General features: G+C 70.8%; 40 protein-coding genes and 1 riboswitch. Of the genes, 19 read left to right on the top strand and 21 right to left on the bottom strand.

Going from position 1 to position 42343, the window contains the following annotated elements; translation table 11 throughout:
* Window positions 1-210: 210 nt before the first annotated feature.
* From AB0H32_RS24240 to AB0H32_RS24250, 3 genes are all read right to left on the bottom strand, one after another.
* A complete protein-coding gene (locus tag AB0H32_RS24240; protein WP_361124203.1) occupies window positions 211-1335 on the bottom strand; it encodes an NADH:flavin oxidoreductase in 1125 nt (374 codons plus the stop codon).
* 115 nt (window positions 1336-1450) lie between these two features.
* On the bottom strand, window positions 1451-1663 hold the full coding sequence (locus AB0H32_RS24245; protein ID WP_361124204.1) for a hypothetical protein: 213 nt from the start codon (window positions 1661-1663) through the stop codon (window positions 1451-1453).
* Complete coding sequence (locus tag AB0H32_RS24250; protein ID WP_361124206.1) at window positions 1660-1893, bottom strand: hypothetical protein; 234 nt, start codon at window positions 1891-1893, stop codon at window positions 1660-1662. The genes AB0H32_RS24245 and AB0H32_RS24250 overlap by 4 nt, the downstream gene beginning before the upstream one ends.
* A gap of 115 nt (window positions 1894-2008) precedes the next feature.
* Between AB0H32_RS24250 and AB0H32_RS24255 the strand changes: the two genes are divergently transcribed.
* Both AB0H32_RS24255 and AB0H32_RS24260 read left to right on the top strand, forming a co-directional pair.
* On the top strand, window positions 2009-2848 hold the full coding sequence (locus tag AB0H32_RS24255; protein ID WP_361124208.1) for a helix-turn-helix transcriptional regulator: 840 nt from the start codon (window positions 2009-2011) through the stop codon (window positions 2846-2848).
* Window positions 2832-3095, top strand: coding sequence for a DUF397 domain-containing protein (locus tag AB0H32_RS24260; RefSeq protein WP_361124210.1), 264 nt, complete (start codon window positions 2832-2834; stop codon window positions 3093-3095). Before AB0H32_RS24255 ends, AB0H32_RS24260 begins: the two co-directional genes overlap by 17 nt.
* A gap of 222 nt (window positions 3096-3317) precedes the next feature.
* Here the strand turns inward: AB0H32_RS24260 and AB0H32_RS24265 are convergent, their stop codons facing one another.
* Window positions 3318-3884, bottom strand: a complete 567-nt coding sequence (locus AB0H32_RS24265) for a hypothetical protein (RefSeq protein ID WP_361124211.1) — start codon at window positions 3882-3884, stop codon at window positions 3318-3320.
* A 200-nt stretch (window positions 3885-4084) separates the two neighbouring features.
* On the opposite strand from AB0H32_RS24265, the gene AB0H32_RS24270 reads away from it, so the two are divergent.
* From AB0H32_RS24270 to AB0H32_RS24280, 3 genes are all read left to right on the top strand, one after another.
* The gene (locus tag AB0H32_RS24270) at window positions 4085-5089 is read left to right on the top strand and encodes a winged helix-turn-helix domain-containing protein (RefSeq protein ID WP_361124213.1); all 1005 of its coding nucleotides are present in this window, start codon (window positions 4085-4087) and stop codon (window positions 5087-5089) included.
* Between the two features lie 233 nt (window positions 5090-5322).
* Window positions 5323-6207: a hypothetical protein gene (locus AB0H32_RS24275; RefSeq protein ID WP_361124215.1), complete on the top strand. Its 885-nt coding sequence runs from the start codon at window positions 5323-5325 to the stop codon at window positions 6205-6207.
* 8 nt (window positions 6208-6215) lie between these two features.
* The gene (locus AB0H32_RS24280; protein WP_361124217.1) at window positions 6216-6857 is read left to right on the top strand and encodes a Uma2 family endonuclease; all 642 of its coding nucleotides are present in this window, start codon (window positions 6216-6218) and stop codon (window positions 6855-6857) included.
* A gap of 82 nt (window positions 6858-6939) precedes the next feature.
* Here the strand turns inward: AB0H32_RS24280 and groL are convergent, their stop codons facing one another.
* The 4 genes from groL to thrC all read right to left on the bottom strand — a co-directional run bounded on the left by groL (window position 6940) and on the right by thrC (window position 11118).
* Window positions 6940-8562 (bottom strand): chaperonin GroEL, encoded by a 1623-nt coding sequence (gene groL, locus AB0H32_RS24285; protein WP_361124218.1) that lies wholly within the window; start codon window positions 8560-8562, stop codon window positions 6940-6942.
* Between the two features lie 352 nt (window positions 8563-8914).
* Window positions 8915-9118 (bottom strand): cold-shock protein, encoded by a 204-nt coding sequence (locus AB0H32_RS24290; protein ID WP_004929928.1) that lies wholly within the window; start codon window positions 9116-9118, stop codon window positions 8915-8917.
* A 444-nt stretch (window positions 9119-9562) separates the two neighbouring features.
* Window positions 9563-9838, bottom strand: coding sequence for a MoaD/ThiS family protein (locus AB0H32_RS24295; RefSeq protein ID WP_361124220.1), 276 nt, complete (start codon window positions 9836-9838; stop codon window positions 9563-9565).
* Window positions 9835-11118 (bottom strand): threonine synthase, encoded by a 1284-nt coding sequence (gene thrC / locus AB0H32_RS24300; RefSeq protein ID WP_361124221.1) that lies wholly within the window; start codon window positions 11116-11118, stop codon window positions 9835-9837. Before thrC ends, AB0H32_RS24295 begins: the two co-directional genes overlap by 4 nt.
* Before the next feature lie 17 nt (window positions 11119-11135).
* Window positions 11136-11279, bottom strand: a riboswitch (SAM riboswitch).
* A gap of 129 nt (window positions 11280-11408) precedes the next feature.
* Here thrC and AB0H32_RS24305 point away from each other — a divergent pair.
* Both AB0H32_RS24305 and AB0H32_RS24310 read left to right on the top strand, forming a co-directional pair.
* Window positions 11409-12380 carry a glucosyl-3-phosphoglycerate synthase gene (locus tag AB0H32_RS24305; protein ID WP_361124223.1) on the top strand — a complete coding sequence of 324 codons (972 nt, stop codon included), beginning with the start codon at window positions 11409-11411 and terminating at the stop codon, window positions 12378-12380.
* An 86-nt stretch (window positions 12381-12466) separates the two neighbouring features.
* Window positions 12467-13885: a trehalose-6-phosphate synthase gene (locus tag AB0H32_RS24310; RefSeq protein ID WP_361124225.1), complete on the top strand. Its 1419-nt coding sequence runs from the start codon at window positions 12467-12469 to the stop codon at window positions 13883-13885.
* Between the two features lie 124 nt (window positions 13886-14009).
* Here AB0H32_RS24310 and otsB read toward each other — a convergent pair whose 3' ends face one another.
* The 3 genes from otsB to AB0H32_RS24325 form a co-directional block, all read right to left on the bottom strand.
* A complete protein-coding gene (otsB, locus tag AB0H32_RS24315) occupies window positions 14010-14843 on the bottom strand; it encodes a trehalose-phosphatase (RefSeq protein ID WP_361124227.1) in 834 nt (277 codons plus the stop codon).
* 413 nt (window positions 14844-15256) lie between these two features.
* Entirely contained in the window at window positions 15257-15481 is a 225-nt protein-coding gene (locus AB0H32_RS24320) for a DUF3263 domain-containing protein (RefSeq protein ID WP_361124229.1), read from the bottom strand.
* Between the two features lie 140 nt (window positions 15482-15621).
* Complete coding sequence (locus tag AB0H32_RS24325) at window positions 15622-16872, bottom strand: extracellular solute-binding protein (RefSeq protein ID WP_361124230.1); 1251 nt, start codon at window positions 16870-16872, stop codon at window positions 15622-15624.
* Window positions 16873-17011: 139 nt separating this feature from the next.
* Between AB0H32_RS24325 and AB0H32_RS24330 the strand changes: the two genes are divergently transcribed.
* The 3 genes from AB0H32_RS24330 (at window position 17012) to AB0H32_RS24340 (ending at window position 20216) form a co-directional block, all read left to right on the top strand.
* Window positions 17012-17956 carry an ROK family protein gene (locus AB0H32_RS24330; protein ID WP_361124232.1) on the top strand — a complete coding sequence of 315 codons (945 nt, stop codon included), beginning with the start codon at window positions 17012-17014 and terminating at the stop codon, window positions 17954-17956.
* A complete protein-coding gene (gene nagA / locus AB0H32_RS24335; protein WP_361124234.1) occupies window positions 17956-19167 on the top strand; it encodes an N-acetylglucosamine-6-phosphate deacetylase in 1212 nt (403 codons plus the stop codon). Before AB0H32_RS24330 ends, nagA begins: the two co-directional genes overlap by 1 nt.
* 119 nt (window positions 19168-19286) lie before the next feature.
* Complete coding sequence (locus AB0H32_RS24340; protein ID WP_361124236.1) at window positions 19287-20216, top strand: 1-phosphofructokinase family hexose kinase; 930 nt, start codon at window positions 19287-19289, stop codon at window positions 20214-20216.
* Here the strand turns inward: AB0H32_RS24340 and AB0H32_RS24345 are convergent.
* Both AB0H32_RS24345 and cdgB read right to left on the bottom strand, forming a co-directional pair.
* A complete protein-coding gene (locus AB0H32_RS24345) occupies window positions 20213-21157 on the bottom strand; it encodes a carbohydrate-binding protein (RefSeq protein WP_361124238.1) in 945 nt (314 codons plus the stop codon). The two genes, AB0H32_RS24340 and AB0H32_RS24345, sit on opposite strands and share 4 nt — an antisense overlap.
* Window positions 21158-21275: 118 nt before the next feature.
* Entirely contained in the window at window positions 21276-22931 is a 1656-nt protein-coding gene (gene cdgB / locus AB0H32_RS24350; protein ID WP_361124240.1) for a diguanylate cyclase CdgB, read from the bottom strand.
* Window positions 22932-23368: 437 nt separating this feature from the next.
* On the opposite strand from cdgB, the gene AB0H32_RS24355 reads away from it, so the two are divergent.
* Entirely contained in the window at window positions 23369-23941 is a 573-nt protein-coding gene (locus tag AB0H32_RS24355) for a flavin reductase family protein (RefSeq protein ID WP_361124242.1), read from the top strand.
* 62 nt (window positions 23942-24003) lie between these two features.
* Window positions 24004-24462 (top strand): GNAT family N-acetyltransferase, encoded by a 459-nt coding sequence (locus AB0H32_RS24360; RefSeq protein ID WP_361124244.1) that lies wholly within the window; start codon window positions 24004-24006, stop codon window positions 24460-24462.
* Between the two features lie 155 nt (window positions 24463-24617).
* Here AB0H32_RS24360 and AB0H32_RS24365 read toward each other — a convergent pair whose 3' ends face one another.
* Together AB0H32_RS24365 and arfB are read right to left on the bottom strand one after the other, a co-directional pair.
* On the bottom strand, window positions 24618-25496 hold the full coding sequence (locus AB0H32_RS24365) for a sigma-70 family RNA polymerase sigma factor (protein WP_361124269.1): 879 nt from the start codon (window positions 25494-25496) through the stop codon (window positions 24618-24620).
* 171 nt (window positions 25497-25667) lie between these two features.
* Window positions 25668-26129, bottom strand: coding sequence for an alternative ribosome rescue aminoacyl-tRNA hydrolase ArfB (gene arfB / locus AB0H32_RS24370; RefSeq protein ID WP_361124246.1), 462 nt, complete (start codon window positions 26127-26129; stop codon window positions 25668-25670).
* A gap of 176 nt (window positions 26130-26305) precedes the next feature.
* Between arfB and AB0H32_RS24375 the strand changes: the two genes are divergently transcribed.
* Together AB0H32_RS24375 and AB0H32_RS24380 are read left to right on the top strand one after the other, a co-directional pair.
* Window positions 26306-26881 (top strand): TerD family protein, encoded by a 576-nt coding sequence (locus AB0H32_RS24375; protein WP_020940795.1) that lies wholly within the window; start codon window positions 26306-26308, stop codon window positions 26879-26881.
* A gap of 331 nt (window positions 26882-27212) precedes the next feature.
* Window positions 27213-28190: a hypothetical protein gene (locus tag AB0H32_RS24380; RefSeq protein ID WP_361124248.1), complete on the top strand. Its 978-nt coding sequence runs from the start codon at window positions 27213-27215 to the stop codon at window positions 28188-28190.
* A gap of 71 nt (window positions 28191-28261) precedes the next feature.
* On the opposite strand, the gene AB0H32_RS24385 is transcribed toward AB0H32_RS24380, so the two are convergent.
* A complete protein-coding gene (locus tag AB0H32_RS24385) occupies window positions 28262-28717 on the bottom strand; it encodes a hypothetical protein (RefSeq protein WP_361124250.1) in 456 nt (151 codons plus the stop codon).
* 218 nt (window positions 28718-28935) lie between these two features.
* Window positions 28936-30330, bottom strand: coding sequence for a M1 family metallopeptidase (locus tag AB0H32_RS24390; protein ID WP_361124252.1), 1395 nt, complete (start codon window positions 30328-30330; stop codon window positions 28936-28938).
* Window positions 30331-30415: 85 nt separating this feature from the next.
* Between AB0H32_RS24390 and AB0H32_RS24395 the strand changes: the two genes are divergently transcribed.
* Window positions 30416-30916, top strand: coding sequence for a hypothetical protein (locus AB0H32_RS24395; RefSeq protein WP_361124271.1), 501 nt, complete (start codon window positions 30416-30418; stop codon window positions 30914-30916).
* A gap of 147 nt (window positions 30917-31063) precedes the next feature.
* Here AB0H32_RS24395 and AB0H32_RS24400 read toward each other — a convergent pair whose 3' ends face one another.
* Window positions 31064-31756, bottom strand: coding sequence for a pentapeptide repeat-containing protein (locus AB0H32_RS24400; RefSeq protein WP_361124254.1), 693 nt, complete (start codon window positions 31754-31756; stop codon window positions 31064-31066).
* Window positions 31757-31897: 141 nt separating this feature from the next.
* On the opposite strand from AB0H32_RS24400, the gene AB0H32_RS24405 reads away from it, so the two are divergent.
* Both AB0H32_RS24405 and AB0H32_RS24410 read left to right on the top strand, forming a co-directional pair.
* Entirely contained in the window at window positions 31898-33058 is a 1161-nt protein-coding gene (locus AB0H32_RS24405) for an FAD-dependent oxidoreductase (RefSeq protein WP_361124256.1), read from the top strand.
* 49 nt (window positions 33059-33107) lie between these two features.
* Window positions 33108-34082 carry a zinc-binding dehydrogenase gene (locus tag AB0H32_RS24410; RefSeq protein WP_361124258.1) on the top strand — a complete coding sequence of 325 codons (975 nt, stop codon included), beginning with the start codon at window positions 33108-33110 and terminating at the stop codon, window positions 34080-34082.
* Between the two features lie 329 nt (window positions 34083-34411).
* Here AB0H32_RS24410 and AB0H32_RS24415 read toward each other — a convergent pair whose 3' ends face one another.
* The 3 genes from AB0H32_RS24415 to AB0H32_RS24425 all read right to left on the bottom strand — a co-directional run bounded on the left by AB0H32_RS24415 (window position 34412) and on the right by AB0H32_RS24425 (window position 39827).
* Window positions 34412-37648 carry a Tat pathway signal protein gene (locus tag AB0H32_RS24415; protein WP_361124260.1) on the bottom strand — a complete coding sequence of 1079 codons (3237 nt, stop codon included), beginning with the start codon at window positions 37646-37648 and terminating at the stop codon, window positions 34412-34414.
* Window positions 37649-37746: 98 nt separating this feature from the next.
* On the bottom strand, window positions 37747-39153 hold the full coding sequence (locus AB0H32_RS24420; RefSeq protein ID WP_361124262.1) for an FAD-binding oxidoreductase: 1407 nt from the start codon (window positions 39151-39153) through the stop codon (window positions 37747-37749).
* Window positions 39150-39827 carry a rhomboid-like protein gene (locus AB0H32_RS24425; protein WP_361124264.1) on the bottom strand — a complete coding sequence of 226 codons (678 nt, stop codon included), beginning with the start codon at window positions 39825-39827 and terminating at the stop codon, window positions 39150-39152. Before AB0H32_RS24425 ends, AB0H32_RS24420 begins: the two co-directional genes overlap by 4 nt.
* Window positions 39828-40027: 200 nt before the next feature.
* On the opposite strand from AB0H32_RS24425, the gene AB0H32_RS24430 reads away from it, so the two are divergent.
* Both AB0H32_RS24430 and AB0H32_RS24435 read left to right on the top strand, forming a co-directional pair.
* Window positions 40028-41125 carry a right-handed parallel beta-helix repeat-containing protein gene (locus AB0H32_RS24430; protein ID WP_361124265.1) on the top strand — a complete coding sequence of 366 codons (1098 nt, stop codon included), beginning with the start codon at window positions 40028-40030 and terminating at the stop codon, window positions 41123-41125.
* A gap of 59 nt (window positions 41126-41184) precedes the next feature.
* Window positions 41185-42213 carry a methyltransferase gene (locus AB0H32_RS24435; RefSeq protein ID WP_361124267.1) on the top strand — a complete coding sequence of 343 codons (1029 nt, stop codon included), beginning with the start codon at window positions 41185-41187 and terminating at the stop codon, window positions 42211-42213.
* The last annotated feature ends 130 nt before the right edge of the window (window positions 42214-42343 follow it).

The following is a 42343-nucleotide window of genomic DNA, read 5'->3' on the forward strand; positions in this document are numbered from 1 at the left end:
CCCGCGGGGGGGTCCGGCTAGGGGACCCCCCCCTAAGCCCCCAACCCCCACCTCTTCAGCGCCCCCCCCCCCCCCTGCGGCGGCCCCCACCACGGGTCCTGCGGTCCGTGCCGCCCCGGCCGGGGGCTCGGTCGTCGTCATGCTCGCTCCTCACTGGTCATCAGGAGAACGCACGACGACGATCACGAGTGCCCGGACCGGCGCGCGGCGTCAGCTCAGGGTCTTGACCGCGGCCGCGTCGTACGGCTTCAGCTCCTCGAAGCGGTCGGCGAGCACCTTGGCCGCCCACTCGGGGTCCTGGAGCAGCGCGCGGCCGACGGCGACCATGTCGAACTCGTCGGCCTCCAGGCGGTCCAGGAGGTTGTCGATGCCCTGGACCGGGGAGCCCTCGCCCTGGAAGGCGTTGATGAAGTCGCCGTCGAGGCCGACCGAGCCGACGGAGATGACCTGCTTGCCGGTGAGCTTCTTGGTCCAGCCCGCGAGGTTCAGGTCGGAGCCGTCGAACTCGGGCACCCAGTAGCGGCGGGTGGAGGCGTGGAAGACGTCGACGCCGGCGGCGGCCAGCGGGGTGAGGATCGCCTCCAGCTCCTCGGGGGTCTCGGCGAGGCGGGCGCCGTAGTCCTGCTGCTTCCACTGCGAGTAGCGGAAGATGACCGGGAATTCGGGGGAGACCGCCTCGCGGACCGCCGCGACGATCTCCGCCGCGAACTTGGTGCGGGCCACCGGGTCGCCGCCGTACGCGTCCGTGCGGCGGTTGGTGCCCGCCCACAGGAACTGGTCGAGGAGGTAGCCGTGGGCGCCGTGCAGCTCGACACCGTCGAGGCCGATGCGCTCGGCGGCGGCAGCGGCCTCGGCGAACGCGGCGACGACGTCGTCCAGGTCCTGCTGGGTCATGGCCTTGCCGGTGGGCTCGGCACCCTCGGTGACGAGACCGGACGGGCCCATCGCGGGAGCGTCCGGGAAGGGGGCGTCGCCATCCTTGCGGACCATGCCTATGTGCCACAGCTGCGGGACGATGGTGCCGCCCGCCGCGTGCACGTCCTCGGCGACCCTCGCCCAGCCCGCCAGCTGCTCCTCCCCGTGGAACCGGGGCACCCGGTCGCTCTGCCCGGCCGACGCGTGACCGACGTACGTCCCCTCCGTGACGATCAGTCCGACACCGGCGGCGGCGCGGCGCGCGTAGTAGGAACGCACGTCCTCGCCGGGGATGCCGCCCGGGGAGAACATGCGGGTCATCGGGGCCATCACGATCCGGTTCGGGACGGTGAGTCCGTTGAGCGTGATCGGGCGGGACAGGATCTGGGCCGCGCGGGAGGCGGGCGTCGTGACGGTCACGTGGGGGGCTCCTCGTGAATGGCGGGGTCAACCGGTCGGTATGTGAGCATGCATTGTTGCAGCCTCTTAAGTAATCGCCTATGCGCCGGACCACATTCCGCCCCGGCGGACACTTTTACGTGACACCGGTCACACTCTCCCGGTTCAGCCGCCGCACCCGCTCCCGCAGCACCTCGCCCGGCGCCACCTCCCCGAGCTCCCCCGGCGGACAGTCCCACTCCCGCCCGCCGCCCACGGGGCGCAGCTGCACATACCCACCCACGTGCCCCATCACCTCACCGAGCCGCCCGCTGCGGGTGTCCACGGCGTACTCGGGCACAGCGCTCACGCGTCGGCGGCCTTCGCCCGAAGAGCCGCAGCCAGCCGCGAAGCCACCCCCAGGTTGCAGCGGCCCAGGTCGACCAGGGCGTACGGGTGGCCGTGGGCGCCGGTGACCGGGTCGATACGCAGCGACGGCAGGATGATCCCCACCTCGTGCAGGGCGGCACGCAGCCGCTCGACAGCCTCCTGGGCCGATCGGGCGGGCCGCTCGCCCGCTGCCGATTCCTTCGTCTCCATTGCGCCAATTCCTCCACGCTGAGTGTTCGCTTTCACCACACAGCGTGTCCATCGGCGCCCTAACCTGGCTAGATACGACGCCCCAACAACCCCTGCTGTCAGACCGGGAGTTGCCATGGCAGGACCGAAGGACCTCGACCCGTCGTCATCACCCAGGGCTCTGCTGGGTGCGGAGTTGCGACACGCCCGCGAGAAGGCCGGGATAAGCCAGGAGGAGCTGGGCCAACGGTTGTTCGTGAGCGGATCGTTCATCGGGCAGCTGGAGGCGGGGACGCGGCGGATGCAGCCGGAGTATGCGCGGATGCTGGATGAGGTTCTGGGCACGGAGGATTTCTTCCAGCGGAACTGTGCGGCGGTGGCCAAGTCGAAGTACCCGGAGCACTTTGCAGAAGCCGCCGAGGCGGAGGCAGTCGCTACGGCAATCAGGCAGTACGCGCCGCTGCTCATCCCGGGACTGCTCCAGACGCCCGCGTACGCACGAGCCGTGTGCCGGGCGTACCAGCCGACGGCGCCCGAGGAGGAGATCGACAAGCTGGTGGCCGCCCGGATAGAGCGCGCCCGCATCCTCGACAATCCAACAGACCCTTTGTTGTGGGCGGTGATCGACGAGGCCGCGCTGCGCCGGGTGACGGGCGGGGCCAAGGTGATGACGGAGGCCCTGCGCCACACCGCCGACTTGGCCCACAGGGGCCGTGCCATCGTTCAGGTGCTGCCGTTCGGCGCGGGGGCGCACGCGGCGATGCAGGGTGCGATCAAGCTGATGGACTTCGAGGACGCTCCTCCGCTGGTGTACTTCGAGGGGGTCGGCACCGGACGGCTGGAGGACGACCCGGCCCTCGTCAGGCATCATCGGTTCATCTACGAACTCCTCACGGCCTGCGCACTCCCGCCGCAGAACTCCCTGGTCCTCATCGAGACGATGGCGCAGGATTACGCGCATGAGGACCATGCCTGAGTGCGACCTGGACGCGGCCGTCTGGTACAAGTCCAGCTACAGCGGCGGCAGCGGCGGCGACTGCCTGGAAGTCGCCCGCTGGCGCAAGTCGACGTACAGCGGCGGCGACGGCGGCGACTGCCTCGAAGTCGCCGACGGCCACTCCACCCTCATCCCCGTCCGCGACTCCAAGATCCCCCTCGGCCCGAAGCTCGTGTTCCGGGCGGAGGCGTGGGCGGCGTTCGTCGCAGACGTGAAAGGTGCGTGATCACAAGCCAGTCTTCGCCAGAAGAGGCGGCCGGTCCTTCTGCACCCCCAACAACCCCCGCCGCACAAGGCCGCTGCGAGGCCGGAGGAGTGTGTGCACTGTTGGCGGTTGCTCCTCATCAAGGAGCGACGGTCAGGCCGGCGCGACAGTGGCCGACGCCTTCCAGGGGTCGGGGGCCGCAATCCCCCTTGCGTATTGCGACCCCTCGCCTTCTCCCTGGTGTCAGGAGGCCTGACACCACTTGTCCTCATGCCCCGAGATCGTGTTGCCGCTGTGGTAGTCGTGGGTGTCGCTGTAGGCCCAACAGTCCTTCACCACGCCGTTGCTGTAGGTGATGTGCAGGCGGGACTCACTGGTCCAACCGTCCACCCCATTGGTGTGCACCCCGATCGAGGGCGAGGGGACGGAGGGGCCCGCGAGGGATCCCACTTGCCCGCTGGACGTCCAGGTGCCGAGGTCCTCCCACGACTGGTCCATGGCAGTGACCCAGGCACCGGTGATGCCGGGGTGAGCCGTCGTGCGGAAATTGTTGTTCCAGTTGAAGACGGCTCGCGTGTTCCCGCAGTAGTCGTACTGCTGCTCGATCCAGCCGACGATGAGCCAGTTCCCGTTGCCGTCCTTGACGTACTCGGTGCCGTCGTTGCCCTGGCGGGTCCACGAGCAACCGGCCGGTGACACTGCGTGCGCGGTGCCGGTGGTGGCCACCGTGGCGCCGCCGGCGAACGCGAGCGCGGCGGCGGTCATGGCGATGGTGCGGCGGATCCTGGGTGCTTTCGGCAGTGCAGACAAGGCTTCCCCATCTCTCATCCGGGACTCGGAGGCCGAAACCACGGAACTGACGCGTTCACGTCTGACGCTTTGTCCCGGACCGGCCTGACGATGCGAGCCTGGCAGGGGCCTGACAGGCGTCGCACAGTGTTTCGCCCCAGCCCGAAACCGGCCGGTAGCTTCGGCGCTTGCCGACGGCGGACGTCACGGGGGGACATACGGTGCTGCGACTTCACTTCACCTTCGAAGACCTGGCCAAGGTGGTGTTCAACGACATGCCGCCACTGATGAGCGAGGCGGTGCTGAGCCTGCAGATGCTGTCCCGTACCGACCAGCAACTACGTTTCGGGCAGTGGCGTGCGAACCTCCGCGGGCGGATACCTGCCACCGTTCGCCCGTTGTCGGACCTCGTGCCGGCCCGCGGCTGGATCCCGGACTTCCTCACTCCGGTCGTCCGCGACACCGCAAGCGGAGCTGCCGCTCTGGAGGCCATCCGAGCTACATCCGCGCGGCAGGTCCTCGCCGACCTCACGCGGCTGGGCGCCACCGGCCAACTGCCCGGCTGGGTACGCAAGCTGACAGACGGTGACTCCGACGCCATGACCGCCGTCACCGATGCACTGGCCGCCTGGAACCAGCTTGCCATCGCTCCGTACGAGCGCCATATGCAGGCTGCGCTGGACGCCGACTTAGCCTGCAAGACGACCATCTTGACCCACCGCGGGATCGACGCCCTGCTACGCCGACTGCACCCGGCCATCACCTGGCAACCGCCCGTCCTGACCCTGCCCTCCTCGATCGAGGCGGACATCGACCTGGCCGGACGCGGCCTGCGCCTGGCTCCGATGCTGTTCTGCGGCCCAATGCCTCGACTGCGCCTGGGCGACGATGCCGGCACCATGGCCGTACTGGCGTACCCGTTGCCGTTCGACCCCGTCGCCGCCAACCCGCTTGCCGGAACCGGACCGGACCAGGAGCTCCGCAGCACAGCCGCGCTCGGCAGATTGATGGGTACCACCCGGTCCACCGTTCTGCACGCCATCGCCGCAGCCCCCGGCCTCACCACCGCGAATCTCGCCCACCGCGCCGACGTCGCCTTGGCCACCGCCTCCGAACACGCCGCCGTGCTACGCGAGGCAGGGTTGATCACCAGCCACCGCGACGGCAACCGCGTCCGCCACTATCCGACCGCCACGGCGGCGGCTCTGCTCGACATGGCCCCTTAGAGCCCACGACCCGGTACGCGTACTCCCCGAAGCTCGAGCACCCAGCTCCGAGCGCTCTTTCCAAGGAACGGGTGGAGGGCCTCAACCCACCCTCCCACCCGGCGAGTTGACTTGACGCGTTCGACTTGCGACGCACTGTGACGATCCTTTAGCGTGCCCGCATAACGAACAGCCCCCGCCAGGTGCTACCAACACCTGCGGGGGCTTGACCAACGAGATCGAGGCCCGATCCCATGGCTGACGCCAAGCTTAGTGCTGCCCTCCTGCCCGCGCACGCCTCCCCGCACCCGATGGCCAATCCGGGTTACGGCAAGCGGTCCGCACCCGATCAACTCCCCCGCACCAACCACGACTTCGCGCACTTACCTCCCCGCGAAGCCGCCATCGCCGTGTACATCGACCGCCTCCCCGAAGGCACCGACATCTCCGTGAAGACGCTGGCCAAGACGCTCCCGTACGGCCAGTGCGCCTTACGTACGGCCCTCAACACCCTCCAGCGGGCAGGGCACCTGAGGCGGGGCCGGGAACGGCTGGGGACCGACTCGGGCGGCTCGCGCTGGATCACCCGATCGTGGTTTTCCCGTACGGCACGTGACGACACCTGGTGGGCAGCCTTCACGCGTGGCGACGTACCGGAACCGGAGCAGCCACCGGACGAACGCACCCGCCCCACCCGCTCCCGCGCCCACATCCTCCTCGCCGCCCTGGGTCGTACGACCCCGGTCCTGTCCCTCTCCGCCGCCGACTGCGCGGCGCTCGCCCCGCTGGTGGAGGAATGGTTCGCACGCGGGGCCACCGAGGAGACGCTCCGGGCCGCGCTGACCGCAGGCCTGCCGACGCCCGTCCACAGCCCGGCGGCCCTGCTCCGCAGCCGGCTGACCGACAAACTCCCGCCGGAGCCACCCGCCCCACGCCCGCCCCGCCGGGTCCTGGAGTGTGCGGAGTGCGGAGTACCGGGGCGGCCGGAAGCACTGCCGGGAGGCGTGTGCGGCGGCTGCCGAGGCGAACGCGCCCCCGCACACCCTCGTACGCCTCTGCCCGCCCCTGCGGTCCACGCCCGTGTGGGCGAAATTCGGGCTGCGATGTCCGTACGACGACATGAGAGGACACCGGGATGATTCTTCCGATGCCCACCGAGGACTTCGAGGAACTGGCCGAAGCGGCCCCTGAGCACGTCTGCCTCGAATTCGTCAACGGGCGAGTCCGCACCAAGGATCCACTCGGTGTAGAGGACTTCGAGGAGCTGGAGCGCCGGGCGCCTGAGACCGTCCGGCTTGAGTACATCAACGGAAAACTAGAGGTCAAGGCTCCTCAGGACGGCAATCACTCCTGCATTCACACCTGGCTGATGCGCCAGTGCCTCCTCCAGCGGCCCGGCCATGGCCTCTATCCCCTCTCTGGCGTCAAGACACAGGCCGACCGCAATGGACGAGCCCGCGCGGACGGAGCCTTCGCGCGGCGCGGCCACTTCAAAGGGCACGGCGAATGGTCCGACCCTGATGGCATCCTGATGGTCCTGGAGATCACTGTCCGCGACCACGGCACCAACCAACGCGACCGCGTCGACAAGCCGATCGGCTACGCGACGGCCGAGATTCCCGTCTACCTCCTCATCGACCGCGACCACAACACGGTCACCGTCCACAGCGAGCCGAAGGACGGCCGCTACCAGCGGTCCCCGTCCTATCCCTGGGGCGCCACCGTCGAGCTCCCGCCGCCGGTGAGCATCACCCTGGACACCGACGCTCTCAAGGAGTACGCCGACTGAAAACGCCCAAGGGCGGCACCCCCAGCCAGAAGCTGGACGTACCGCCCTCGGTCGTAGGACAGGCGATCAACCGTCAGGTCGATCAGAAGTCCATGTCACCGCCCGGCATGCCGCCCGGAGCGGCCGCGGCGGCCTTCTCCGGCTTGTCGGCGATGACGGCCTCGGTGGTGAGGAACAGCGCGGCGATGGAGGCGGCGTTCTGCAGGGCAGAGCGGGTCACCTTCGCCGGGTCGATGATGCCCTCGGCGATCATGTCGACGTACTCGCCGGTGGCGGCGTTCAGACCGTGGCCGACGGCCAGGTTGCGCACCTTCTCCACGACGACGCCGCCCTCGAGACCACCGTTGACGGCGATCTGCTTCAGCGGGGCCTCCAGCGCGAGCTTCACGGCGTTGGCGCCGGTCGCCTCGTCGCCGTCCAGCTCCAGCTTCTCGAAGACCTGGGAGGCCTGCAGCAGGGCCACGCCACCACCGGCGACGATGCCCTCCTCGACGGCCGCCTTCGCGTTGCGGACGGCGTCCTCGATGCGGTGCTTGCGCTCCTTGAGCTCCACCTCGGTGGCGGCACCGGCCTTGATGACCGCAACACCGCCGGCGAGCTTCGCCAGGCGCTCCTGCAGCTTCTCGCGGTCGTAGTCCGAGTCGCTGTTCTCGATCTCGGCGCGGATCTGGTTCACCCGGCCGTTGACCTGCTCGGAGGAGCCGGCACCGTCGACGATGGTGGTCTCGTCCTTGGTGATGACGATCTTGCGGGCGCGGCCCAGGAGGTCCAGGGTCGCGTTCTCCAGCTTGAGGCCGACCTCCTCGGAGATGACCTCGCCGCCCGTGAGGATGGCGATGTCGCCGAGCATGGCCTTGCGGCGGTCGCCGAAGCCCGGAGCCTTGACCGCGACGGACTTGAAGGTGCCGCGGATCTTGTTGACGACCAGGGTCGACAGGGCCTCGCCCTCGACGTCCTCGGCGATGATCAGCAGCGGCTTGCCCGACTGCATGACCTTCTCCAGCAGCGGGAGCAGGTCCTTGACCGAGGAGATCTTGGAGTTGGCGATGAGGATGTACGGGTCCTCGAGCACCGCCTCCATGCGCTCCATGTCGGTCGCGAAGTAGGCGGAGATGTAACCCTTGTCGAAGCGCATGCCCTCGGTGAGCTCGAGCTCCAGACCGAAGGTGTTGCTCTCCTCGACGGTGATGACGCCTTCCTTGCCGACCTTGTCCATGGCCTCGGCGATCAGCTCGCCGATCTGGGTGTCGGCGGCGGAGATGGACGCGGTGGAGGCGATCTGCTCCTTGGTCTCGACGTCCTTCGCCTGCTCCAGCAGGGCGGCGGAGACGGCCTCGACGGCCTTCTCGATACCGCGCTTCAGGGCCATCGGGTTGGCACCGGCGGCGACGTTGCGCAGGCCCTCCTTGACCAGGGCCTGGGCGAGCACGGTCGCGGTGGTCGTACCGTCACCGGCGACGTCGTCCGTCTTCTTGGCGACTTCCTTGACCAGCTCGGCGCCGATCTTCTCGAACGGGTCCTCGAGCTCGATCTCCTTGGCGATGGAGACACCATCGTTGGTGATCGTGGGGGCGCCCCACTTCTTCTCGAGGACGACGTTGCGACCCTTGGGGCCGAGCGTCACCTTGACGGCGTCCGCGAGCTGGTTCATGCCGCGCTCGAGGCCGCGCCGCGCCTCCTCGTCGAACGCGATGATCTTGGCCATGTGAAGTGGTCCCTCCAGGACTGGGGGTGATTCCTTCGGACCGCGCCCGCGCCCGCGACGGACGGCTCGCACGCCTCGTGGTTCCTTGCCCCACCCGGCCTGCGGGCCTCACCGACCCGGTCCTTCGTTGTCACTCTCACCTTCAGAGTGCTAACGCCAATGATTAGCACTCGGCATGCGCGAGTGCAAGACGCACCCGCGAAGCGGGGCCGTTGAGGGGTGGTGGTTGGGCCACGGGTGGGCGCAAGCGCCTCACGGGGTACAGCGGGGCACTCGGCCCCCGGCGAACAAGGGCATGCACGGCGAAGGGCCCGCACCCTGTGCCGGTGCGGGCCCTTCGCCACAAGAACGTTCAGGCGCTGAGGCGAACCATGTCGGCCTGCGGGCCCTTCTGGCCCTGCGAGATCTCGAACTCCACCCGCTGGCCCTCTTCCAGGGTGCGGTAGCCGTCCATCTGAATGGCGCTGTAGTGGACGAAGACGTCCGCACCACCGTCGACCGCGATGAAGCCGTACCCCTTCTCCGCGTTGAACCACTTGACGGTGCCCTGAGCCATGCCTAACTCCCCTATTACTGGCCCTTGCACAGATCCACACTTCGCGGACCCGGGTCAGACCTCACCCCCCATTGGTCGGGGGCGTGCGCCGGAACGCGTCGACCGCGGCTGAATGTATCTGTCCAACTGCCGTCTGCAACAGGTCAATCGGACGAGAATTCTGGACGAGCACGGTCCGGAATCTGCCAAAAATTCGGCCGAATTCAGGGCAAGTCGGGCTGTACAAACTGGAACAAAAGCCGCATATTGCCCGCTTACTTTGGCTACTTCTTGTCGGGCGAGCGGCATGAAATCCGGGGCCTGCGACCCGCAGGTCCGGAGCGAGTTCCCCAACTGTACCGCGCTCAATCACACTGAATGGCCCCCTCCGTTTCTCTCACGGAGGAGGCCATTCGATGAACAATCGGTAACCGAGGTTACCGAAGGTAATGATCGGTCATTCGGTCAGCCGCCTGCGACGGCCGGAATGATGGAGACACCGGCACCGTCCGGGGTCGCCGTCTGAAGGCCCTGCTCAAAGCGCACGTCGTCGTCATTGACGTACACATTGACGAAACGGCGCAGCTTGCCCTGGTCGTCCAGCACCCGGGCGGCGATGCCGGTGTGGTTCTTCTCCAGGTCCTCGATGACCTCGGCGAGGGTCCCGCCGTCGGCGGCGACCTCGGCCTGCCCGCCGGTGTAGGTGCGCAGGATGGTGGGGATGCGAACGGTCACGCTCATGCGAGGCCAGCCTCTCGGAAGGAGTCCAGGGTCGGGCGGATGGTGGCGGTGAGCCCGGTGCCGGCCACCGCGTCGAGGGTCTTGAGGCCGTCGCCGGTGTTGAGGACGACCGTGGTGAGCGACGGGTCCAGGACGCCGTCCTCGATCAGCTTCTTCGTCACGCCGACGGTCACCCCGCCGGCCGTCTCCGCGAAGATGCCCTCGGTCCGGGCCAGCAGCTTGATCGCGTCCACGACCTGCTCGTCGGTCACGTCCTCCACCGCACCGCCCGTGCGGCGCGCGATGTCCAGGACGTACGGCCCGTCGGCCGGGTTGCCGATGGCGAGGGACTTGGCGATGGTGTTCGGCTTCTGCGGCCGCACGACGTCGTGACCCGCCTTGAACGCGGTCGACACCGGCGAGCAGCCCTCGGCCTGCGCACCGAAGATCTTGTACGGCCGGTCTTCGACCAGACCGAGCTTGATCAGCTCCTGCAGACCCTTGTCGATCTTCGTCAGCTGGGAGCCGGAGGCGATCGGGACGACCAGCTGGTCGGGCAGCTGCCAGCCGAGCTGCTCGCAGATCTCGTACGCCAGGGTCTTCGACCCCTCCGCGTAGTACGGCCGCAGGTTGACGTTGACGAAGCCCCAGCCCTCGCCGGCCGGGTCGCCGATCAGCTCGGAGCAGAAGCGGTTCACGTCGTCGTAGTTGCCCTCGATGCCGACCAGCTCGCCGCCGTAGACCGCGGCCATGACGACCTTGCCCTGCTCCAGGTCGTGCGGGATGAACACGCAGGAGCGGAAGCCGGCCCGGGCGGCCGCGGCGCCGACGGCACCGGCCAGGTTGCCCGTGGAGGAGCAGGAGAGCGTGGTGAAGCCGAAGGCGCGCGCGGCCTCCAGTGCCTGGGCCACCACCCGGTCCTTGAAGGAGTGCGTCGGGTTGCCGGAGTCGTCCTTCACGTACAGACCGCCGGTGACACCCAGCTCACGCGCGAGGTTGTCGGCCTTGACGAGCTTGGTCCAGCCCGGGTTGATGTTGGGCTTGTCCGCCACGTCGGAGGGGACGGGCAGCAGCGGGGCGTACCGCCAGATGTTCGCGGGACCGGCCTCGATGCGCCGCCGCAGCTCTTCGGTGTCGTAGGCGGAGAAGTCGTAGGCGATCTCCAGCGGGCCGAAACACTCCGCGCAGGCGAACACCGGACCGAGCGGCACGCGGTGACCGCACTCGCGACAGCTCAGGGCAGCGGCGGGGCCGAGGTCTACGGTGGAGGTGGAGGTGCTTTCAACTGTCTGCACAGCCATGGAGGCGAGGCCCTTTCTCCTCATCTTCCTCACGACGCATCTCGCCGTGAGACGGATTTGGCACCTTCCCTAGCCGTGGAGCCTCGCGTGGAAGACGAGAACCGACTGGAGGGTTGCCGGGGCTTCATCGGGCCGTGTCCCTCTGCCCCTCTGGATGAGCGGTATTCGGTTGTCAACGCGGGCGACCTCCGACATGCGATGGTCATCGGCGTTGCTCAAGACTGTAACCGAAGGCCAGGACAGTTGAGATAGTCGTCCGAACCGCGAGACAACGTGAGGAGCCGCTGACTGTGCTGGAAGAAGTCGAGCGCTGGCTGGCCACCCGCTCCTGGTCCGTGACCGATCGCCCGCTCCACAAGATCCTGGCGGCCAAGCAGCGCACGGGCCAGTCGGTCTCCGTCGTGCTGCCCGCGCTCAACGAGGAGGAGACGGTCGGCGACATCGTCACCGTCATCCGTCACGACCTGATGCAGCAGACCCCGCTGGTCGACGAGATCGTCGTCGTCGACTCCGGGTCCACCGACCGCACCTCCGAGGTCGCCGCTGCCGCGGGCGCCCGGGTCGTCCACCGCGACGACATCCTCCCGCGCATACCGGCCGTCCCCGGCAAGGGCGAGGTGCTGTGGCGCTCCCTGCTGGTGACCCGCGGCGACATCGTCTGCTTCATCGACGCCGACCTGAGGGAGTTCTCCTCCGACTTCGTCTCCGGGATCGTCGGCCCGCTGCTCACCGAGCCGGACGTCGACCTGGTGAAGGCCATGTACGACCGTCCGCTCGGCACCGAGCTGGATTCGCTCGGCTCCGGCAGGACGGCCGGGCAGGGCGGCCGGGTGACCGAGCTGATGGCCCGCCCGCTGCTGAACATGCACTGGCCGCAGCTGGCCGGATTCGTCCAGCCGCTCGGCGGCGAGTACGCGGCCCGCCGCTCCCTGCTGGAACAGCTGCCGTTCCCGGTGGGCTACGGCGTGGAGCTGGGCATGCTCGTGGACGCGCTGCACCTGGTGGGCCTGGACGCCCTCGCCCAGGTGGACGTCGGCGTGCGCAAGCACCGCCACCAGGACGGGCAGGCCCTGGGCCGTATGGCCGCGGCGATCTACCGCACGGCCCAGCTGCGGCTGGCCCGCGGCCACCTCGTGCGGCCCGCCCTCACCCAGTTCGAGCGGGGCGAGGACGGCTTCGAGCCACGCACCTATTCGGTGGACACCGAGGAGCGGCCGCCGATGGCCGAGATCGCGGAGTACGCGGCCCGCCGGGTCGCCTGAGGGACGCGCGAGAAAGGCTGTATACAGCCCCCTTCCGGGGCAGACCGTACGTTTGAGCGTTTCGGGGCCGGGCTAGGTTGAGGCGTATGGCTTCCACCCATGGTGCTGAGGTGCTGGTCGCGTCCAACCGCGGCCCGGTTTCGTACGAGGTCCTCGACGACGGCTCGCTGCGCGCCAAACGGGGCGGCGGCGGGCTGGTCTCGGGGCTGTCGGCCATCGGGCCGGACACCAATGCGGTGTGGGTCTGCGCCGCGCTGGGCGACGGCGACCGCGCAGCGGTGCGGCGCGCGGAGGGCGGGCTGCTGCCGCCCGAGGAGACCGGCGGGCAGCGCGTGCGCATGCTCGACATCGACACGGCGGTGTTCGCCGACGCGTACAACGGCATCGCCAACTCGGTGCTGTGGTTCGTCCACCACATGCTGTACCAGACCCCGCTGGAGCCCGTCTTCGACGCGGAGTTCCGGCGGCAGTGGGCGGCGTACGAGGCGTACAACCGGGCCTTCGCCGAGGCGCTGGCCGAGGAGGCCGCGGACGGGGCGGCGGTGCTGATCCAGGACTACCACCTGGCGCTCGCCCCCCGGATGCTCCGCCGGCTCCGCCCCGACCTGCGCATCGGTCACTTCTCGCACACCCCGTGGGCCCCGCCGGACTACTTCCGCCTCCTGCCCGACGACATCGCGGCCGAGCTGCTGACCGGCATCCTGGGCGCGGACCGGGCGGCCTTCCTGACCCGGCGGTGGGCGGACGCGTTCACCGACTGCTGTCACGCGGTGCTGGGGCCGGGCATCCCCTCCGGGACCCGGATCGGGGTGCACGGGCTCGGCGCCGACGCGGACTTCCTGCGGGAGCGGGCGCACCGGACGGACGTGAACGAACGGATGGCCGCGCTGCGGGAGGAGATCGGCGAGGGGCGCCGGACCGTCGTCCGGGTGGACCGCACCGAGCTGTCCAAGAACATCGTGCGGGGCCTGCTGGCGTACCGGCAGCTGCTGGAGGACCACCCCGAGTGGCGTGAGCGGGTGGTCCACCTCGCCTTCGCCTACCCGTCCCGGCAGGACCTCGCCGTCTACCGTGAGTACACGGCCGAGGTGCAGCGGGTGGCCGAGGAGATCAACGCGCACTACGGGACGCCGGGTTGGACACCCGTCGTGCTGCACGTCAAGGACGACTTCGCGCGCTCCCTGGCGGCGTACCGGCTCGCGGACGTGGCGCTGGTCAACCCGATCCGGGACGGCATGAACCTGGTCGCCAAGGAGGTCCCGGTCGTCTCGGACGAGGGCTGCGCGCTGGTGCTGTCGCGGGAGGCAGGGGCGTACGAGGAACTGGGCGAGGACGCGATCGTGGTGAACCCGTACGACATCGGGGGGACGGCGGATGCGCTGCACGCTGCGCTGAGCATGCCGGGGGACGAGCGGGCGGAGCGGTCGAAGAGGCTGGCCGCGGCCGCCACCGCGTTGCCGCCTGCCCAGTGGTTCCTGGACCAGCTGGGGGCGCTGGAGCGGTGACGGCCGGGTGCCTGGGGCGCCGAATGCCTGCTGACGGCCGATGTCTGCCGATGTCTGCCGATGGTCGAGTGCCTGCCGGTCGGCGAGTGTGCGCCGGTGGCAGTGGGACGGCCGGTGGCGGTGATCAGGGCATGTGGTCCGCCAGGGCTCGGAGCAGGGCTACGACTCCCGCCGGGCCCTCCGTCACCACGTCCGCGCGTTCCGCCAGTTCCGTGACCTCCGTGCTGCCGCTGCAGACCAGGAGGCCGGGGGTGCCGTCGGAGCGGAGTTTGTCCACGGCTGCGTAGGCGGGGAGGTCGCCGAGGTCGTCGCCGGCGTAGAGGACGGACTCGGCGCCGGCGGTGCGGACGTGGTCGAGGAAGGCGACACCCTTGTCCATGCCGGGCGGGCGCAGTTCGAGGACCATCCGGCCGGGCTCGACGATCAGGCCGTGCCGGGTGGCGAGGTCGGCCAGGGGTTCACGCAGGGCCTCGAAGGCGGCCTGCGGGTCGTCCGCGCGGCGGGTGTGGACGGCGATGGCCCGGCCCTTCTCCTCGATCCACGCACCGTGCCGGGCACCGATGCGGTCCAGGAGCCCCGGCAGCTCGGCGCGGACCGCGGCCACCCCGGGGTGTGGCGGAGGTGCGGTGACCGTGCCCGTCGCGGCGTCCCAGCGCTCGGCGCCGTAATGGCCGAGGACGACGAGGTGCTCCAGGCCGGGCACGCCTGCGAAGCCTCCGTTGCGGACCGCGACGCCGGCGGGCCTGCCGGTGATCACGGCGACGGAGGCGACCTTGGGGGCGAGCGCGGCGAGCGCGGGGACGGCGTCGGGGTGGGCGCGGGCCTGCTCGGGGTCGTCGACGATCGGGGCCAGCGTGCCGTCGAAGTCGAGGCCGATCACCGCGGTGCGGGGCTCGGCGAGCAGCGCCTGCAGTCCGTCCCGCCCGGCCCGGGTCGCCGGATTCGGCAGAGGGTCCATGCATCGACACTATCCAGCGTGGGCGGCGGTCACTCCTGGGGCTGCGCCCCAGACCCCGTTGCCCACCCGCTCACCCGACTCGGTCGGCCGGCTGGTGCAACAAGCGACGCGCCCGGCAGCCTCTCCTCCTCCACCCTCTCCCCGCGCGCTCCTGCCGACAGATTCGGGTGGCCGGGAAAAGTCAGCGCTCGGCCCGGGCGTCCCCGCCAGCCCCAGCCCTACGCCCACCCGGCGCCGTGCTCACTCACCCCTTGGCCCGGGAGGCACCGTCGGCATCAGCCCTCAGCCCTGAGCCCCCAGCCCGGGCGTCTCCGTCAGCCTCGGCCCTCGGCCCGGGCGTCCCCGTCAACCCCAGCCCTCGGCCCAACGGCCACTGTCGGCCCCGGCCCTCGGCCCACCCGGCGCTGTCGGACTCAGCGCTCCGATCGGCGGGAGTCCCGGACCCGGCGCAGGCGGTTCACCGTCAGCGGGTCCAGGGCCAGTGCCCTCTCGTCGTCCAGCAGGGCGTTCAGGAGCTGGTAGTAGCGCACCGGTGCCAGGCCCAGCTCCTCGCGTATCGCCCGCTCCTTCGCGCCGGGCCCGGAAAAGCCCCGGCGCTCCAGCGCGAGGATGGCCTGTTCACGGCTGCCCAGTTCCATGTGCGCAACCGTAGCGCCGGGCACCGACAACCGGCCCGGCCGGCGTCACCCGACCCGTTCCAGTCCAGTCCAGTCCGGCCCGGTCCAGTCCGGCCCGGTCCGGCTCGGTCCGGCCCGGTCCCAGTCCGGTCCAGTCCGGCTCAGCCTGCGGAGGACGCGCCGCTGTCGGCCGTCGCCGCAGCCGCCTGGAGGCGGGTGAGGACGCCGGAGGGGCTGCCGTCGGGGGCCACCGCCTGGCCTATGTCCTTCTTCACGGCCGCGCTGACCGCCGCCCAGGAGGTCTTGCCGACCGGGTACAGCTCCGAGGTCGGCAGCTGGTCGAGGAAGGCGTGCAGATCCTTGTCCGGGGCCGCGTCCGAGTCGCTCATGACGTTGGACGCGGAACCGGTGACCGGCAGCAGGCCGTACTCGCGGGAGAAGTCGAGGACGTTCTTCTGCTCGTAGACGTAGTCGAGGAAGTCGCCGATCTGCTGCGCGTGCCCGTTCTGCTTGAAGCCCATCATCCAGTCGGCGACGCCCATGGAGGCCTTGGCCTTGCCGCTGCGGCCCGGCATCGGGACCATGCCGAACTGCACGCCCTTCTTGCCGGCCTGCTGGATCAGCGTGGGATGCCCGTTGAGCATGCCGACCTGGCCGTCCGCGAAGGCGGCGAAGGCGTCCGCGCGGTTGAGCCTGCCGGGTGCGACGGGGCCGGTCAGCCCCTTGTCGACCAGTTCGTCCTTGAGCCAGGTGAAGGTCTGGACGTTCTGCGCGGAGTCGATGGTGTAAGTGCCGATGTCGTCGGTGTAGCCGTTGCCGCCGCTCAGCAGCCACTGCATGGTCTCGGCCTGGGCCTCCTCGGGGCCGAGCGGCAGCGCGAGGGGGTACTTCACGCCCTTGTCCTTGAGCGCCTTCGCATCGGCGGCCAGTTCGTCCCAGGTGGTGGGCGGGGTGATGCCGGCCTTGGCGAACAGGGTCTTGTTGTAGAAGAGCACCCGGGTGGAGGCGCCGAACGGAATGCCGTACTGGACGTGCTTCCACTCGCCCGCGTCGGCGAGCTGGGAGAGGAAGTCGGCCTGGGTGCGGATGGAGAGCAGGTCGGAGACCTGGTAGAGCTTGCCCGCGGCCGCGTAGTCGGCGTAGGCGCCGATCTGGGCCAGGTCGGGGGCGTGGCCGGCATCGACCATGTCCTTGACCTTGCGGTCGACGTCGTTCCAGGAGTAGACGCTGACCTGGATCTTCACGCCGGAGTGCTTGGCCTCGTACGCCTTGGCCAGCTTGTCCCAGTATTTCTGTGTGCTGTTCGCGGCGGAGTCGCCGTAGTCGGCCGCGACCAGCTTCAGGGTCACGTCGGAGGACCCCGAGCTCCCGCAACCGCCCAGGACCGCCGTCATGCCCAGTGCGGACACCACCGCGATCGTTCCTGCCGTACGCCGACCCACCGTCAAAGCCCCAACCCTGCTGTCTGACCGTTCAATATATGGACGCATAAGGTCTACACCACGTGAGTGGACTAGACCTCTTGTGGGTCCGGGGGTCACACTGTCCCCCGTGAGACATGTCATCGCCCTGGACGTGGGCGGTACCGGGATGAAGGCAGCCCTCGTCGGCGACGACGGCGCCCTGCTGCACCGCGCCCGCCGCGCGACCGGCCGCGAGCGCGGTCCCGACGCGGTGGTCGAGACCATCCTCGACTTCGCCGTCGAGCTGCGCGCGTACGGCGTGGAGCACTACGGCGAAGCGGCCGCCGCGGCCGGTCTCGCGGTCCCCGGCATCGTCGACGAGGAGCAGGGCATCGCCGTCTACGCAGCCAACCTCGGCTGGCGGGACGTACCCCTGCGCGACCTGCTCGCCGAGCGGCTCGGCGTGCCCGTGGCGCTCGGCCACGACGTGCGCACCGGCGGGCTCGCCGAGGGCCGGATCGGTGCGGGCAAGGGCGCCGACCGGTTCCTGTTCGTGCCGCTCGGCACCGGCATCGCCGGCGCCATCGGCCTGGACGGGCGGGTGGAGGCGGGCGCGCACGGCTTCGCGGGCGAGATCGGCCATGTCGTCGTACGCCCCTCAGGCACCCCCTGCCCCTGCGGGCAGCGCGGCTGCCTGGAGCGGTACGCCTCCGCTTCCGCGGTCAGCGAGGCATGGGCGGCGGCCTGCGGGGACCCCGAGGCGGACGCGGCCGACTGCGCGAAGGCCGTCGCGTCCGGTGACCCGAACGCCGTCCGGATCTGGCAGGAGGCGGTGGACGCGCTCGCCGACGGGCTGGTCACCGCGCTCACCCTGCTGGACCCGCGCACGCTGATCATCGGTGGCGGTCTTGCCGAGGCGGGGGAAGTGTTGTTCCAACCGCTGCGGGACGCCGTCCGGCAGCGCGTCACCTTCCAGAAACTGCCGTCCATCGTCCCCGCCGCCCTCGGCGACACCGCCGGCTGCCTGGGCGCGGGACTCCTCGCCCGGGATCTGCTCGGCTCCACTCCTACGACTCCGGAGGTAAGCACCTGATGGCCAACGAGCAGGACCGTCGAACTCCGGGGGCTTCGAAAGGGGCGCGGGGAACTGCGCGACCAGCCCCCACCGGCCCGCAGGTACTCACTGGCGCAAAGGCGGTCCTCCCCACCGGAACCGTGGAAAACGGCCAGGTGGCCGTCGACGGCAGGCGAATCACCGGCACAGCCCCCGCAAACGCCCAGGTGATCGACGTAACCGGCCACTGGGTGGTACCCGGCTTCGTCGACATCCACAACCACGGCGGCGGCGGCGCCTCCTTCTCCGGCACGGCGGACGACATCCTGAAGGCCGTCCGCACCCACCGCCTGCACGGCACGACCACGCTGGTCGCCTCCACCGTCACCGACGAGATGGACCTGCTGGTGCAGCAGGCGGGGCTGCTGAGCGAGCTGGCCGAGCAGGGCGACATCGCCGGCATCCACTTCGAGGGGCCGTTCATCTCCCCGTGCCGCAAGGGCGCCCACTCCGAGGAGCTACTGCGCGACCCGGAGCCGGCAGAGGTGCGCAAGCTGATCGACGCGGCGCGCGGCAAGGCGAAGATGGTCACCCTCGCCACCGAGCTGCCGGGCGGCATCGACTCCGTGCGGCTGCTCGCCGAACACGGCGTGATCGCCGCCATCGGCCACACCGACGCCACCTACGAGCAGACGGTCGAGGCCATCGACGCGGGCGCCACGGTCGCCACCCACCTCTTCAACGCCATGCCCACCCTCGGCCACCGCTCCCCCGGCCCGATCGCCGCCCTCCTGGAGGACGAGCGAGTGACGGTGGAGCTGATCAACGACGGTACGCATTTGCATCCGGCCGCGCTGGAGCTGGCGTTCCATCACGCGGGCGCCTCCCGGGTCGCGTTCATCACCGACGCGATGGACGCGGCCGGCATCGGCGACGGCCGCTACATGCTCGGCCCGCTGGAGGTCGAGGTCAGCGAGGGCGTGGCCCGGCTGGTGGAGGGCGGCTCGATCGCGGGCTCCACGCTCACCCTGGACCGCGCGTTCAAGCGGGCGGTGACCGTCGACAAGCTGGCGGTGGAGGACGCCGTGACGGCGTTGTCGGCGAACCCGGCCCGACTGCTCGGCCTCTTCGACCGCATCGGTTCCCTGGAGCCCGGCAAGGACGCCGACCTGGTCCTGCTGGACGAGAACTTCGACCTCAAGGGCGTGATGCGCCAGGGCGAATGGGTGGTTGCGCCCCAACTGCCCTGATCCGTACCTCCCTTCGCCGGACGGCGGCCGGTCCTCCCCCTGGGCCGACCGCCGTCTCTTTGGCATGATCGGGGCCCCAGTCACCGATGACGTACGGACTTCGAGGGAGGTCGGCCCGGGTGATCCTCACGGTCACACTGAACACCGCTCTCGACATCACCTATCGCGTCCGGTCCCTGCGGCCGCACACCTCGCACCGCGTCTCGGACGTCATCGAGCGTCCCGGCGGCAAGGGACTGAACGTGGCCCGCGTGCTGGCCGCCCTCGGCCACGAGGTGACGGCCACCGGGTTCGCCGGCGGCGCGACCGGCCGCGCCATACGCGACCGGCTCGCGGACATGCCCGGCGTGACGGACGCACTGGTACCGGTCACCGGGGCGACCCGGCGCACGATTGCAGTCGTCGACGAACTGACCGGCGACACGACCCAGTTGAACGAACCCGGTCCGCAGATATCCCCCACCGAATGGGGCACCTTCCTGGACCGGTACGAGGAACTGCTGCCCACCGCCTCGGCGGTGGCCCTCTCCGGCAGCCTGCCGCCTGGAGTGCCGGTGGGCGCCTACGCGGGCCTCGTACGAGCCGCACGCACCCTCGGCGTCCCCGTTCTCCTCGACACCAGCGGCGAGCCCCTGCGCCGGGGGGTCGCCGCCCGCCCCGACATCATCAAGCCCAACTCCGACGAACTGGCCGAACTCACCGGCTCCCACGATCCGCTGCGCGCCACCCAGGACGCCCGCCGCCGAGGCGCCACCACAGTGGTCGCCTCCCTCGGCCCGGAGGGCCTGCTGGCCGCCACCCCACAGGGCCGCTGGCGCGCCACCCCACCGTCCCGCGTCCGCGGCAACCCGACCGGCGCAGGCGACTCGGCGGTGGCGGGCCTGCTGTCGGGACTCGTGGAACGGCTGCCCTGGCCGGAGCGGCTGGCGCGCGCGGTGGCCTTGTCGGCGGCGACGGTACGGGCCCCGGTGGCGGGGGAGTTCGATCCGGCGGTGTACGAGGAACTGCGGGGGCGGGTGGCGGTGACCGGGGTGGTCAGCGCGGCTTAGCCGTTCCGCGTGTGCTTGCCCTGCTGGAGCCAAAGCTGGTCGATCAGCGCGTTGCACTTGTCGCCGGGCTGGCAGGAGACGGAGATCGTATTGGAGCCCTGCTCGAGGGTGGGCCACACGTAGGTCGTCGTCCAACCGTTCGCGAAGTCGCCGTCCTTGGCGTGCCTGTAGTTCTTCAGCGGCAGCCCGGTACCGAACGGCTTGCCGTTGACGCTGACCGTCATCGTCTGGTCCGAGCCGGCCGCGCTGAAGTTCGCGAACAGGGTGTAGAGGCCCCCCGAGGGTACGTCCACGCTCCAGGTGATCGAGGAACCGACCTGGTTCAGGCCACCCACGTACTTGCCGCCCGCGGCCTGCGCGCCCTTGACGTCCGAGGCCACCGTGGCACCGCCCGACAGCTGTGCGGAGCCGTCCGCAGCGTCGATCTTCAGGTTGCCGCTCCCAGCCGAGCTGCTCCCTGACGGGCTCGGCTCGTGGCTCTGGGACTGGGTCGGGGTGGTGCCGGCCTGGTTGCCGGTCTTCTTGCCGTCGTCCCCGTTGAGCACCGCGATGCCGATGCCTATGACGACCGCGGCGACCACCGCGATCGCGCCGATCAGCAAACCCTTGGTGTTCGGGCCGCGGCGGCCGCCGCCGGGCGCCATGGGCTGGCGGCCGGTCGGGGCTCCGCCGGGGAGGGTCTCGGGGGCCTGGTAGTGGGCGTTCGGCTGGCCGTAGGCACCCTGCTGCGGGACGGTGGGCTGCTGCTGACCGTAAGGGGCCTGCTGCTGGCCGTACTGGCGCTCGCCGACCGCGCGCACCCTGCTGCTCCTGCTGACCGAGTTCGGGTAGCCGTACCCACCGGACGGCGGCTGGGCCCCTCTGGCCTGCCCGTCGGCGTACAGATAGCCGAACGGGTCGTCGTCCTCGGGCGTGCTCGCGCCGTTGTCGCCGGGCGTCATCCCTAGGTACTCCTCAACAGGTGCGGGCGGATGCGATACAGGATTGGAATGGCGAGCCTACCCGCTCTGGCTGGCCCAAACGGGTGACTCAGACCGCATCAACTCGCTGACCTGCGGATCATCCGGCGCGTCGATGTTGTTTGGGACGAGATCGTTTCTCTACGTACATCCGCTCGTCGGCTGACTTCAACACTTCGTCCGCCGTCATGCCGCAGTGTGCCCAGCCGATGCCGAAACTGGCGCCCACCCGGACCGCCCGGCCCTCGGCGCGGATCGGCTGGATGATCTCGTTGCGCAGGCGTACCGCCAGGTCCTGGGCGTCGGCCTTGCCGAGGCCGTCGGCGAGGATCACGAACTCGTCGCCGCCGAGCCGGGCGACGGTGTCGCCGTCGCGCACCCCCCGGGACAGCCGCCGGGCGACCTCGATCAGGACCGCGTCGCCCGCGTTGTGGCCGAACCGGTCGTTGATCGACTTGAAGCCGTCCAGGTCGCAGAAGAGGACCGCGAGACCCTTGGCGCCGTCGTCGTGGCCGTCCTCGGGGGCGACGGTGTGCACGTGGTGGTCGAAGGTGTCGTACGCCTCCGCGCCCGGCGCGAAGTCGAAGCCGTGGGCGGTGGGGGCGTCGAACGCCGGATGGCCGTAGGCCGCGTCGAGGGACTCCAGCTCACCGGCATGGGCCTGGCGCCGGCACAGGCGGGCCGACAGGCGTGAGCGCAGCTCGGCGGAGTTCGGCAGGCCGGTGAGGGAGTCGTGGGAGGCGCGGTGGGCGAGCTGCAGCTCGCGGCGCTTGCGCTCCTCGATCTCCTCGACGTGGGTGAGCAGGAAGCGGGGCCCGTCGGCCGCGTCGGCGACGACGGAGTTGCGCAGGCTGACCCAGACGTAGCTGCCGTCGCGGCGGCCGAGGCGGAGTTCCGCGCGGCCCCCCTCCGCGGAGGTCCTCAGCAGCGTGCCGATGTCCTCGGGGTGCACGAGATCCGAGAAGGAGTAGCGGCGCATCGCGGAGGCGGGGCGGCCCAGCAGGCGGCACAGGGCGTCGTTGGTGCGCAGGATCCGGCCGTGCTGGTCGCCGCCCATCTCGGCGATCGCCATGCCGGAGGGGGCGTACTCGAAGGCCTGCCTGAAGCTTTCCTCGCTGGCCCGCAGCGCCTGCTGCTCGCGCTCCAGGCGGACCAGGGCGCGCTGCATGTTCGCACGTAGACGCGCGTTGCTGATCGCGATGGCGGCCTGGAAGGCGTACATCTGCAGGGCCTCGCGGCCCCAGGCGCCGGGGCGGCGGCCGTTGCGCGGCCGGTCGACCGATATGACGCCGAGCAGCTCACCGGAGGAGCCGCCCTGCACGCCGGGCGTGTACATCGGCGCGAAGAGCCGGTCGGAGGGGTGCCACTCGTCCTCGAAGCGCGGCGCGGGCCCGTCGGTGTACCACTGCGGGACGTCGTCGTCGTCCAGCACCCAGCCCTCGGTGTGCGGTATGAAGACCAGGTCGCCCCACTGCTCGCCCATGTTCAGCCGGCGCAGCCAGGCGTCGCGGGAGCCGACCCGTCCGGTGATCAGGGCCTCGGCGGCCGAGTTGCCGGAGAGGGCGGCGACGACGAGATCGCCGTCGGGGCGTACGAGGTTGACGCAGGCCATCTCGTAGCCGAGGGCGTTCACGACGCCGTCGGCCACGGTCTGCAGTGTGTCCGCCAGGCTGCGTGCCGTGTTCATGTCGGCCATGACCTGGTGCAGCTGCCGCAGGGACGCAAGACGGACATACGGCTCCGACTCGGTCTCCATGCTCGCCCTCCCCCCGAGACCTCGCAGCGAATCAAGGGTTGTCTTCGGCGTTGCTTTACGCGGTGCCAGGTGGTGCTGTCGGTGGTGCTCTGACGGTGGTCTCACAGCTTCCCGCCACTGAATCACAGCGCGCTGCCCACTCGGTACACAGGGTCAACAATTCCTGCCCCTTGTGACTCAAGTCACATAAGAACGTGAACAATTGAGTGGAGTTTCTGCGTTTTCCCTGTGCGTCTACTGAACACACACTGTGCGTGCGTGGCGCATGACGCTCGAACGCCCCGCAGTCCCAAGGCCGTCCCGGGTCGGCCGCCCCAAGGCCGTCCCAGGTCCGTTCCCGGTCCCGGCTCCGCCGACGCCTGGTCCCGCGGTCCTAGGACCCGGCTCGGCCCAGGGTCCGATGCGGCGCGTGCCGTGCGGAGATTAGCGTTTCCGGCGTGCTGAAGACTCCCTCACCCACCGCCCCCGCCGCTTCCGGGCATGCTGTGGGGGTGAGCAACGACGAGTTCCGTGCCGCGATGTCCCGGCTGGCCGCGGGTGTGGTCCTGGTCACCGCGCAGGAGCCGCCGCTGGACCCGGACGATCCGGGTGCACCGGGTGTCGAGGACGTCGGCATGACCGCCACCGCCTTCATGTCGGTGTCGCTGGACCCGCCGCTGGTGCTGGTCAGCCTGCGCGAGGGCTCCCGCATGGACGACCTGCTCGACGAACAGCCGCTGTGGGCGGTCTCGGTCCTCACCGAGAGCCAGCGGCACATCGCCGGACGCTTCGCCATGAAGGGCCGCATCAGCGACCGCCTGCTCTTCGAGGACCTCCCCTACGCCCGCGGAGAGGCCACCGGCGCCCCGCTGATGGGCGGTGCGCTGGCCACCCTGGAGTGCCGCACCGAGCAGCGGGTGACGGCGGGGGACCACACCCTCGTCATCGGCCGGGTGCTGACCGCGCAGGTGCCGAGCGCGGAGGGCGGTCCACTGCTCTATTTCCGGGGCCGTTACCGGCAGTTGGGCTAATCGGCCGGCCCGGGCCGGTAATTCCGTGGCCGGGCCGTGAACGGGGTGCTTAATGTGCGCGAATGACACCCCGTCTGGAAGAAATAACCCCTCACAATCTCGAAGCCGCCCTCGCCATCCGCGTCCGCCCCGGCCAGGAGCACGCGGTCGAGCCGGTCTCGCATTCCCTCGCCGAGGCCTACGTCCGACCCGCAGGCGTCGCCTGGCCACGCCTGATCGTGGACGACGACCGGCCGGTCGGCTTCCTGATGGCCTTCCTCGACATCGACTGGCGCCTCGACGGCAGCGTGATCCGCTCCGGCCTGTGGCGTCTGAACATCGACGCCGGAGAACAGAGCAGGGGCTACGGCCGCTTCGCCGTCGACGCCGTGGCCGCCGAACTCCGCCGCCGGGACGCCAAGGAGCTGTACGTCACCTGGCACCCGGGCGCGGACGGCCCCGAGGAGTTCTACCTCCGCCTGGGCTTCCGCACGAACGGGGAGACGAGCGGGGGCCAGACGGTGGGTGTGCTGGACCTTTGACCGGCCCCGTGTGCGTCCTTTGACCGGGCCCGTGTGCGTCCTTCCGGCTGCGTCGGGCATCGCCGCGCCCCCTCGGTCCGGCCCCCGGGCCCGCCGCTCACTTTCGGCCCGCCCGCCGGACCCGCCACTCGCCCTCGGCCCGACCGCGGGACCCGCTATGCCGGCTCGATGCCGAGCCGGGACACCCGCGCCGGGTCGGTCACGATCTCGATGACGGCGATGCGCTCGCGGACGAAGGTGAAGGTCAGCGCGCGCTCGGGGCGGCCGTCGGCGGCCAGGACCACCAGGCCGACGGCGCCGTCGACCAGGGCCGGGTGCGCGACCCGGGCCAGGCCGGCGTAGCTCGTCGCGCCCGCGGCGACCGCCGAGGCGCCGCTGGTCACACCGGCCTCGCTGCGGGCCACCACATCCGGGTCGAGTACCGCCAGCAGCCCGTCGAAGTCACCGTCCCGCGCGGCGGCCAGGAAGGCGTCGACGATCCGGCGCTGCCGGACCAGATCGGCGTCCGGGGCCTTCGCGCCCTGCACCCGGCGGCGGGCCCGGCTGGCGAGCTGCCGAGCCGCGGCCGGGCTGCGGCCGAGGACGCCGGCGATGTCCTCGAACGGCACGGCGAACAGGTCGTGCAGCACGAACGCGAGCCGCTCGGCCGGGGTGAGGGTGTCGAGGACGACGAGGAGCGCGACCCCGACCGAGTCTGCGAGCAGGGCGTCCTGGGCGGGGTCCGGTTCGTGGGACGGCGCCGGGTTCCAGCTGTCCAGCGGCTGCTCGCCACGGGAGCGGCGGGAGCGGAGCATGTCCAGGCAGACCCGGCCCACCACGGTCGTCAGCCAGCCTCCGAGGTTCTCCACCTGCCGGGCGTCGGTGCGGCTGAGCCGGAACCAGGACTCCTGCACGGCGTCGTCGGCCTCGGCGGCCGACCCGAGCATGCGGTGCGCGACGGCACGCAGATGACTGCGGTGCTCCTCGAACCGCTCGGCGAGGAAGTCCGTGTCGCCGCGGCGGTCACTGCCGCCGCTGCGGTCGCCGTGGTCCATGTCCCGGTCGCCGTGGCCGTTGCCGCAGTCGCCCTGGTCGGCGTCCCGCTCGCCCTGGTCAGTGTCGCGGTCGCTGTCGCTCATCAGCGGGTCCAGCCTCTCCGTCCCGTTCCGTACCGGTCGACGGGATGACGGATCGGGAGGCGGAAGTGTGACCGCAGGGCGTGTCGGCTACGTCCAGTCGCGGCCGGAGCGGCCCCGCTTCCTCTCGGAGTGCTGTTTCTTCTCCCGCAGACGGCGCTCGTTGATCCCGCGCGGGATCCGGGTCGGTCTGCGGGGCTTGGGCGGGGGTGCGGTGGCCTCCGCGAGAAGGGCGGCGAGGCGCACGGCGGCGGCCTCGCGGTTGCGCCACTGGGAGCGGTGCTCGGAGGACCGTACGACGATGACCCCGTCGACCAGCCGCCCGGCCAGCCGTTGCAGCGCCCGCTCCTTCCACACCGGGGGAAGCGCCTCGGTGGCGGCGAGGTCGAAGCGCAGCTCCGCCTGGGAGTCGCTGGTGTTCACATGCTGGCCGCCCGGCCCGGACGACCTGGAGAAACGCCACATCAGCTCGGCCTCGGGAAGCGAGACGGAGCCACGGATCGGGTGTCTTCCGGGGGCCGGACCCCCGGACCCCAGAGAAGGACCGGACATGTGTCCCATGTTCCCGGTCCGGCCCGCCTCACGTCACCCGGTTTTCGGCATCGGGGAAAGAGGCAGCGTCGGTAAAAGAGGTAAAGGGATCCGGAACCATGGGGACCCCCCTCGACGTTCTTCCGGGTGACGGTAGCTTCGTCGGCACAGAAACCTAAAGGGAAGGACTCCCAATCATGGCTGTAAGCCTGTCCAAGGGTGGCAACGTCTCGCTCACCAAGGAGGCACCGGGCCTGACCGCCGTCACCGTGGGCCTCGGCTGGGACGTCCGCACCACCACCGGCACGGACTTCGACCTGGACGCCTCCGCCATCGCGGTCAACACGCAGGGCAAGGTCTACTCCGACGCCCACTTCGTCTTCTTCAACAACAAGCAGACCCCGGACAACTCGATCGTCCACACGGGCGACAACCGCACGGGCGAAGGCGCCGGCGACGACGAGGCGATCAACGTCAACCTCGCCGCCCTTCCCGCCGACATCGACAAGATCGTCTTCCCGGTCTCCATCTACGACGCCGAGAACCGCGGCCAGAACTTCGGCCAGGTCCGCAACGCCTACATCCGCATCGTCAACCAGGCCGGCGGCGCCGAGATCGCCCGCTACGACCTGTCCGAGGACGCCGCCACCGAGACGGCCATGGTCTTCGGCGAGCTGTACCGCAACGGCGCGGAGTGGAAGTTCCGCGCCGTGGGCCAGGGCTACGCCTCGGGCCTGGTCGGCATCGCCCAGGACTTCGGCGTGAACGTCTGAGCACACCTGCCCCGGCAGTGAAGCCTCGGAGCCCCCGGCCGTGCGGCCGGGGGCTCCGACGCGTGAAAGACCTTGATCGTCCGGCGTCCGGCCGGGAAACGATCTCTGACAGAATCGGCACTCATGGGTCTGCTCGGGGGGCGACCCGGCGCTTGGGCCGGGCGTGCAGACCGAACTGGATATCGCGTCCTCGCGGACGGACACCGGTGGCCGGCACGGCCACCGTGAGGGCCGTTCCGTGAGTCCGGCACCCGTCTCCCCCGGCCCTGTCCGATGACGTCGGATCGATTTCGGGAAGATGAGAGCGATACGTAAATCCAGGCCACTGTGGGTGGCCGGTGCAGTGCTGATGGCCGTGGTCACGGCCGGGGGATGCAGCAGCTCCTCGGGGGCGGAGAACGGCGATTCGGCGAAGAAGCCCGCCCCGCCCGGCTTTTCGGGTACGGAGCCCTCGATTCCGCCGCTCGTGACGGCGTCGGACGGCGATCCGTCCAAGCCGGTCGATTTCAAGGGCGGCGGTGCGGTCGTCCGGCCGGACGGTTCGATGACCCTGCCATTGGACGCCTATGTCTCCGTGAAGGACGAGAGCACGATCGTCCGCGCCGAGAACGTCCTCGCCCAACGGTGCATGCGCGCCGAGAAACTGGCGCTCCCCAAGGCGCTCATGCCGGCCGGCGGCCCCGAGCCGACGGCCCCTTATGTGATCTACGGCGTGATCGACATGAAAGCCGTCAAGGTCTACGGGTACCGGGAACCGTTCCCCGAGAAGAAGCCCACGGGAGGTGGACCGGCTCCTGACGGCATCACTCCGGCGGTCAAGCGGGCCTATTTCGACGACCCGAAGACCGGCCGACTCGGCTGCGAGGGGAAGGCGCGCAGGGAACTCGGCGGCAAGAACCCGTTGACCTTGTTCGGAGTCGTCCAGCAGCTGAGGTCGCAGACACTGGACGCCACCTTCCAGGACAGCCGGGTCGTGGGCGCCGTCTCCAAGTGGAGTGCCTGCATGAAGAAATCGGGCTACGACTACGACAACCCGCTGGCCCCCGCGCACGACCGGAACCTCCTCGGCAAGGGCCTGCCCGTCCCCAAGGGGGCGACCCTGCCTCCGCCCTCCCCCGCCGAGATCGCGGCCGCCGTCACGGACGTCGAATGCAAGCGGAAGGCCCAGTACCTGCAGACCGCCGCACTGGTTTCCGCCGCCTACGAGCGGGAGATCATCGGGCAGCGGGCGAAGCAGCTGCAGGACGCGCGGCGTACCCAGCGGCAGAAGGTGGAATCGGCCGGGAAAATCATCAGGGCCGGCGTCTGAGAAGCGGTCGCCGATTCAGCACCACGGGAACAGGGCCCGCCGAACATAACGGCGGGCCCTGTGCGTGGACATTACTTCCAGCGCTGGTTGGAGTTGTTGTAGTCGGTGGAGTTGGCGTAGATGCCGCCGTGGCCCTCGTCGTCCAGGATCCAGCCGGTCTGGCGGTTCTTCAGCTTCCAGCCCGACGACGTCGAGATCTCGTACCACCGCTGCCACCAGTTCGTCTGGTCACGCCGGCTGTTGCAGCCCTCGGTGTACACCTGCCGGTAGTAGCCGACGAGGCACATGCCATAGCCGTTGGACTCGTTGTAGCTGCCGTCGCTGTTCGAGGTGTCGTACCACTGGTATTCGGTCTCGTTCACCCCGGGCATGGCCCAGTTGCCCTTGACGGTGCCACCGCTGTTGGCCGTGAGGTAATAGCCGGACTTCTGGTTCTTCCACGTCACCCAGCCGTCCGCGGACGCGGCCACGGACGTGGAGACGAGCAGGGCGGGCACTGCCGTGGCGACCAGGAGCGCCTTGGCCATTTTCCTCTTCACAAAGATCCCCTCCGTCATACGAGTTGCGGGCATGCCGGGATTTCGGGCATGCCAGAGCACCTCGTCGATCCATGATGGTTTTTCAAGATCATCAAGCTGGCCGACTTTAGCACTTGACGATGTCATGCCCACACCTGCGAAATCCCCGGCGTGGCACCCTTATCCGGAAGGGGTCAATCCGAATTCCCCGTCGGCCACTTCTCCGGTCACGGACGGGACGGCCGGCCGTCGCCGTACAGCCAGTCCTTCCAGATCTTCTTGAAGTCCTTGTCCGGGGCCTTCTTCTCGACGTACGCGGTGAAGTCGGCGGTGCTCGCGCTGCCGTGCCGGCGGGAGGCGGCCCAGCCCTGGATGATGTCGTAGAAGGTGTCGTCGCCGACCTTCTGGCGGATCTTCTGCAGGACCATCGCGCCGCGCTCGTAGACGGGACTGTCGGAGATGTGCGCGGCGCTGGAAGGTTTCGCCGGAGGGAAGGCCCACACGGCCTCGTCGTCGTCCTCGTACAGCTCGTCGAAGGTCTTCTGTGCGCTCTTGCCGCCGTGGTCCTCCTTGTACAGCCACTCCGCGTACGTCGCGAAGCCCTCGTTGAGCCACATGTCCCGCCAGGACTTCGGGGTGACCGAGTCGCCGTACCACTGGTGGGCGAGTTCGTGCACGAGCGTGCTGGTGTCGAGCTGGTCGGCCGGGAAGACGGGCCGGTTCTGGGTCTCCAGCGCGTATCCGGCGTCGCCCGGGCGGTCGACGATCGCTCCGGTGGAGGAGAAGGGGTACGGCCCGAAGTTGGTCTCCTCCCAGTCGATGATGTCGGGGATCTTCGCGAGCACCTTGGCGCTCGCCTTGGCCTGGGTCGGGTCGACGGCGGTGATGATCGGCAGGCCGTGCGGGCCCGTGGTGCGCTTGAGGTCGTAGTGGCCGATGGCGACCGTGGCGACGTAGCTCGCCATGGGCTGGGGGGTGTGCCAGGCGAAGGTGGTGCGGCCGCCCTTGGTGTCCTGGCGCGTCAACTCCCCGTTGGAGACGGCCTGGAGGCCCTCCGGGACGGTGACCGTGATGTCGTACGTCGCCTTGTCGGAGGGGTGGTGGTTGCCGGGGAACCAGGCCATGGAACCGACCGGCTCGCCGAGGCCCAGCGCGCCGTCGGCGGTGCGCAGCCAGCCTTCCTCGGAGCCGTCGGGGTCGGTGAGGGTCTTCGGGGTGCCCGAGTAGCGCACGGTGGTGGTGAAGGTCTCGCCGTCGCTGAGGTCGTCGTGGGGGCGGACGGTGAGTTCCTGGCCGGTGCGGTTCCACAGGGCGCGTCTGCCCTCTACATCGACCGAGTCGACGTCCAGCCCGGCGAGGTCGAGGTCGAAGGCGGTCAGGTCCTGGGTGGCGCGGGCGGTGATGACCGCCTTGCCGGTGAGACGGTGGGTGCCGGGGGTGTAGTCGAGGGTGAGGGCGTAGTGGCTGACGTCGTAGCCGCCGTTGCCCGCCTTCGGGAAGTACGGATCGCGCACGCCGGAGCCGCCCGGGGTGCCGTGGACGCCGCCTTCGCACGCGGTGCCGGTGAGGGCGAGGGCGAGCAGGGCGGCGGCGGACGGGACAAGGCGCACGGATCTGGACATGTCAGTGATCTTAGGCGGGCGGTCCGCACCGCGGCAGGGCCGGGCCGCGGCAGGCCGGGCCGGTCGGCGTGACACCATCTCCTGCGTGCTCGACATCGGCTACGCCCTCTCCAACCGCTTCCCGGACCCGCCGCAGACCGACTACCGCCGTGCGGACGTCCACGCGCTGCGGCACGACCTGTTCTGCGGGGACGTCTATCTCGCGGACACCGGGACGGACCGGGAACTGTCCACAGCCTGGGGATGGGTGCCGGTGCTGGACTTCGCGTGGGCGCTGTGCGACATCGCGGAGCAACTGGACCGGGATCCGATGGGCTCCCGTGCCTCCCGGCCGCAGCAGGCCGAGCTGGACTTCACCGAGTCCACCGACCGGATGCTCTTCGAGCGCCGCTTCGGCTGGGTGGACATCGAGGCCGACTGGATGCCCGCCGAGGAGCCGCCGCTCACCTTCTCCCACACCGAACTCCGCCGTGAGGCCCGCGACTTCCTGCACGACCTGCTCGCCGACCTGATCGATCTGCACGAGGACCTGGCGGAGAACCCGGCGATCTGGACGCTTCAGGCCCGCTTTCCGCGGGTGCAGTGAGCCGGGGGCTGGGGCCCCGCCCTCCGGCCCGAACCGCCCGCTCTCCCGCTCCAGCCCCCACTGCCCCGGCCTCCGCTCCGGCCCGCACGACCCCAACCCCCGCCCCGGCCCGCACGACCCGTCCGCAGGCGCCGGACGGGTGCCGCTTCACTCGACCCTGATCCCCAGTTCCCCCGCCAGCACGGGCGCCAGGTCCAGCAGTTGCCCCGTGCTGATCACCGCGCCCGAGAGCCGGTCCAGACCGCGCACGATCTCCAGCGGGGCGGCCCCGCGCAGGTCCACGTCCTTCAGGGTCGCGCCGCCGAAGTCGGCCTCCTTCAGGGCGCAGTCGACGAACTCCACCCGCTCCAGACGGGCACCGGCGAAGTCCGGCTCGACCAGGACGCAGGACTCGAAGACGACGTCCTTGAGGCGGGCCTCGCGGAGATTGAGATAGTCGATCTTGCCGCCCCGGATCACCACCCGCTCCAGGACGGCGCCGTGCAGCTGGGTGCCGCCGAGGCGGGCGTCGATCAACTCGACGTCGCGGAAAGTGGACTCGGCGAGGTTCGTCCCGACGCCCCGCAGGCCGGTGAGGACCGAGTCCAGCACCCGGGCCCGGCCCAGTGCCGTCTCGTCCACCGCGCAGCCCGTCAGCGCACAGTCCATGAAGCGGGCGCCCACGCCGTCCTGACCGGCCAGGTCGGTCTCCCGGAACTCCAGCCCGTCGTAGTCGCCGTCCGGCTCCAACTCCTTGCCCGTCCAGGGCTCCAGGGGCGGCAGCCGCAGCTCCGGCCGCCGTGCCCCCTTCACGTCCGCCCCGCCCGTGCCGCTGCCCTTGCCCGTCGCTCTCCTCGCCATGCCCCCATGCTGCACCCGGCCACTGACAATCCGTCCCGACCTGCGAAATCCGCATCCCCGGCCGGTCGATGTCACATTTCAGGCGGTCGGTGCGGTCGTACTCACGGACCAGGTGAACCGACCCGAGGGGGACCGCATCCCATGCACCGCATCACCGTCGTCGGCGGCGGCTTCGCCGGACTCACCGCCGCGATCACCGCCGCCGAGGCAGGCGCCAAGGTCACCGTGTACGAGGCCCACCGCACCCTGGGCGGCCGGGCCCGCACCGCCGAGGGGCCGTACCGCACGAACGAGGGGCCGCACGCCCTCTACAACGGAGGCCCGCACTGGACCTGGCTCAGGCAGCGGAACCTGATCGGGCCGCTCGCGCCGCTCCCGCCGCTGGAGGCGGCCCGGCTGCGGCTGCGCCACCACGGCGTCCTGCGCCGCACCCCGCCCTTCGCCCTGCTCAAGATGTTGCGGCCAGGCATCGGCCAGGCCCCCGTGGACTCCGACTTCCTGAGCTGGGCGACCGACATCGCGGGCGCGGAGGCCGCCCGGGCGGCGGCGAACTACGCCGCCGTCGCCCTCTTCCACCACGACCCCGGCTCGCTGTCCGCCGCCTTCGTGCAGGAACGCCTGCGCCGGGCCACCAAGCTGCCGCCGGAGGCGCACTACCCGCGCGGCGGCTGGTCGAGCGTCATCGACCGGATGGCCGAACGGGCCTGGAACCTCGGCGTGCGGCTGGAGACGCAGGCGCGGGTCGACGACCTGCCGGCCGACGGGCCCGTGGTCGTCGCCACCTCCCTCGCCGCCGCCCGGCGGCTGCTCGGCGACGACTCGCTGACCTGGCCCAGCGGCCGCACCGTGCTGCTCGACCTCGCGCTGCGCACCCGCCGCGGGGACCCCTTCATCGTCTCCGACCTGGACGCGACCGGCTGGCTGGAACGGTTCAGCGGCCCGGACCGCACCCTCGCGCCCGCCGGTGAGCAACTGGTCCAGGGCCAGATCCCGATCGGCCCGGACGAGACCCGCGCCGACGGGGTCGCCCGCGCCGAGGAGCTGCTCGACCTGGCCTTCGGAGGGTGGCGGGAGCGGGTGACCTGGCGGCGGGCGGCCGTGGCGGACGGCCGTACGGGGGCTGTGGACCGGCCGGGAAGCAGCTGGCGGGACCGGCCCGCCGTGGACCGGGGCGACGGCGTCTACCTCGCGGGCGACCAGGTGGCGGCGCCAGGGGTGCTGGCGGAGGTGTCCTTCAACAGTGCGGTCACCGCGGTGGCCCTGATCCTCGGCCGGTCCGCCCTTGACCTCAAGCATGCTTGAGGTCGAAGAGTTGGCCTCCGAGAACGCACACCTGATCACTGGGGGTCCCATGCATGCCGTTCGCCTGCACGCCTTCGGGCCGGCCGAGAACCTGACCTACGAGGAGACCGCTGATCCGGTCCCGGGCCCGGGTGAGGTGCGGATCGCGGTCGCCGCGGCCGGCGTGCATCTCCTGGACACCGCCCTGCGCGAGGGACAGCGCGGCCCGCTGCCCGCACCGCCCGCGCTGCCCACCGTCCCCGGCCGCGAGGTCGCCGGGGTCGTGGACGCCCTCGGCGACGGCGTGGACGGGGCGTGGCTCGGCAGGCGGGTGGTCGCCCATCTGGGTTTCGCGCCCGGTGGGTACGCCGAACTCGCCGTCACCGGCGCCGATCGTCTGCACGAGATACCGGAGAGCCTGGACTTCGCCGAGGCCGTCGCCGTGATCGGCACGGGGCGTACGGCGCTGGGGATCGTGCAGTTCGCCGAGCCGGGACCGCAGGACGTGGTCGTCGTACCGGCCGCCGCGGGCGGCATCGGCACGCTGCTCGTGCAGTACGCGAAGAACGCCGGTGCCCTGGTGATCGGCCTGGCGGGCGGGCCGGGGAAGACCGCCCGCGTGCGCGCGAACGGCGCCGACCTCGCCGTGGACTACACCGACACCGCCTGGCCGGCCAAGGTCCGCGCCCATCTCGGCGGTCGACCCGCCACCCTCGTCTACGACGGCGTCGGGGGCGCGGTGGCCCGGGAGGCCGTCGCCCTGCTCGGGCCCGGCGGCCGGCACCTCGTCTTCGGCTGGTCGGCGCAGGGCATCGGGGAGGGACAGCAGGGCCATCACGTCGAGGGCGTCTCCGAGTCGGTCCTCGGCCCGGCCATGCTCCAGCGGGCGGGAGGGCTGCGCGCGCTCGAACTGCGCGCCCTCGCCGAGGCCGGCCGGGGCCGCCTGCGCCCCGCCGTCACCCGCTTCCCGCTCTCCGGCGCCGCGGCCGCACACCGCGCACTGCAGACGCGCGGCACGACGGGAAAGGTGGTGCTGGAGCCATGACGCCCCAGGGCGGCGACCCCGCGGACGCGAGAAGGCCACCGTGGTCCCGGAGGGCATCGTGCACGGCTGCACGGTCGCCGTCCGGTGGGCGACCGGCTTGGTGCTCCTGGCCGGACCGGTCGCGGGCCTGATGGTCACGGCCGGGCCGCCCGGGCACGGCGCACGGGCCGGGCAGCGGTACCGGAGTCGGTCGGCCGACCCGCCCGGCCCGGCAGGACCCGCCGGGCCTGCCGGACCCGGCGGGCGTCCCGTGCAGCAGGCCCGGAAATCCGGAGGGGAGGGCAGCCGGCGGCCGCCCTCCCCCATGACCCGGTGCCGGTCCGGCCGGATCAGCCGGTGACCGCCCCGGCCGGTGCGCTCGTCGCCGAGCCGTCCTTGTGGCCGGCGCGGTGGGCGATCACCTTCACGGTGATCTTCTTGCCCTTCTGGGCGGCCTTCAGCACCAGCGAGGACCTGGTCGCCCCGCTGATCGCCCTGCCGTTCGCGTACCACTGGTACGTGTACGAGGTGGCCGCCGGGCTCCAGGTGCCGTCGGACGTCTTCAGCGTCCTGCCCACCTTCGCGGTGCCGCTGATCACCGGTGCCTTGGTGTCCCTGGGCGCGTCTCCCCGGGCGACGGTCACGGCCGGCGAGGTCGCCGCAGCGCCGGACCAGCCGCTCTTGACGGCGGTCACCGTCACGGTGAGCTTCTTGCTCAGCACGGAGGCCGGGAGGGTGTACGACGACGAGGTCGCCCCGGGGATCGCCTTGCCGTCGGCCTTCCACTGGTAGGTGTACGACGACGGGGGCTCCGACCAACTGCCGGTCGAGGCCGTGACCTTGGCGCCGACCTTGGCCGTACCGGTCACCTCGGGCGGGGCCGTGTTCTGCAGCCGGGGCTGCTCGGTCACGGTGAACGAGCCGCGCTGGTACTCGCAGCACCCCGTGAACACACTGATGTTCCAGCTGCCCGGGGCCGCGCCGGTCAGGTCGAGCGTGGCCGTCACCGAGCGGTTGTCGGCGGCGACCGAGTCCGTCTTCGCCCCGATGGTCCGGCCCTCCCGGCTCAGCCGGACCTCCGTGTCCGGGCCGAGCGCGGTGCCGGTGACCGTGAGCCGCACCTTGCGGCCGCTCGCGCCCGTGTCCGGGGAGACCGCCGTGACGGACGTCTTCTCCGTGCCGCACGGCGAGGAGGAGCAGGTCAGCCTGGCGCTGTAGGAGGTGCTGGACGCCTTCTCGGGGAGACCGAGGACGAGCACCGTCGGGGTGGCCGCCGACGACGAGCCGAGCACCGCACAGTCGTAGTCCCCCGAGCTGTGGTACGTGCAACCGTTGTTCCAGGTGGACGTGTTGTACAGCGCGGGCACCGCCGTGGTGGTGGCGCCGGTGGTGTCCTTGACGTCGAAACGGTCGAAGCCGGCGGTCGGCAGTGCTGCGCACACGGCGGTGTGCGACTCGTCGAGCGTGCCGGTGACGGGCCCGTACCCGAACGCGACGGACGGCACCTTGGCGCACTCGGGCGCAGGTCCGTCGGCGGTGGCGATGCGCAGGGCGTCCAGGTGGTACTCGGGCGAGGCCGTCAGGTTCGCCGGGGTCTGGACGAGGACCTGGTGGGTGGTGGAGCCGGTGACCGCGCAGGAGCGGTTGCGGAAGGAGCACTCGGTGCTCCCGTCACCGCCGAGGACGGCGATGTTGGCGGTACCCAGCGGATCCCGGACGTCGACGTGCAGGACGTCGGTGGCCGCGTCGGTGGTGACCTGCGCACAGTTCAGGGTGCCGGGGGCACCGTACGTGCCCTTCACCGACGGTCCGCCCACCTTGGCCGCGGCGGTCCTGGTGCAGCCCGCCGAGCCGGCGGTCGCGGTGACGTCGCGGCGGGTGAGGGTGTAGGCGGCGGCCTGGTCGCGGCCGGTGACCAGCACGGTGTGGGCGCTGCCCGGGGTCAGCGGGCAGAGGGTCCAGCCGCTGGTGGTGGCCGAGCGGTCGCAGACCTTCTTGCCGGTGGAGTCCAGCACCGAGAACTTCGCGGGTACGCCGCCGGAGGTGGCGGTCAGCTGAAGGACCTCCGCGCTCGTGTGGGCGTCGGCCGGGATGCTCAGGCAGTGCGCGAAGACGCCGTCGCCCGTGGTGAGCGTGGCCTTCGCACCGTCGGCGGTGAAGCTGCCGGCGGGCAGGACGGGGCAGTCGTTCGCGGCGTCCGTGCGGTGCAGGGCGACCGCGTACGGGCCGGTCGCGCCCTCGCCGCCGTCCTCGGTGTGGACCAGAGCGCGGAAGGGCGCCGTACCGGTGAGCGCGCAGTCGCCGGTGGACAGGCTCGCGGCGTCGCACTGCTCGGTGCCGTCCCGGTCCAGTACCTCCACGTCGGTGTCCACCCCGGAGGAGGCGAGCGGGGTGAGCGCGGCGATCCGGGCGCCCTGCGGGGCGGACAGGGCCAGGCAGTCGTACTGGCCGACCGTGCTCAACTCGCCCTTGTGCAGCCCGGTCCCGGTCGCCGCGCACCCGGCGTCGGAGGCGCGGTCGAGGACGACGAGACCCTCGCGGGAGCCCGGGTAGGGGTAGGAGCCGTCGAGGATCGCGGTGTACGTGCCGGCGGAGGGCACCCGGCACGGGTCGGTGCCCGACCGGCACACGGTCCTGCCTCCGGCGTCGTACACCCGCACCGGGCCGGTGGAGCGGTCCTCGCCGACGTGGTGGACGGTGTACCGGCCGGCCCTGTCGGCGGTGAAGGTGAAGCAGGGGTCGGTGGTGACGGCCGGGCCGTCCAAGGGCCCGTACGGCCGTACGGGGGCCGGGGTGCAGCCCCGCGGGTCGTTCAGGCGGCGCACGTTCACCGCGTACTCGGCCGGGAAGCCCTTCTCCGTGCGGGTCACCTGGGAGATCACCCGGTAGGGGCCCTTGCCGTCGGCGGGCAGGACACAGCTGTCCTCGCCGTCCTGCGGGAAGTGCGGGCAGATGCGGGCGCCGGTCGCGTCGGTGATCCAGGCGAGGGAGGAGCCGAACGCCTTGGAGCCGTAGGTGAGCCGGATACGCTCACCGGGCTTCGCCTCGAAGGGCCGGCAGTCGACCTCGACGGGGCTCACCGTCGTCCGGCTGTCCACGGGCTGGTCCCAGTCGGTGCCCACGGAATCGGCACAGCCCTGCACGGACGCGAGCGGGACCACCGTCACCGGCGTCTGAGCCGCCGACCAGCCCTGGTTGCGGATGCTGAGCGTGTAGGTGCCCGCCGAAGGCAGGTCGCACCAGCCCTTGACCGCGTACTCATTGTCGTAGCAGTCGAGTTGAGTGCCGTCGGCGGCGGTGACCTGCGGGTACAGGTCGCCGCTGTCGTCCTTCAGGGACACCAGGTGCAGGCCCGGCGCGTCGGCGGTGAGGGTGAAGCAGGCGGTGCCGTCGGCCGGGACGCTCGCCTGGGCGGCGGCGTCACCCGGGTCGCCGAACGGCGCGGGAGCGAGCGGCGCGCACGACGGGCCGTCGGCGCGGGCGGCGCCCGCCCCGGTGAGGGTCAGCAGCGGGACGAGCAGTGAGACGAGGACGGCGGCGGCGGTGAGCCGCCCGGGTCTCACCGCCGTACAGGAGTCGCCGGACAAGGAATCCCCCTTGGATGGTCGGAAGTTGAGGTGATGGTCGCACACAGGTACGACACAGCTTCAACGAGTTTCCAGGGGGCCGGGGGACCCGTGATGCCTCAGTGGCGGCCCGCCACCCGGTCCGCGACCCGGGCCAGGCGCGAGGACTCGGTGCCGGGGTGGAGGCGCTCGCGCTGGTCCGCCGCGCGGTAGGTGGCGTACATGCCCTGCACGCCCAGCCAGCGGAAGGGTTCCGGCTCCCACTTGCGGACCTTGTGGTCGACCCACGGCAGTTCGGTCAGCTCGGTGCGGCCGCCCTGGCCCGAGTCCTGCCGGACGAGGTCGCGCAGGGTGCGGGCGGCCAGGTTGGCGGTGGCGACGCCCGAGCCGACGTAACCGCCCGCCCAGCCGAGGCCCGTGGCCCGGTCGAGGGTGACCGTGGCGCACCAGTCGCGCGGCACGCCGAGGACCCCGGACCAGGCGTGCTCGACGCGCAGACCCGCGAGGGCGGGGAAGAAGCGGGTCAGAATCTCCCGCAGGGCCTCGATCGTCTCGTCCTGGGTACGGCCGTCGTTGTCGGTGCGCGAGCCGAAGCGGTACGGCACCCCGCGCCCGCCGAGCGCGATCCGCCCGTCGGCCGTGCGCTGCGCGTACATGTACGCGTGCGCCATGTCGCCCAGCGTCTCGCGGCCGTCCCAGCCGATCGCCGCCCACTGTTCGTCGGTGAGCGGCTCGGTGGCGATCATCGAGGAGTTCATCGGCAACCAGGTCCGCTTCTGGCCCTTCAGGGAGGCGGTGAAGCCCTCCGTGCAGCGCAGGACGTACGGGGCGCGGACCGTGCCGTACGGCGTCACCGCGTGCTTGGGGCGGATCTCGGTCACCGGTGTCGACTCGTGGACGGTCACGCCGAGCGCCTCCACGGCCGCGGCCAGCCCCTTGACCAGCTTCACCGGGTGGAGCCGGGCGCCGTGCGGGGTCCAGGTCGAGCCGACCGCGCCGGCCACCCTGATCCGCTCGGCGGTCTGCCGGGCGCCGTACAGCTCGCGGTCCGTCTCGCCGTAGGACAGCTCGTGCTCGTGGAACGCCCTGAGCCGGGCGAGCTGTGCGGGTGTGGTCGCCACCTCCAGCACCCCGCCCCGGTGGACATCGGCGTCGATGTCCTCCGCCTCGGTGACCGCGACGACCTCGGCGACGGTGTCGTTCATCGCCTTCTGCAGGCGCACGGCGGCCTCGCGGCCGTGCAGCTTCGCGTACCGGTCACGGCCCGCGATGCCGTTGTACAGCCAGCCGCCGTTGCGGCCGGAGGCGCCGTAGCCGCAGAACTTCTGCTCCAGGACGGTGATCCGCAGGAACGGGGCGGCCTTCTTCAGGTAGTACGCGGTCCACAGCCCCGTGTATCCGCCGCCGACGATCACCACGTCGGCCGTCGCGTCCCCGGGCAGCGGCTCCCGTTCCACCGGGAGGCCGTCGTCCGCGTACCAGAAGGAGATGCCGCCGTTGACGACACTGCTTGCCGAGCTGCTCATGCGCGGACGTTAACCCACAGCGCGGTCAGTGTCTCCTTCGGATTCCATGCTTTTCCGCAGCCTCTGACCAGCGGATAGCACCCCAGCCCGATCAGTACGGACAGGAAGTGCCCGAAGTCGGTGAAGGTGCGGCTGGTGGCGAGCGGGACCGTGTAGAAGGCGAACACGGCCACCAGGTACAGGTAGCGCCAGGGCGGCGCGATCCGGTAGGCGAGCACCGCGATCACACCCGCCAGCGCGTAACTCACCCCGATGTCCAGGGTGTTGACCGCCGAGTGCGGGGCATGACCGTTGCGGATCGCCATGAGCAGGGCCAACTCGCTGATCAGCGTGGCGAGCGCGTGCGCGGCCACGCACACCGCGAGCCAGCGCAGGGTGCCGAGCCAGCGTTCGGCCTGCGCGTGGAAGACCGTGTACAGGACCGCGTACGGCACCCAGTGCCCGCCGTCGATCCACATCGCGCTGGTGATCAGCACCCGGACGGGGTTCCGTGACAGTTCGTGGATGTTGGTGGAGCGCTGGCGCAGGAAGTCCTGCTCGAAGTCCGGCGTCATGTGGTGCAGGGCGACGGTGGTGACGAACAGGATCAGCAGCCAGACGTAGGTGCCCGGGGCGCTGCGGACATAGTCCGTGACCGCCCCGGGCCAACTCCGCAATCGGATGACCCGGTCCACAGACGTCAGTATGGTCGGCAAAGTGATCGGGGTGCCTGGTGGGCCCTCCGCTTCTCACGAGAAATTCAAGGGCTCGACGGGGGCCGCAGGCCGGCCGCCCCGCCGGATGCGCGCGAGGCCGGGGGCTGCGCCGTCTCTGACACGCCACCGGATGGCCTATCCGACCGACGAAGGGATTAATCGGTCATAGCGTACGCGATATGAACAGATGTCACATCGCATACCTTGCGTGCACCGCCGCCCTCGTCGGTACGGGTCTGGGTGCGGCCACCCCCGCGGCGGCCGCCCACACGACCCTGGTGGTCCGCCCGGGAGAATCGATCCAGAAGGCGGTGGACGCCGCACGGACCGGGGACACCGTTCTGGTGCTCGCCGGCACCTACCACGAGAGCGTCGAGATCAGCACTCCCGGTGTGACGCTGCGGGGCATGGGCGCCGCGACGGTGATCGAGCCGGCCGCCACGACGGCCGCGCCGACGGCAGCTGCGAAGGCCGCGCCGAAGGCCGCCGACAGCTGCGCCGAGGGCGGCAACGGCATCTGTGTGGTGGGCACCAAGACCAGGAACGTCGAGAACGTCACGGTCGCCGACCTGGCGGTGACCGGCTTCAGCCGGACCGGCGTCTTCGGCATGGCGACGGACACCATGACCGTACGCAGGGTGTACGCCTACAAGAACGGCGTGTGGGGCATCGCCCAGGAGCGCTCCGTGCACGGGGTCATCCAGGGCAACTACGCCCACGACAACGGCGACGCCGGCATCTTCCTCGCCAACACCGTCAAGGAGGAGGCGGGCGCCTACGACGCCGGGCAGACGCTGGTCGAGCACAACCGCCTGGAGAACAACCGGATCGGCATCACCGTGCGCCGGCTGCGCAACCTCACCGTCCAGGCGAACTACGTCACCGGCAACTGCGCCGGGGTGTTCGTCGTCGGCGACGAGAACCGGCCCAAGGCCGGCGACCTGACCGTGACCGCGAACCGGGTCACCGAGAACAACAAGTCCTGCCCGAAGACGGAGCGGCTGCCCGCGCTGCAGGGCTCCGGCATCGTCCTGACGGGGACCGAGAAGACCCGGGTGACCGGGAACCTGGTCGCCCGCAACGCAGGCACCTCCCCGCTGTCCGGCGGCATCGTGCTCTTCAAGAGCTTCGTCGGCGTGACCAGCGACGCGAACCGTATCGACGAGAACGCGGTGGAGAACAACTCCCCGGCCGACCTCGTGAACACGGACACCGGCAAGAACAACGACTTCGTGCGCAACTCCTGCCGGGCCTCCCAGCCCGCGGGCCTGTGCTGACCGCCCGACCACTGCCCCTGCTGGACCGACGCAGACCGAAGAAAGAGAGAGGGCGGCAGATGAAGTCCGCTGAAACAGCCCCACCGCCACCCATGCGGCTGCGCGAACTCGCGTTCGGCGCGGCCTGTGCCGCCGCAGTCCGGGCCGCCGCCCGGCTGGGCGTGGCCGACGCCCTCGACGGCACCCCGATGACCGTCGAGGACCTCGCGGCCGCAGTGAAGGCCGAACCGAAGCCGCTGCGCCGGCTGCTGCGCGCCCTGTCCTGCTACGGCGTCTTCGCCGAGCAGCAGGACGGCACGTTCGCGCACACCGACATGTCCCGGCTGCTGCGCGAGGACGACCCGAACAGCCTGCGCGCCATCGCCCTGTGGACCACCGAAGCGTGGACCTGGGACGCCTGGCCCCGGCTCGACGAGGCGGTGCGCACCGGCAAGAACGTCGTGGAGGACCTCTACGGCAAGGAGTTCTTCACCTACCTCAACGAGGACGCCCCACAGTCGGCGGACGTCTTCAACCAGGCGATGACCCGCTCCAGCGAGCAGTCGGCACGGGAGGTCGCGGCCCTGCTGGACCTGTCCGCGGCGAAGTCGGTCGCGGACGTCGGCGGCGGCCAGGGACACGTGGTGGCGTGCCTGCTGGACAAGTACCCGGTGATGCAGGGCAGTCTGCTCGACCTGCCCCGGGTGGTCGACAACGCGCTGCCCCGGCTGCGCGAGGGCGGCGACCTCGCTGAGCGCGCGCGGATCGTGCCCGGCGACGTCCGGGAGGCGATCCCAGTCCAGGCCGACGTCTACATCATCAAGAACATCCTGGAGTGGGACGACGAGAGCACGGCCCGGCTGCTGCGCAACGTCGTCGAGGCGGGCGGCCCCGGCACCCGGGTCGTCGTCATCGAGAACCTGGTCGACGACACCCCCTCGATGCGCTTCAGCACCGCCATGGACCTGCTGCTGCTCCTCAACGTCGGCGGGGCCAAGCACACCACCGACTCCATGGTGAGCAGGCTGACCTCGGCGGGCCTGCTGGTGGACGACATCCAACCGGTCAACCCGTATCTGCACGCGTTCGACTGCCACGTGCCCGGGTGACGGGGTACCCGGACACAACACACCGGCCGCCGGGGCCCCCGCCCGGGGGGGCCGGCGGGCCGGGGGGGTGCCCGGGGTGGCGGTGGGGGGAGTAGGGCGCGCCCTCGTTGTATCGGTGTTGCCAGTCGGG

The organism is Streptomyces sp. NPDC020362 (assembly GCF_040642095.1).
Lineage (GTDB): Bacteria > Actinomycetota > Actinomycetes > Streptomycetales > Streptomycetaceae > Streptomyces.

Excerpts from the sequence above, each read along its gene's own strand:
- AB0H32_RS24385 (WP_361124250.1), bottom strand. The coding sequence starts at position 28,717 with ATGGCCAAGGCGCTCCTGGTCGCCACGGCAGTGCCCGCCCTGCTCGTC.
- AB0H32_RS24410 (WP_361124258.1), top strand. The coding sequence starts at position 33,108 with ATGCATGCCGTTCGCCTGCACGCCTTCGGGCCGGCCGAGAACCTGACC.
- AB0H32_RS24280 (WP_361124217.1), top strand. The coding sequence starts at position 6,216 with ATGCCCACCGAGGACTTCGAGGAACTGGCCGAAGCGGCCCCTGAGCAC.
- AB0H32_RS24250 (WP_361124206.1), bottom strand. The coding sequence starts at position 1,893 with ATGGAGACGAAGGAATCGGCAGCGGGCGAGCGGCCCGCCCGATCGGCC.
- AB0H32_RS24435 (WP_361124267.1), top strand. The coding sequence starts at position 41,185 with ATGAAGTCCGCTGAAACAGCCCCACCGCCACCCATGCGGCTGCGCGAA.
- nagA (WP_361124234.1), top strand. The coding sequence starts at position 17,956 with ATGGCCAACGAGCAGGACCGTCGAACTCCGGGGGCTTCGAAAGGGGCG.
- arfB (WP_361124246.1), bottom strand. The coding sequence starts at position 26,129 with ATGTCCGGTCCTTCTCTGGGGTCCGGGGGTCCGGCCCCCGGAAGACAC.
- AB0H32_RS24290 (WP_004929928.1), bottom strand. The coding sequence starts at position 9,118 with ATGGCTCAGGGCACCGTCAAGTGGTTCAACGCGGAGAAGGGGTACGGC.
- otsB (WP_361124227.1), bottom strand. The coding sequence starts at position 14,843 with ATGGACCCTCTGCCGAATCCGGCGACCCGGGCCGGGCGGGACGGACTG.
- AB0H32_RS24400 (WP_361124254.1), bottom strand. The coding sequence starts at position 31,756 with ATGGCGAGGAGAGCGACGGGCAAGGGCAGCGGCACGGGCGGGGCGGAC.
- AB0H32_RS24345 (WP_361124238.1), bottom strand. The coding sequence starts at position 21,157 with ATGACGCCCGGCGACAACGGCGCGAGCACGCCCGAGGACGACGACCCG.
- AB0H32_RS24295 (WP_361124220.1), bottom strand. The coding sequence starts at position 9,838 with ATGAGCGTGACCGTTCGCATCCCCACCATCCTGCGCACCTACACCGGC.
- AB0H32_RS24430 (WP_361124265.1), top strand. The coding sequence starts at position 40,028 with ATGAACAGATGTCACATCGCATACCTTGCGTGCACCGCCGCCCTCGTC.
- AB0H32_RS24260 (WP_361124210.1), top strand. The coding sequence starts at position 2,832 with ATGAGGACCATGCCTGAGTGCGACCTGGACGCGGCCGTCTGGTACAAG.
- AB0H32_RS24320 (WP_361124229.1), bottom strand. The coding sequence starts at position 15,481 with ATGGAACTGGGCAGCCGTGAACAGGCCATCCTCGCGCTGGAGCGCCGG.
- thrC (WP_361124221.1), bottom strand. The coding sequence starts at position 11,118 with ATGGCTGTGCAGACAGTTGAAAGCACCTCCACCTCCACCGTAGACCTC.
- AB0H32_RS24275 (WP_361124215.1), top strand. The coding sequence starts at position 5,323 with ATGGCTGACGCCAAGCTTAGTGCTGCCCTCCTGCCCGCGCACGCCTCC.
- AB0H32_RS24375 (WP_020940795.1), top strand. The coding sequence starts at position 26,306 with ATGGCTGTAAGCCTGTCCAAGGGTGGCAACGTCTCGCTCACCAAGGAG.
- AB0H32_RS24255 (WP_361124208.1), top strand. The coding sequence starts at position 2,009 with ATGGCAGGACCGAAGGACCTCGACCCGTCGTCATCACCCAGGGCTCTG.
- AB0H32_RS24360 (WP_361124244.1), top strand. The coding sequence starts at position 24,004 with ATGACACCCCGTCTGGAAGAAATAACCCCTCACAATCTCGAAGCCGCC.
- AB0H32_RS24390 (WP_361124252.1), bottom strand. The coding sequence starts at position 30,330 with ATGTCCAGATCCGTGCGCCTTGTCCCGTCCGCCGCCGCCCTGCTCGCC.
- AB0H32_RS24420 (WP_361124262.1), bottom strand. The coding sequence starts at position 39,153 with ATGAGCAGCTCGGCAAGCAGTGTCGTCAACGGCGGCATCTCCTTCTGG.
- groL (WP_361124218.1), bottom strand. The coding sequence starts at position 8,562 with ATGGCCAAGATCATCGCGTTCGACGAGGAGGCGCGGCGCGGCCTCGAG.
- AB0H32_RS24310 (WP_361124225.1), top strand. The coding sequence starts at position 12,467 with ATGGCTTCCACCCATGGTGCTGAGGTGCTGGTCGCGTCCAACCGCGGC.
- cdgB (WP_361124240.1), bottom strand. The coding sequence starts at position 22,931 with ATGGAGACCGAGTCGGAGCCGTATGTCCGTCTTGCGTCCCTGCGGCAG.
- AB0H32_RS24365 (WP_361124269.1), bottom strand. The coding sequence starts at position 25,496 with ATGGACCACGGCGACCGCAGCGGCGGCAGTGACCGCCGCGGCGACACG.
- AB0H32_RS24405 (WP_361124256.1), top strand. The coding sequence starts at position 31,898 with ATGCACCGCATCACCGTCGTCGGCGGCGGCTTCGCCGGACTCACCGCC.